The sequence below is a fragment of the Embleya sp. NPDC020886 genome (genome assembly GCF_044333915.1).
Classification (GTDB): Bacteria; Actinomycetota; Actinomycetes; order Streptomycetales; family Streptomycetaceae; genus Embleya.
Map to the genome: position 1 here is coordinate 4,833 of NZ_JBIRRX010000025.1, position 57,252 is coordinate 62,084.

At 70.9% G+C, this 57,252-nt stretch carries 49 protein-coding genes (1 of these 49 cut by a window edge); 28 read left to right on the plus strand and 21 right to left on the minus strand.

Features of this window, described 5'->3' with window-relative positions:
* The first annotated feature begins 176 nt into the window (after positions 1 to 176).
* The 9 genes from ACH4U8_RS43495 to ACH4U8_RS43535 all read left to right on the plus strand — a co-directional run bounded on the left by ACH4U8_RS43495 (position 177) and on the right by ACH4U8_RS43535 (position 12,608).
* A complete protein-coding gene (locus ACH4U8_RS43495) occupies positions 177 to 1,538 on the plus strand; it encodes an aspartate aminotransferase family protein (RefSeq protein ID WP_395783995.1) in 1,362 nt (453 codons plus the stop codon).
* 51 nt (positions 1,539 to 1,589) lie between these two features.
* On the plus strand, positions 1,590 to 2,585 hold the full coding sequence (locus ACH4U8_RS43500; protein ID WP_360321168.1) for a zinc-binding dehydrogenase: 996 nt from the start codon (positions 1,590 to 1,592) through the stop codon (positions 2,583 to 2,585).
* Positions 2,586 to 2,710: 125 nt separating this feature from the next.
* Entirely contained in the window at positions 2,711 to 4,321 is a 1,611-nt protein-coding gene (locus ACH4U8_RS43505) for a GH3 auxin-responsive promoter family protein (RefSeq protein ID WP_360321165.1), read from the plus strand.
* Position 4,322: 1 nt separating this feature from the next.
* A complete protein-coding gene (locus tag ACH4U8_RS43510; protein WP_395783997.1) occupies positions 4,323 to 5,309 on the plus strand; it encodes a TIGR03619 family F420-dependent LLM class oxidoreductase in 987 nt (328 codons plus the stop codon).
* The gene (locus ACH4U8_RS43515) at positions 5,303 to 6,064 is read left to right on the plus strand and encodes a fumarylacetoacetate hydrolase family protein (protein ID WP_395783999.1); all 762 of its coding nucleotides are present in this window, start codon (positions 5,303 to 5,305) and stop codon (positions 6,062 to 6,064) included. Before ACH4U8_RS43510 ends, ACH4U8_RS43515 begins: the two co-directional genes overlap by 7 nt.
* A gap of 221 nt (positions 6,065 to 6,285) precedes the next feature.
* Positions 6,286 to 8,205 (plus strand): threonine--tRNA ligase, encoded by a 1,920-nt coding sequence (gene thrS, locus ACH4U8_RS43520; RefSeq protein ID WP_379992222.1) that lies wholly within the window; start codon positions 6,286 to 6,288, stop codon positions 8,203 to 8,205.
* Positions 8,206 to 8,311: 106 nt separating this feature from the next.
* Positions 8,312 to 8,995: a septum formation family protein gene (locus ACH4U8_RS43525; RefSeq protein ID WP_395784001.1), complete on the plus strand. Its 684-nt coding sequence runs from the start codon at positions 8,312 to 8,314 to the stop codon at positions 8,993 to 8,995.
* Between the two features lie 464 nt (positions 8,996 to 9,459).
* Positions 9,460 to 11,145, plus strand: coding sequence for an FG-GAP repeat domain-containing protein (locus ACH4U8_RS43530; RefSeq protein ID WP_395784003.1), 1,686 nt, complete (start codon positions 9,460 to 9,462; stop codon positions 11,143 to 11,145).
* 125 nt (positions 11,146 to 11,270) lie between these two features.
* A complete protein-coding gene (locus ACH4U8_RS43535) occupies positions 11,271 to 12,608 on the plus strand; it encodes an MATE family efflux transporter (protein ID WP_395784005.1) in 1,338 nt (445 codons plus the stop codon).
* Positions 12,609 to 12,714: 106 nt separating this feature from the next.
* On the opposite strand, the gene ACH4U8_RS43540 is transcribed toward ACH4U8_RS43535, so the two are convergent.
* Positions 12,715 to 13,692 (minus strand): carbohydrate-binding protein, encoded by a 978-nt coding sequence (locus ACH4U8_RS43540; protein WP_395784007.1) that lies wholly within the window; start codon positions 13,690 to 13,692, stop codon positions 12,715 to 12,717.
* A gap of 737 nt (positions 13,693 to 14,429) precedes the next feature.
* Between ACH4U8_RS43540 and ACH4U8_RS43545 the strand changes: the two genes are divergently transcribed.
* Entirely contained in the window at positions 14,430 to 15,038 is a 609-nt protein-coding gene (locus ACH4U8_RS43545) for a TetR/AcrR family transcriptional regulator (protein WP_395784009.1), read from the plus strand.
* Positions 15,039 to 15,083: 45 nt separating this feature from the next.
* Here the strand turns inward: ACH4U8_RS43545 and ACH4U8_RS43550 are convergent, their stop codons facing one another.
* Positions 15,084 to 15,848 (minus strand): SDR family NAD(P)-dependent oxidoreductase, encoded by a 765-nt coding sequence (locus tag ACH4U8_RS43550; RefSeq protein WP_379991860.1) that lies wholly within the window; start codon positions 15,846 to 15,848, stop codon positions 15,084 to 15,086.
* A gap of 248 nt (positions 15,849 to 16,096) precedes the next feature.
* Between ACH4U8_RS43550 and ACH4U8_RS43555 the strand changes: the two genes are divergently transcribed.
* The gene (locus tag ACH4U8_RS43555) at positions 16,097 to 17,290 is read left to right on the plus strand and encodes a saccharopine dehydrogenase family protein (RefSeq protein ID WP_395784011.1); all 1,194 of its coding nucleotides are present in this window, start codon (positions 16,097 to 16,099) and stop codon (positions 17,288 to 17,290) included.
* Positions 17,291 to 17,425: 135 nt separating this feature from the next.
* On the opposite strand, the gene ACH4U8_RS43560 is transcribed toward ACH4U8_RS43555, so the two are convergent.
* Positions 17,426 to 18,118, minus strand: a complete 693-nt coding sequence (locus ACH4U8_RS43560) for a helix-turn-helix domain-containing protein (RefSeq protein WP_395784013.1) — start codon at positions 18,116 to 18,118, stop codon at positions 17,426 to 17,428.
* Between the two features lie 311 nt (positions 18,119 to 18,429).
* Here ACH4U8_RS43560 and ACH4U8_RS43565 point away from each other — a divergent pair, with 311 nt between their 5' ends.
* Positions 18,430 to 19,029 (plus strand): dihydrofolate reductase family protein, encoded by a 600-nt coding sequence (locus ACH4U8_RS43565; RefSeq protein WP_395784015.1) that lies wholly within the window; start codon positions 18,430 to 18,432, stop codon positions 19,027 to 19,029.
* Positions 19,030 to 19,222: 193 nt separating this feature from the next.
* Here ACH4U8_RS43565 and ACH4U8_RS43570 read toward each other — a convergent pair whose 3' ends face one another.
* On the minus strand, positions 19,223 to 19,765 hold the full coding sequence (locus ACH4U8_RS43570; protein ID WP_395784017.1) for an SHOCT domain-containing protein: 543 nt from the start codon (positions 19,763 to 19,765) through the stop codon (positions 19,223 to 19,225).
* 53 nt (positions 19,766 to 19,818) lie between these two features.
* Positions 19,819 to 20,673, minus strand: coding sequence for a PaaX family transcriptional regulator C-terminal domain-containing protein (locus ACH4U8_RS43575; RefSeq protein ID WP_379992098.1), 855 nt, complete (start codon positions 20,671 to 20,673; stop codon positions 19,819 to 19,821).
* A 228-nt stretch (positions 20,674 to 20,901) separates the two neighbouring features.
* Here ACH4U8_RS43575 and ACH4U8_RS43580 point away from each other — a divergent pair, with 228 nt between their 5' ends.
* The 3 genes from ACH4U8_RS43580 (at position 20,902) to tpg (ending at position 25,367) form a co-directional block, all read left to right on the plus strand.
* Positions 20,902 to 22,047, plus strand: coding sequence for an alpha/beta hydrolase family protein (locus tag ACH4U8_RS43580; protein ID WP_395784019.1), 1,146 nt, complete (start codon positions 20,902 to 20,904; stop codon positions 22,045 to 22,047).
* Positions 22,048 to 22,571: 524 nt separating this feature from the next.
* Entirely contained in the window at positions 22,572 to 24,791 is a 2,220-nt protein-coding gene (gene tap, locus ACH4U8_RS43585; RefSeq protein WP_395784021.1) for a telomere-associated protein Tap, read from the plus strand.
* A gap of 9 nt (positions 24,792 to 24,800) precedes the next feature.
* Entirely contained in the window at positions 24,801 to 25,367 is a 567-nt protein-coding gene (gene tpg, locus ACH4U8_RS43590; protein WP_395784023.1) for a telomere-protecting terminal protein Tpg, read from the plus strand.
* 81 nt (positions 25,368 to 25,448) lie between these two features.
* Here tpg and ACH4U8_RS43595 read toward each other — a convergent pair whose 3' ends face one another.
* Positions 25,449 to 25,724, minus strand: coding sequence for a three-helix bundle dimerization domain-containing protein (locus ACH4U8_RS43595; RefSeq protein WP_395784025.1), 276 nt, complete (start codon positions 25,722 to 25,724; stop codon positions 25,449 to 25,451).
* 298 nt (positions 25,725 to 26,022) lie between these two features.
* Between ACH4U8_RS43595 and ACH4U8_RS43600 the strand changes: the two genes are divergently transcribed.
* The gene (locus ACH4U8_RS43600) at positions 26,023 to 26,352 is read left to right on the plus strand and encodes an amphi-Trp domain-containing protein (RefSeq protein WP_395784027.1); all 330 of its coding nucleotides are present in this window, start codon (positions 26,023 to 26,025) and stop codon (positions 26,350 to 26,352) included.
* A 57-nt stretch (positions 26,353 to 26,409) separates the two neighbouring features.
* Here the strand turns inward: ACH4U8_RS43600 and ACH4U8_RS43605 are convergent, their stop codons facing one another.
* The 3 genes from ACH4U8_RS43605 to ACH4U8_RS43615 form a co-directional block, all read right to left on the minus strand.
* Complete coding sequence (locus tag ACH4U8_RS43605; protein ID WP_395784029.1) at positions 26,410 to 27,741, minus strand: diacylglycerol/lipid kinase family protein; 1,332 nt, start codon at positions 27,739 to 27,741, stop codon at positions 26,410 to 26,412.
* A gap of 376 nt (positions 27,742 to 28,117) precedes the next feature.
* On the minus strand, positions 28,118 to 29,464 hold the full coding sequence (locus ACH4U8_RS43610) for a serine/threonine-protein kinase (RefSeq protein ID WP_395784031.1): 1,347 nt from the start codon (positions 29,462 to 29,464) through the stop codon (positions 28,118 to 28,120).
* 389 nt (positions 29,465 to 29,853) lie between these two features.
* Positions 29,854 to 31,089, minus strand: a complete 1,236-nt coding sequence (locus ACH4U8_RS43615; RefSeq protein ID WP_395784033.1) for an FAD-dependent oxidoreductase — start codon at positions 31,087 to 31,089, stop codon at positions 29,854 to 29,856.
* Between the two features lie 73 nt (positions 31,090 to 31,162).
* Between ACH4U8_RS43615 and ACH4U8_RS43620 the strand changes: the two genes are divergently transcribed.
* From ACH4U8_RS43620 to ACH4U8_RS43630, 3 genes are all read left to right on the plus strand, one after another.
* Positions 31,163 to 31,735, plus strand: a complete 573-nt coding sequence (locus ACH4U8_RS43620; protein WP_395784108.1) for a TetR/AcrR family transcriptional regulator C-terminal domain-containing protein — start codon at positions 31,163 to 31,165, stop codon at positions 31,733 to 31,735.
* Positions 31,736 to 31,945: 210 nt separating this feature from the next.
* Entirely contained in the window at positions 31,946 to 33,025 is a 1,080-nt protein-coding gene (locus tag ACH4U8_RS43625; protein WP_395784035.1) for a protein phosphatase 2C domain-containing protein, read from the plus strand.
* Positions 33,026 to 33,164: 139 nt separating this feature from the next.
* Positions 33,165 to 33,701, plus strand: a complete 537-nt coding sequence (locus ACH4U8_RS43630; protein ID WP_395784037.1) for a DUF2716 domain-containing protein — start codon at positions 33,165 to 33,167, stop codon at positions 33,699 to 33,701.
* Positions 33,702 to 33,868: 167 nt separating this feature from the next.
* Here ACH4U8_RS43630 and ACH4U8_RS43635 read toward each other — a convergent pair whose 3' ends face one another.
* Entirely contained in the window at positions 33,869 to 34,708 is an 840-nt protein-coding gene (locus ACH4U8_RS43635; RefSeq protein WP_395784039.1) for a hypothetical protein, read from the minus strand.
* 418 nt (positions 34,709 to 35,126) lie between these two features.
* Between ACH4U8_RS43635 and ACH4U8_RS43640 the strand changes: the two genes are divergently transcribed.
* Positions 35,127 to 35,951 carry a hypothetical protein gene (locus ACH4U8_RS43640; protein ID WP_360321063.1) on the plus strand — a complete coding sequence of 275 codons (825 nt, stop codon included), beginning with the start codon at positions 35,127 to 35,129 and terminating at the stop codon, positions 35,949 to 35,951.
* Positions 35,952 to 36,500: 549 nt separating this feature from the next.
* Here ACH4U8_RS43640 and ACH4U8_RS43645 read toward each other — a convergent pair.
* The gene (locus ACH4U8_RS43645; protein WP_395784041.1) at positions 36,501 to 36,914 is read right to left on the minus strand and encodes a MarR family transcriptional regulator; all 414 of its coding nucleotides are present in this window, start codon (positions 36,912 to 36,914) and stop codon (positions 36,501 to 36,503) included.
* A gap of 241 nt (positions 36,915 to 37,155) precedes the next feature.
* Here ACH4U8_RS43645 and ACH4U8_RS43650 point away from each other — a divergent pair, with 241 nt between their 5' ends.
* On the plus strand, positions 37,156 to 38,352 hold the full coding sequence (locus tag ACH4U8_RS43650) for a PP2C family protein-serine/threonine phosphatase (protein WP_360321057.1): 1,197 nt from the start codon (positions 37,156 to 37,158) through the stop codon (positions 38,350 to 38,352).
* Positions 38,353 to 38,807: 455 nt separating this feature from the next.
* Here the strand turns inward: ACH4U8_RS43650 and ACH4U8_RS43655 are convergent, their stop codons facing one another.
* Positions 38,808 to 40,847, minus strand: a complete 2,040-nt coding sequence (locus ACH4U8_RS43655) for a sigma-70 family RNA polymerase sigma factor (protein ID WP_395784043.1) — start codon at positions 40,845 to 40,847, stop codon at positions 38,808 to 38,810.
* Positions 40,844 to 41,173, minus strand: a complete 330-nt coding sequence (locus tag ACH4U8_RS43660) for a YciI family protein (protein ID WP_360321051.1) — start codon at positions 41,171 to 41,173, stop codon at positions 40,844 to 40,846. Before ACH4U8_RS43660 ends, ACH4U8_RS43655 begins: the two co-directional genes overlap by 4 nt.
* Before the next feature lie 166 nt (positions 41,174 to 41,339).
* On the opposite strand from ACH4U8_RS43660, the gene ACH4U8_RS43665 reads away from it, so the two are divergent.
* Positions 41,340 to 42,035 carry a DUF998 domain-containing protein gene (locus ACH4U8_RS43665; RefSeq protein WP_360321048.1) on the plus strand — a complete coding sequence of 232 codons (696 nt, stop codon included), beginning with the start codon at positions 41,340 to 41,342 and terminating at the stop codon, positions 42,033 to 42,035.
* 250 nt (positions 42,036 to 42,285) lie between these two features.
* Positions 42,286 to 42,882, plus strand: coding sequence for a dihydrofolate reductase family protein (locus ACH4U8_RS43670; protein WP_360321045.1), 597 nt, complete (start codon positions 42,286 to 42,288; stop codon positions 42,880 to 42,882).
* Positions 42,883 to 43,227: 345 nt separating this feature from the next.
* Here the strand turns inward: ACH4U8_RS43670 and ACH4U8_RS43675 are convergent, their stop codons facing one another.
* Positions 43,228 to 43,605 carry a pyridoxamine 5'-phosphate oxidase family protein gene (locus tag ACH4U8_RS43675; RefSeq protein ID WP_395784045.1) on the minus strand — a complete coding sequence of 126 codons (378 nt, stop codon included), beginning with the start codon at positions 43,603 to 43,605 and terminating at the stop codon, positions 43,228 to 43,230.
* Positions 43,602 to 44,336 (minus strand): NAD(P)-dependent oxidoreductase, encoded by a 735-nt coding sequence (locus tag ACH4U8_RS43680; RefSeq protein WP_395784047.1) that lies wholly within the window; start codon positions 44,334 to 44,336, stop codon positions 43,602 to 43,604. Before ACH4U8_RS43680 ends, ACH4U8_RS43675 begins: the two co-directional genes overlap by 4 nt.
* An 88-nt stretch (positions 44,337 to 44,424) precedes the next feature.
* Here ACH4U8_RS43680 and ACH4U8_RS43685 point away from each other — a divergent pair, with 88 nt between their 5' ends.
* The gene (locus tag ACH4U8_RS43685; protein WP_395784049.1) at positions 44,425 to 45,018 is read left to right on the plus strand and encodes a TetR/AcrR family transcriptional regulator; all 594 of its coding nucleotides are present in this window, start codon (positions 44,425 to 44,427) and stop codon (positions 45,016 to 45,018) included.
* 570 nt (positions 45,019 to 45,588) lie between these two features.
* Here the strand turns inward: ACH4U8_RS43685 and ACH4U8_RS43690 are convergent.
* On the minus strand, positions 45,589 to 46,431 hold the full coding sequence (locus ACH4U8_RS43690) for a carbohydrate-binding protein (protein WP_395784051.1): 843 nt from the start codon (positions 46,429 to 46,431) through the stop codon (positions 45,589 to 45,591).
* A gap of 711 nt (positions 46,432 to 47,142) precedes the next feature.
* Here ACH4U8_RS43690 and ACH4U8_RS43695 point away from each other — a divergent pair.
* Entirely contained in the window at positions 47,143 to 47,679 is a 537-nt protein-coding gene (locus ACH4U8_RS43695; protein WP_395784053.1) for a DUF4240 domain-containing protein, read from the plus strand.
* A 1,581-nt stretch (positions 47,680 to 49,260) separates the two neighbouring features.
* Here the strand turns inward: ACH4U8_RS43695 and ACH4U8_RS43700 are convergent.
* The 3 genes from ACH4U8_RS43700 to ACH4U8_RS43710 all read right to left on the minus strand — a co-directional run bounded on the left by ACH4U8_RS43700 (position 49,261) and on the right by ACH4U8_RS43710 (position 52,288).
* A complete protein-coding gene (locus ACH4U8_RS43700) occupies positions 49,261 to 50,697 on the minus strand; it encodes an MFS transporter (protein WP_395784055.1) in 1,437 nt (478 codons plus the stop codon).
* Between the two features lie 161 nt (positions 50,698 to 50,858).
* Positions 50,859 to 51,485 (minus strand): TetR/AcrR family transcriptional regulator, encoded by a 627-nt coding sequence (locus tag ACH4U8_RS43705; protein WP_395784057.1) that lies wholly within the window; start codon positions 51,483 to 51,485, stop codon positions 50,859 to 50,861.
* Positions 51,486 to 51,970: 485 nt separating this feature from the next.
* Complete coding sequence (locus ACH4U8_RS43710; RefSeq protein ID WP_395784059.1) at positions 51,971 to 52,288, minus strand: hypothetical protein; 318 nt, start codon at positions 52,286 to 52,288, stop codon at positions 51,971 to 51,973.
* Between the two features lie 94 nt (positions 52,289 to 52,382).
* Between ACH4U8_RS43710 and ACH4U8_RS43715 the strand changes: the two genes are divergently transcribed.
* Positions 52,383 to 53,240 carry a LysR family transcriptional regulator gene (locus tag ACH4U8_RS43715; protein ID WP_395784061.1) on the plus strand — a complete coding sequence of 286 codons (858 nt, stop codon included), beginning with the start codon at positions 52,383 to 52,385 and terminating at the stop codon, positions 53,238 to 53,240.
* Positions 53,241 to 53,810: 570 nt separating this feature from the next.
* On the opposite strand, the gene ACH4U8_RS43720 is transcribed toward ACH4U8_RS43715, so the two are convergent.
* Positions 53,811 to 55,529: a choice-of-anchor P family protein gene (locus ACH4U8_RS43720; RefSeq protein ID WP_395784063.1), complete on the minus strand. Its 1,719-nt coding sequence runs from the start codon at positions 55,527 to 55,529 to the stop codon at positions 53,811 to 53,813.
* A gap of 1,077 nt (positions 55,530 to 56,606) precedes the next feature.
* Between ACH4U8_RS43720 and ACH4U8_RS43725 the strand changes: the two genes are divergently transcribed.
* Complete coding sequence (locus ACH4U8_RS43725; RefSeq protein WP_360322388.1) at positions 56,607 to 56,882, plus strand: hypothetical protein; 276 nt, start codon at positions 56,607 to 56,609, stop codon at positions 56,880 to 56,882.
* Positions 56,870 to 57,187 (plus strand): hypothetical protein, encoded by a 318-nt coding sequence (locus ACH4U8_RS43730; RefSeq protein ID WP_395784065.1) that lies wholly within the window; start codon positions 56,870 to 56,872, stop codon positions 57,185 to 57,187. The genes ACH4U8_RS43725 and ACH4U8_RS43730 overlap by 13 nt, the downstream gene beginning before the upstream one ends.
* Here ACH4U8_RS43730 and ACH4U8_RS43735 read toward each other — a convergent pair.
* Positions 57,135 to 57,252 carry the final stretch of a hypothetical protein gene (locus ACH4U8_RS43735; protein ID WP_395784067.1) on the minus strand. The gene runs 224 nt beyond the window's last position, so 118 of the gene's 342 nt are visible here — the last part of the coding sequence; its start codon lies off the right edge, out of view — the gene reads right to left on this strand; its stop codon occupies positions 57,135 to 57,137. The genes ACH4U8_RS43730 and ACH4U8_RS43735 overlap by 53 nt on opposite strands.

The following is a 57,252-nucleotide window of genomic DNA, read 5'->3' on the forward strand; positions in this document are numbered from 1 at the left end:
ATTCTACAACCCCCCGGCGGTGGTGCACCTCCTCACGCCCCCGCCGCTACGCCCCGCGACCCCGCCCCCCCCCCCGGGGGCGGCCCCCCCCCCGCCCCCCCCCCGCCCCCCCCCCCCCGCCCCGCCCCCGACCGTCGAAATACCCGACAGGACACCCGAACACGGAAGGGCTCCAAGTGGACAAGACGGATGTCGACCGGCTGCGCAGGCTCGATCGCGACCACATGTGGTACCCGTGGACGCCGATGGACGCCTGGATGGCCGAGGACCAGTTGGTCGTCGAACGCGCCGACGGATGTTGGCTGATCGACCCGGACGGCAAACGCTATCTCGACGGCCGCTCCTCGATGGGGATGAACCTGCACGGGCACGGCCGCCCCGAACTCGTCGAGGCCCTGGTGGCGCAGGCCCGCAAGGCGGGCGAGACCACGCTCTACCGCGTCTCGCATCCGGCCGCGGTGGAACTGGCCGCCCGGCTCGCGGGCATGGCGCCGCCCGGATTGCAGCGGGTGTTCTTCGCCGAATCCGGGTCGACCGCCGTGGAGACGGCGTTGAAGGCGGCCTACGCGTACTGGGTGGCCAAGGGCGAACCGGAACGCTCCACCTTCGTCTCGATGACCAACGGCTACCACGGCGAGACCCTCGGCACGATCAGCCTGCGCGGCGTCAACACCGAACAGGTCGACATGATCCGCAAGACCTACGAGCCGTTGCTGTACCCCTCCCTGTCCTTCCACCAGCCCAACTGCTACCGATGCCCGATCGGCAGGACCAGGGCGGACTGCGCGATCGACTGCACGGATTCGCTGGAGGAGATCCTGGTCCGGGAGAAGGGCCGGATCGCCGCGGTCATCGTCGAACCCCGGGTCCAGGCCCTGGCCGGCGTGATCGCCGCGCCCGAGGGCCACCTGGCCAAGGTCGCGGAGATCGCCCGGCGCCACGGGGTGTTGCTGATCGCGGACGAGGTCCTCACCGGCTGGGGGCGCACCGGAGCGACGTTCTCGTGCGCGGCCGAGGGCGTCAGCCCGGACCTGCTGACCGTCGGCAAGGCGCTCACGGGCGGCTACCTGCCGCTGTCCGCCACCCTGGCCACCGAGGAGATCTTCGAGGCGTTCCGCGGCGGAGTGTTCCTCAGCGGCAGCACCTACTCCGGCTACGCGCTCGGCGCCGCGGTCGCGCTGGCCAGCCTGGACCTGTACGAGAAGGAGGACGTGCTCGGCCGCGCCCGAGCCCTGGCCGAAGTCCTCACCGAGGAACTCGAACCGGTCCGCCGACTCACCCACGTCGGCGACGTCCGCCAACTCGGGCTGCTCGCCGGCATCGAGCTGGTCGCCGATCGCGACACCCGCGAACTCTTCCCGCCCGGGGACCGCATCGTCGAACGCATCTGCACCCTCGCGCGCGACTCCGGCGTCCTGGTCAACGCCGTACCCGGCGACGTGATCACCATGCTGCCGTCGCCCTCGATGAGCCCGGAGGACCTGCGCTTCCTCATCCGCACGGTGACCGAGGCCATCCGCGGGGTGACGGGCCCGTAGGCCCTGCCCGGCGGACGCCGGGGCGCCCCTCCCTCCTGAGGAGTTGACGCAGTGACAGACCTGATGCGGGCGGCGATCATCCACGCGTGGGGAGGACCGGATCGGCTCCAACCGGGCCACATCCGGCGCCCGGTTCCCCGCCCGGGATGGCTCCGGGTGCGGGTCGAGGCATGCGCGCTGAACCACCTGGACATCCTGGTGCGACGCGGGCTGCCGGGCGTACGGCTGGAGCTGCCGCACGTCTCGGGCGGCGACGTCGTCGGGATCGTCGAACAGGCCACCGACGAGGTGGGCGAGAAACTCGTCGGCCGCCGGGTCCTGCTGGACCCGATCATCGGGCGGGGCATCCTCGGCGAGCACCACTGGGGTGGTCTCGCCGAGTATGTGGTGGCCCCCGCCGAGAACGCCATCCCGCTGCCCGACGACCGGGGCGACCCGACCCGGTTCGCGGCGCTGCCGATCTCCTACGCGACGGCGCACCGCATGTTGTTCACCAGGGCGCGCCTGCGGGCCGGCGAGACGATGCTGCTGTTCGGCGCCACCGGCGGAGTGGGCCTGGCCTGCGTACAGTTCGCCATCCGCGCCGGTGCGCAGGTGATCGCCTGCTCCGGTTCGCCGGACAAGCTCGCCCGACTGCGCGAACTCGGGGTCGGCGAGAGCATCGACGTCGGCCGGGAGGACGTGCGGGCCCGGGTCAAGGAGATCACCGGCGGCGTCGGCGTCGACGTCGTCGTGGACTACCAGGGCAAGGACACCTGGCCGACCTCGTTGCGGTGCGTGCGGCGCGGCGGCCGGATCGTCACCTGCGGCGCCACCACCGGGTTCGAGGCCACCACCGACCTGCGCTACCTCTGGTCCAGGGAAGTGGACATCCTCGGCTCCAACGCCTGGTCCCGGCACGACCTCGAAACGGTCCTCGAACTGGTCACCACCAAGGAGCTGGAACCGGTCGTCCACGCCGACTTCCCACTCTCCCGGGTCCGCGAGGCGGTGGCCGAACTCGAGGAACGGCGGGCGTTCGGGAAGGTCGTCGTCCGGGTCGACTGACGCGGGCTCCGTCGACCGCCGCAACATCACGTGAACTGGCCTCATCCATGGGGGACGTCGTGGCTGCTGTGTGGAAAACCGTGCTCCACCAACGCTTCTTGGAAAGGACACAGGATGCGTTGGCGATGCAGCGGAAAATCTGCGAACAACCCGCGGACGTGGTCGACGCCGTGTTCGCCGACCTGCTCGCCGTGTCGGCCGACACGGCGTTCGGGCGCGAACACGGCATCGGTCGGGTCCGCAAGGAACGGGAATGGAAGGACGCGGTCCCCATCCGCAACTACGACGAGCTGTCGCCATTCGTGAGCCGGCAACTCGCGGGGGAGCCGAACGTCCTCACCACCGACGACCCGTACGCCTTCCTGCGCACCTCCGGCACGACGGGCCACGCCAAGCTCGTGCCCACCACGAGCCATTGGCGCCGGAACTACCGAGGGCCCGCGCTGTACGCGCAGTGGGGGCTGTACTTCGAGTGGCTGGGCACCGAACGGCTCACCGGCGAGGAGTTACTCGACCTGTCCTGGGAGCCCGGACCGGTGCACGACCACCACCACGGCTTCCCGGTCTACAGCATCACCGAGCGCCCGCTGTCCGAGGAAGCCGGCGACTGGATTCCCCCGTGGTGCTCGGCCGACTGGTTCCCCCGCGACCCCGACGCATCCACGCTGGCGGAATCGCTGTACACCAAACTGCTGCGCTTGGCCGGACACGACCTGCAATTGATCGTCTCGGTGAACCCGTCCAAGCTCGTGCTGCTCGCCGAGACACTGCGGCACAACGGCGAGCGGCTGGTGCGCGAACTGCACGAGGGCCGCCCCTCGGTTCGGGCCGCGGACCAGGCCCTCGCCCGCCGACTGGCCGAGGTGTTCGACCGCGCCGGCGGGCCGCGCCTGACCGACCTGTGGCCGAACCTGCGGCTGCTGGTGTGCTGGAACTCGGCCTCGGCCGCGCTGTACCGACCCTGGTTGTCCCAACTCGCGCCGGGCGTGGCGACCCTGCCGTTCAGTACCACCGGCACCGAGGGCATCGTCACGCTCCCGGTCGACAACCACCCCTCCGCCGGGCCGCTCGCGATCAACCAGGGCCACTTCGAGTTCGTACCGTGGCCCGACCTGTGCGACGGCAGCGCGCTGCCCGCCGACGCCCCCACGCTGGGCTACGACGAGTTGGAGGAGGGCGTCGACTACCGGCTGGTGATGAGCCAGGCCAACGGTCTGCACCGCTACGACGTGGGCGACGTCTACCGCGTCGCCGGTTTCGTGGGCGTCACACCACGCCTGGAGTTCCTCGGGCGCGCGGGCTTCCAGATCTCGTTCACCGGGGAGAAGCTGACCGAATCCGACGTCCACGTCGCGGTGACCAGGGTGCTGGGCGCCGGCCCGCGCCCCGACTTCTCCGGCATCCCCCAGTGGGGAACACCGCCGGGCTACCTGGTCGCGGTCGAATGGACGGACCCGCGGACCCCCCTGGACATCGCGACCGCCGGCCGCCGCATCGACGAGGTGCTGCAGGAGGTCAACGTGGAATACGCCGACAAGCGCCGCAGCGGCCGACTTCAGCCGCTGCGCGTCCTGCCGCTCGTCCCGGGCGCGTTCCTCAAGGTCAGCGAGCAGCGGTTCCGCAGCGGCACCGCGGGCGCCCAGATCAAGCACCACTGGCTGCAACGGGACGCGGAATTCCTCACCACGCTGCGGGAACTGGGCCTGGTGCTGCACCACTGCCCGGCGGAGGCGTGAGGTGAGGATCGGATTCGCCGCACCGGTCTCCGGCGGGTGGGCCGGCCCCGCCGAGATCGCGCACATCGCCCGCACCGCCGAACGGCTGGGCTACCACTCGCTGTGGACCTACCAGCGACTGTTCGGCGCGGTCGACGGCTCCTGGGGCGAGGCCGGCCGCAGCGTGCACGACCCGCTGATCACGCTGGCGTACATCGCCGCGCACACCAGCCGGATCCGGTTGGGCGTCGCGGTGCTCGTGATGCCGCTGTACGCGCCGGCCGTGCTGGCCAAACAGCTCACCAGCCTCGACGTGTTGTCCGCCGGACGGCTGGACGTGGGCGTCGGCAACGGCTGGGCCGACGAGGAGTTCGCCGCCGCCGGCGTGTCCGCGCACGGCGTGGGCCGCCGCGCCGACGACTTCCTCGCCTGCCTGCACGCGCTGTGGACCCGGGAGATCGTCGAACACGAGGGCCCGTTCTACCGGGTGCCACCCGTGCGCTTCGAACCCAAGCCGGTCCAGGCACCGCACCCGCCGGTGTTGCTGGGCGGCAACGCCGATGCCGTGCTGCGCCGTGCCGGGCGCCGGTGCGACGGCTGGATCGCGAGTGGCAGGACCGATCCGGCGTCCATCGGGCGTTCGATCGCGGTCGTTCGCGACGCCGCCGAACGGGCGGGGCGCGACCCGGACACGCTGCGGTTCGTCTTTCGCGCCCCGATCCGGCTGCGCCCGGACGGCACCGGCGGGCAGTCGCCGCTGGGCGGGCCCGCCGCCAAGATCAGGGACGACGTCGCCGCGCTCGCGGACACCGGCCTGACCGAGGTCTTCCTCGACCCGAACTTCGACCCCGAGGTCGGTTCCCCGGACGCCGATGCCGAGCAGGCACGCGACCGCGTCGAACTGCTGCTCGACGAACTGGCCCCCGAGCCCGGCCCAGCGCCCGCACACGGCGCGGCCCCCGACCACCGCGCAGCCCCCGAACACCGCCCGAAGGACACCCCATGCTGATCGCACGCATCGACACCGATCGCGGACCCCGGCCCGCCCTGGTCGACCCGGACGCGCAACTGGCCCGGCTGCTGGACGGCGATCCGTTCGGCGAGTACCACCTCACCCGCGAGAGCGTGCCGTTGCCGCAGGCCCGACTGCTCGCGCCGGTACTGCCGAGCAAGGTGCTGGTGGCCGGGCGCAACTACGGCGACCCGGCGACCGCGACACCCGACCTGGTGATCAACCTCAAGCCCTCCACCGCCGTGGTCGGCCCCGGCGAACCCGTGCTGCTGCCCGCCGAATCGAGCGAGGTGCGCTTCGAGGGCGAACTGGCCGTGGTGATCGGCCGCCGCTGTCGCGACGTGCCGGAGGCGGACGCGGACCGGGTCGTGTTCGGCTACACCTGCGCCAACGACGTCACCGCATGGGACATCGGCCAACCGGGCGGACACTGGACCAAGGCCAAGAGCTTCGACACCTTCTGCCCGCTGGGACCGTGGATCCGAACCGACCTGGACCCCGCCGACGTCGCCGTGCGCACCGTGGTCGACGGCGAACTGCGGCAGGACGGCTCGACCAAGGAGATGATCCGGGGCGTGGCCGCGGTGGTGGCGCGCTGCAGTGCGCTGATGACGTTGTTGCCCGGCGACGTGATCCTCACCGGCACCCCGGCCGGCTCCGGAGCCCTGCACCCCGGCGATACCGTCGAGGTGCACATCGACGGTATCGGCTCCCTCGCCAACCCGGTGCTCGCGCACCCGGGCACCGCGTGAACTGGCCTGCCGGTAGGCGGTGATCGTCAACAGCGGCGTGAGTGGAGTGACTACACTGACACTGCTGGTGAGATCTTTGCGCCGCTGTTGATCCTGTGATCGTGTGATCCGTGAGGAGAGTTCCTGTGTCTGCATCCCTACCTGTCGGTGAGACCGAACGCATCGTCGTGGTCCCGGTAGGGACGACGTGCACCGACGCGGTGGCCGCGGCCAAGTTGCCGATGGCGGGCCCGAACGCGATCGTCGCCGTGCGCGACCGGGAGGGCGTGCTGCACGACCTGGACTGGACGCCGGACGTCGAGGTCGAGGTCGGGGCGGTCGCGCTGTCCAGCCCGGACGGCCTGAACGTACTGCGTCACTCCACGGCGCACGTGCTGGCGCAGGCGGTACAGGACCTGTGGGCGGAGGCCCGGCTCGGTATCGGCCCGCCGATCGAGAACGGCTTCTACTACGACTTCGACGTCGAGCGCCCGTTCCAGCCGGAGGATCTGGAGCGGGTCGAGAAGCGCATGCAGGAGATCATCAAATCCGGCCAGCGCTTTCAGCGGCGGGCGTTCCCGTCCCTGGAGGCCGCCAAGGCCGAACTCGCGGCCGAGCCCTACAAGCTCGAACTCATCGACCTCAAGGGCGACGTCGACACCGACGAGGTGATGGAGGTCAGCGGCGGTCAGCTCACCATCTACGACAACGTCGACGCCAAGACCGGCGAGGTGTGCTGGTCCGACCTGTGCCGCGGCCCGCACCTGCCCTCGACCCGGCTGATCCCGGCGTTCAAGGTGATGCGCAGCGCGGCGGCCTACTGGCGCGGCAGCGAGAAGAACCCGCAGCTCCAGCGGATCTACGGCACCGCCTGGCCGACCAGGGACGCGCTGAAGGCGCACCTGAAGATGCTGGAGGAGGCCGCCAAGCGCGACCACCGCCGCATCGGCGAGGACATGGACCTGTTCGCGTTCAGCAAGGAGATCGGCCGCGGCCTGCCGCTGTGGCTGCCCAACGGCACGATCATCCGGGACGAGCTGGAGGGCTGGGCGCGCCGCACCGAACACAAGCTGGGCTACCAGCGGGTGGTCACTCCGCACATCACGCAGGAAGACCTGTACTACCTCTCCGGGCACCTGCCGTACTACGCGGACGACCTGTACGCGCCGATCGACATCGACGGCGAGAAGTACTACCTCAAGCCGATGAACTGCCCGCACCACCACATGGTCTACAAGGCCCGGCCGCACAGCTACCGCGACCTGCCCTACAAGATCGCCGAGTACGGCACGGTGTACCGGTTCGAACGCAGCGGCCAACTGCACGGCATCATGCGCACCCGGGGCTTCACCCAGAACGACGCGCACATCTACTGTACGCACGAGCAGGCCAAGGACCAGTTCCTCGAGGTCATGCGGATGCACGCGGACTACTACCGGACGCTGGGCATCACCGACTTCTACATGGTGCTCGCGCTGCGCGATCCGGCGAACAAGGACAAGTACCACGACGACGAGCCGATGTGGGAGACGGCCGAGCGGATCACCCGTGAGGCCATGGAGGAGTCCGACATCCCGTACAAGATCGACCTCGGTGGCGCGGCACACTACGGCCCCAAGGTCGACTTCATGATCCGGGCCGTCACCGGCAAGGAGTTCGCCGCCTCCACCAACCAGGTCGACCTGTACACGCCACAACGGTTCGGGCTGACCTACCACGACTCGGACGGCACCGAGAAGCCCGTGGTCGTCATCCACCGCGCCCCGCTGGGTTCGCACGAACGCTTCACGGCCTACCTGACCGAGCACTTCGCGGGCGCGTTCCCGGTCTGGCTCGCGCCGGAGCAGGTCCGCATCATCCCCCTCGTGGACGAGCTGATGGACTACGCGACGGAGATCCGCAACCTCCTGCTGGACGCGGACGTCCGGGCCGACGTGGATGGCAGCGACGGCCGGATGAACGCCAAGGTGCGCACCGCGATCACCCGCAAGATCCCGCTGATCGTGGTGGTGGGCAGGCGCGAGGCCGAACAGCGCACGGTGACCGTCCGCAACCGCGCGGGCGAGGAAGTCCCCATGCCACTCGACGAGTTCGTCACCCACGTGAGCGACCTGATCAAGACCAGGAGCCTGGACGGCGCCGGCCACCTGCGCCGCGCCTGACCCCGACCACCGGCCGGCCGGCCTCACCCGGCCGGCCGGTGGGTGCCCGGCGCGCCCGCGCTAAAGTGCGGGGCTTCACTGCCGCGAGCACCAGGGGGAAACCGTCATGGCGCAGATACCGAACCCGAGCGCGCCGCCCGAGACCGGGCCATTACCCGGGGCGAGCGAGACCGCGCCGAAACCGCCGTACAACCTGCTCGCCGTCCTCGCACCCATCATCGGCTTCGTCTGCTCGTTCCTGCCGGTGGGCCTGGCCCTGGGCATCGTCGCGCTCCAACGCATCAAACACACCCGCGAGCGCGGCCGTTGGCTGGCCTGGACGGCCATCGCGATGAACTCCGCGATGATCGTCTTCTTCCTGATCGTGCTGATCTTCGTGGCCGTCACCGACGACGACCCGCCGGACCGGCCCTCCCCGGCCGCGGTTCCCGCCAAGGGCGACTGCTTCGTCGCCGCGACCGCGGCGGAAACGCCCACCACCTTCGACGACATCCGCGTGGTCCCCTGCACCCGCGTGCACACCGGCGAGATCTACGCCCTGTTCACGATCGACTCCCAGGCACCCACCCCGGACCCCACGTCGCTGCGCACCCTCGCGACCGCCCGCTGCGCCGCGTCGGCCCGCGACTTCCTGCCCTCGTCGGGCATCGCACTCGCGCCGCGCGACGCGCACTTCCTCCTGCCCGACTCGCGGCAGTGGGAGATGGGCCAACGTACGGTCGGCTGCTACGCCCGCGACTCCGGGGTGCGCCTCACCGGCCCCGAGGAACGCCGAACCACCGGGCGGTGATTGCCGTGATTCCGGGGATTGTCGGGGACCTTCGGATGAACTTCCCGTGGATTTCTCTCACGCGGACGCCGCCGTGTGCCTTCCCCGCGATCGGGCCGTAGCCGCGGATGAATTCCTCCGGAGAAGTGCGTCCGGAGCGAACAGCGGCAAAATGTCCGTCCCCGACCCGACGTCCGACTTCCGGGAATCGACAGCGCGGCGTGCGAAATCCCTTTCGCCAAGGCGCAATTCATTCCTTTTCGGTCTCTCGGATCCATCTGTGGTGATACCGAGAGGGCAGGAAAACCAGTCGTATGTTTGTCGGTCTCCTGGGCTAATATCTGCGCAGCCTGTAGCGGTGAACACGGCCCATCCCCGGTTGCCGGTTTTCCTCGCTCCAGGGCCACGCTCTCGAGGGGATTCATTTTTTGTTCAAGACATCCAGCCGTCCTTCCCGGCCGTTCTCACCGGGAAACCTCGGCAAGTTGGCTGCCGTCTGCCTCGTCGGCAGCCTCGGGGTCGGCCTCACCGCCTCCGCCGCGCACGCGGACGAGACGAAGCCGGTCCCCGGCCCGATCGACCACTCGAGCATCGCCGGATCGCAGGTCGACCGGCACATGGGACACCCGCTCCAGTACCAGCCGAAGGCGACGAAGAAGGCCGCTCCCGAGGGCAAGCAGTCGCCGCAAGCGCTGACGGCGGGACGAGCTGTCCCGGGTGACGTCGACGGTGACCGCATCAGCGACATCGTCGAAATCGGCCTGAACGGCAGGACGTTCCTCAGTACCAGCAAGAACAACAGCCACGAGCTCGGGCTCGGTGCCATCGACACGGCGCTCCTGCCGGGCGACATCGACAACAACGGTGAGGGCGACCTCATCGTCCGGACCGTCACCGGCGAGCTGCGCTGGTACACCGGCTCGCAGATCAGCGGCACACCCGTTTCGTACGTGGTCATCGGTACGGGCTGGAACATCTACAACCGCATCACCTCGGCGGGCGACCTCAGCGGGGACGGGCACCCCGACCTGGTGGCCCGCGAGCCCGGTGGCGACCTCTACCTGTACAAGGGTCTGGGCAACGGGCGCTTCGGCGACCGGATCAAGATCGGGAACGGTTGGGGCATCTACGACCAGGTCACGGTCGCCGGCGACCTCACCGGCGACGGCGAATCGGACCTGCTCGCCCGGCTGCCCGACGGCACCCTCTACCGTTACGACGGCAACGGGTCCGGCGGCTTCAAGGACCGCGTCCAGATCGGCTTCGGCTGGCAGGCGTACAACCAGATCGTCGCCGGCGGCGACTGGAACGGCGACGGTGCGTTCGAGGTCCTGGCCCGGACCTACTCCGGCGGCATGTACAAGTACTCGTCGCTGGGCAACGGCCAGTTCGGCGACCGCGTGTGGATGGTGGACAACACCAACTACACGGCGGTGTTCGCCAACATGGGCGGGGCCGTCCAGCGCGGCAAGGGTGCCGTGTTCGGCGTCGAGTCGAACAACACCCTGTTCTACTACGGCGCCAACAACAAGGGCGGGTTCGAAGACCGTTCGTCGGTGACCACCGACTGGACCTTCCCGCTGTTCCACCTCAACTCGCTGGGCACCGACTACACGTCGGACCTGCTCACGGTGGACGGCAACAACTCGCTGTACACGCTGGAAAACGGCGGCCACGTGCTGGAGCCGAACTGGGGTGGGAATACCGCCACGTTCAGCCCCGGCGACCTCAACCGTGACGGTTACAACGACCTCGTCACCCGCCAGGGCAACGGGGACCTGTACCTGTACCGCGCGTACGGCGACTCGGTGCTCAGCTCGCAGCCGATCTTCCTCGGCCAGGGCTGGAACATCTACAACGCGGTGATCGGCGCCGGCGACATGACCGGCGACGGCATCGGCGACGTGGTCGCCCGCACTTCGGGCGGCGACCTGTACGTCTACCCGGGGCTCGGCAACAACTACCTGGGTGACCGGATCAAGATCGGGAACGGCTGGGGCATCTACGACCGCCTCGTCGCTCCCGGCGACATGGACGGTGACGGCCTCGCCGACATCATCGCCCGCGACTCCTCGGGCAAGCTCTTCTCGTACGGCGCCAAGCAGTACGGGGGCCTGAAGGACCGCGTCCAGATCGGAAACGGCTGGGGCGTCTACAAGGCGATCGCCTGATCACCGAGTAGGCGTCGCGAAACGATCGAGCGACCCCCGTCGGACACCTTCGGGTGCCCGGCGGGGGTCGCCGTCGTTTCCACCCGAACCGACGACGTTTCGCGACGAAGTAGCCGTGGAGAGACATGCCCGACAACGAACCGGAAGCAGGGCGCGGCGATTTCGCGCGCATCGCCGGGGCCGCGTTACCGCTGTATCTGACGATGATCACGGCATCGGCCGCGGCGTTGGTGGACACCGCCGTGCTCGGTCACCAAGGGGCCGCCGAACTGGCCGCGTTCGCCGTGACGATGGCGGTATTCGGTCCGGTGAGCGCCGTCGTATCCGGCGTGCTTCGCGGCCTGATGCCGATCGTGGCCGAGCACGCCGAGGATCCCGACGCGTTGTTGCCCGTGGTGCGCAACGGCCTGTGGGTGGCCCTGACGGTCGGGGGCGCGGGCGCCGGCGCGGTCGCGGCCGTGCCGTTGCTCGGTCGCCTGGGCGGAGTACCCGACGGCACGCTCGACCGACTGGGTTCGTTCCCCTGCCTCCTGGCCGGCTCGGTACTCGTGACCGCGATCGGCGCGTCGGCCGGGTCGGTCCTGATCGGGCTGGGCCGCGGCAGAGCGGTGATGCGCGCGGGGCTGTACGGGACGGGCACCGCCGTGGTGTTGTCGCTCCTCCTGGTCCGGGGCCAGGGGCCGGTGCCCTCGCTCGGGCTGCCGGGGGCGGGCCTGGCGATGCTCGCCTCCGGCGTGATCGGCGCCGCGGTGGGCTGGACGGCGCTGCGACGCGCCATCGTTTCGGCGGGTCGGCGGCTGCGGCCGGGGCGACCCGATCCCCGCGAGATGGCGCGCTGCGCCCGGATCGGACTTCCCCTGGCCGGGACGGTCCTGATCAAGTTCGCGGTGCTGGGCGCCCTTTCGTTCGCGGCGGCCCGGATCGACACCACGAGCGCCGCCGTGCACAGCGTGTGTGTCTCGCTGGTCAATGTGCTGTTCACGGTCGCGGTGGCGGTCGGCCAGGCCAGTGTGCCGTTGGTCGTGGGGCACGCGGCGAACCGGGACACGATGGCGACCCGACGGGTCGTGCGGCACGGCGCGGGCGTCGCACTGTGCGCCGTCGCGATCCTGGCCGCGGTGCTCGTCGCCTTCCACACCCCGATCGTGTCGATCTTCACCGACGACGAGCGGCTGCGGTCCGGGGTGGTCGGGCAACTGCCCGTCCTCCTGGTCGTCGTCGTGGCCGACGCGCTCCAGGCCGTGTACGGATTCGGCCTGATCGGGCTCCAGCGCACGATGCCCAGCTTCTGGGCGTTCGCCTGCTGCTACGGCCTGCTCGTCGCCGCCGCCGTGCCCCTGGCCGTCGCCGGCGGCCTCGGCGCACTGTGGTCCGCCCTCGCCTGCGCCAACCTCGTCCTGCTCCTCGCCCAGGCCGCCTCCTTCCACCGCTTCAGCGGGACCCCGGCCGGCGCGCGGACGTGACCCGGCGACGCCGGGCGGGTCGGTCGGCCTCGGAGCCGGCCGCCGAGATGGCGGAGCGCCGGACGGGGGTCGAGCCGACCCGTCCGGCGCCCGGTCGTGGGGACGATCAGGGGTGCACCGTCCAGTGGTGGTTCTGCGCGGCCCGGGTGAAGGTCAGCGACGGGCACAGGAAGTCGGCGCCGCGCGGGTTGGTACTGGTCCAGGGCGAGTCGGTGGAGGTGGCGAGCTGCCACGTGCCGCCCCTGCGGAGCTTGATGTCGGCGCTGTCGAACGTCGTGTTGCGCGCCTCGCTGCAGAAGTAGCCCTTGCCGGTCGCGGGGTTGACCGTGGCGTAGATCTCGAAGATGTCCCAGCCGTACTTGAGCGCGCTCTGGTCGGTGCCGGACGAGCGGAAGAGCAACTCCCAGGCTTGCGTGCGGTGGTTGAACAGGTAGGACGACCATGCGTTGCCCGAGGTCGCGTCCTTGCTCAACTGCACGCTGTAGGAGGCGACTCCGTTGACCGTGGTGGTGTACTTCGCCAGGAAGTCGGCGTCCACCTTCAGGGTCTTGGCGGGGCCGCTGGTGCCGCACCAGTCCCACGCCCATATCTCGGCGCCCAGGCTCCAGTAGGCGGTGACCACCTCCATGCACGAGTTCTGCGCCTTGGTGGTCGGGGCGTAGGTGAAGTTCTGCGAGTTGGCGACCTTGTACGAGGGATCCACGCTGTGCGTCGCGGTGATGCCGTCGTGGGTGCCCGGCTGCGGGAAGACACCCCAGAAGTTGTGTGTCGGCGCCAGGCTCGCGCCCGCGCCGGTGGTCGCGGCGTCGTTCGGGGTGCCGGCTGCGTCGCCGGCGAGCGTCGCGCGCAGTTTGGCACGTTGCTCGACGAAGGCGCGAACGGCCGCGTCGCGCCCGGGAGTCGGCGGGTCGGACGGGTTCTGCGCGACGACCCCGCGATGCGGCGCGGTGGGCGACGGAACGGCTCCGGACCGCTCCGAGCCGGTCGCCCCGGCGGGTGCGGCCAGGCCCAGCGCGACGAACGCGAGGGTGGCGACGAGGGCGGTCAACAGGTTGACGGGTAACGAGCGGGCGCGACGGGACATGCGTCTCCTCGGGAGGGGGCGAGAGTGGAGTGAAACCGGAGGACGGGCGCCGCCGCAGGGTCCGAACCAACCACCGTCGAGCGGGACGTTCTCGTACAGCTCCGGTCGGACGGCCTCAAGGTAGCCGGTGGGCCCATTCCGGGGTAATCACACCTGCCGATAACATCACAACCCCCACCCCACAAAAGGCCGTTCACCCCCTCGCCCACCTCACCCTCCGCCGCGCACGCCGCGCCGCAGACCACCCGCGCCATCCACGCGGCCGCGCCTCCGGTCCCACGCCGCCCACCGCCCGCGCCGCGCCACCACACTCGCGCGGCCCGCTTTGCTCGCCGCCCGCCGCCTGCCGTCCGTGATGCCTGTGTGGCGCGGCGCTCGCTCATCCGCCGCTCGCGCCGGGCCGCCCGCGACGCTTGCGATTCACCATGCCGGCGGCCTCGCCCCGCGCCACACCGCCCGCCTTCCGCGCTGCTCGCCGCTCGCCGTTCGCCGCTCGCTGCTCGCGCCGGGCCGTCCGACGACCACCCGCCCGCTCGTCGCCCACCATCCGTGCCGGGCTGCCCCCGCCATCCGGTTTCCGCCCCGCCCGCCGCCGGCCCCGCGCCCGCCCTCACGCCCGCCGCCCGCGCCCCGCCGCCCACGCCCGCCGCCCGCGCCCCGCCGCCCACGCCCCGCCGTCCACCTCGTGCCGATACACAGTAGAGTGGACTGTTCGGTCCATTACGAGGAGGCGGCGCATGCCCGGGAAGTTGACGGCGAAGGGGCAGGCCACGCGCAGTCGGATCGTCGAGGGTGCGGCGGCGGTACTGCGGGAGAAGGGCGTCGTGGCGGCGACGCTCGACGACATCATGGCGCGGACCGGCACCAGCAAGAGCCAGCTCTTCCACTACTTCCCGAGCGGCAAGGACGAACTGCTCGTGGCGGTGGCCCAGTTCGAGGCGGACCGGGTCCTGGAGGACCAGCAGCCGTATCTCGGCCGCCTCGACTCGTGGGAGTCCTGGGAGCAGTGGCGGGACGTGGTGATCGAACGCTACGAAGCCCAGGGGGACCAGTGCCCGCTCGGTTCGCTGTTCCATCAGGTCGGGCGCTCGACCCCCGGGGCGCGGGCCATCGTGATCGAGTTGTTGCGCCGCTGGCAGGAAAGCCTGGCGGCGGGCATCCGGGCGCTCCAGGCGACCGGCGCGCTTCCCGCCGAACTCGACGTGGACGTACGGGCCGCGGCGCTGCTGGCCGCGATCCAGGGGGGCGTGTCGATCCTGTTGTCGACCGGCCGGTCCACACACTTGCGCGCCGCCCTCGATCAAGGCATCGCGGACCTGCGCCACGTGGGCCGCGCAGCGGCGTGACCGGCCCCCTCGTCGAGCCCCCGGCTCCCGGCTCCCGCCCTCGCGTCAGCCGGCGATGACGGCGGCACCGGTGCGCCCGCCGTCGACGTCGAGCACGATCCCGTGCACGAACGAGGACTCGGCGCCGGCCAGGTACACGGCGGCGTTCGCGATCGCGTCGGGGGTGCCCATCCGTCCGGCGGGAGTGCCCTTCATCATGACCTCGCCGGGGTGCACCTCTCCGGGCGTGGGCGTGAGCACCACCCCGGGAGAGATCGCGTTCACCCGCACACCCTGCGGCCCGAACTCCGCCGCCCAGGCCCGGGTCAGGGTCTCCATGGCCCCCTTGGTGGAGCTGTAGAGGGCGCCGACCGGAATGCCCAATCGTGCGATCCACGAGCCCAGGTTGACGATCGTTCCACCGCCGGCCTCCACCATGGCGGGCGCGACGGCAGCGGTCAGGAAGAACGGGGCCTTGACGTTGACCGCGTAGACCCGGTCGAAGGTGCTCTCGTCGGTGGCCGCCGTGGTGTCGCCGGGGTAGATGCCGGCGTTGTTGACCAGGACGTCGATGCGCCCACCGAGCACCCGCGTCGCCTCCCGGGCCAGTGCCCGCGAGGCGGCCGCGCTTCCGTCCAGGTCGGCCCGCACGAATTCGGCGCGACCGCCCAGGCCGCGGATGCCGTCGACCACCTCCCGGCCACGCTCGGCGCTGCGGCCGGAGACGACGACATACGCTCCCTCGGCGGCGAAGGCCTCCGCGATCGCACGCCCGATATTGCTGGTCGATCCGGTCACCAGGGCGGTCCGGCCCTCAAGCCGCATAGACATGGTCCACTCCATCGTTCGGTTCTTCGGATGAACTCGCACGCCCGGTCGTCCGGGGCGCGCTGCCACTGTGCAGCGACAAAATTGGACTCGCAAGTCCAAACTCGGCGGCGTCTCGAACCGCGAACCGACGTTGCAGGACCCCGCGCACCGGGGAGGCATGACCGAGTCGGATGAAACGGCCGGCCGAGCCGTGGCCGGCACGCCCGTCCGGCCGACGAGTCGCCGCAACCACACCTGGAGAAGCCCGAATGCGCCACAACCCGAACAGTCAACGGCCCTACGACGTCGCGCTGTTCGGCGCGACGGGGTTCGTCGGCCGGCTCACCGCCCGGTACCTGTCGGCGCACGCGCCGCACGGTTGCCGCTTGGCGCTCGCGGGGCGTGACCCGAAGAAGCTGGAGGTCTTGCGGGCCGACCTGGCCGAGTCCTTCCCGGACCGGGCGGCCGATCTCGCGATCGTGGTCGCGGACGCCGGCGATCCGGCGACGATGCGCGCGTTGGCACAGTCCACGCGGGTGGTGGCGTCGACGGTGGGCCCGTACGGCTGGTACGGGGAGGAGCTGGTCGCCGCGTGCGCGGAGGCCGGTACGGACTACGCCGATCTCACCGGTGAACCCGAGTTCGTCGACCGGATGTTCGTGCGGCACGCGGGCCGGGCGCAGGAGACGGGTGCGCGGATCGTGCATTCCTGCGGTTTCGATTCGCTGCCGCACGACCTGGGCGTGTTCTTCACCGTCCGACAACTGCCGAAGGACGTGCCGTTGTCCGTCGACGGCTTCGTTCGGACCCGGGCGGGGATCTCGGGAGGGACGTTCGCCTCGGCCCTGTCCGTCATCGGTCGCGGGCTCCAGGCGACGGCCGCCGCGCGGGAGCGGCGACGGCACGAACCCGGGCTCGCCGGGCGCCGGGTCCGCATCGCGCCGGGCGCACCGCGGTTCAGCCGGGAGACGGGCGCGTGGGCGTTGCCGCTGCCCACGATCGACCCGATCGTGGTGGGGCGTTCGGCCGCCGCGCTGGAGCGGTACGGCCCCGACTTCCGTTACCGGCACTACGCGTCGGTGCAGACCCTGCCGATGGCGCTCGCGGCACCGATCGGGGCGGCGGCCCTGGTGGCCGCCGCGCAGATCCCTCCCGTGCGCTCCTGGTTGACGAGCCGGTACGCGCCGGGTCGCGGGCCGAACGAACAGCAACGAGGCCGTAGTTGGTTCCGGGTCCGGTTCGTCGGAGCGGGCGGGGGACAACAGGCGTTCACCGAGGTCTCGGGCGGCGACCCGGGTTACGACGAGACCGCGAAGATGCTCGGCGAGGCGGCCCTGTGCCTGGCGCTGGACCACCTGCCCGAGACCTCGGGACAGGTCACACCGGCGGCGGCGATGGGCGACGCGCTCATCGACCGACTCCGCACGGCCGGCATCGGCTTCCGGGTCTGCCGAGTCCACTGACCCAACCACCCCGGGGCCGAGCGGCACAGCGATACCACTCGCAGAACACCCGCACCCTTGCCGGGAGTTGTCGTGTTCCGGGATCTTCCCCCGAGGCCGTGCCGGCCCTCATGGCGTCAACGCGCCGACCCGCACTCATCGGGCCGAGCGCCAATGTTCGGCCGACCGGACCAGGTCCCGCACCACCCGGTCGAGGAAGACCCCCATGTCGTCGAGGCGGCGGCCGGCCGGGGTCTGTTCGCCCAGGATCTCCGCCCCGTCGCGCGCGGCCTGTGCGACGGCGGTGTTGGTCCGGACGCTGGCGACGAGCGCGCGATACCAGACGTCGTCGTCGATCACGTACCTGTCCCGGCGCAACTCCTCGTCGCGTTCCCGCCGTACGAACAACTGCCCTTCCAGGTAGGCGACCGCCTTGGAGACGGAGGCCGGGCTGACCCGCAGGTGCAGGACCAGTTCCGCCGCGGTGAGGCTGCCGCTGTCGCTGGTGTACAGGCAGCCGAGCACGCGGGCCGGCATGCGCGGGATTCCCAGGTTGTTCAGGAGCGCGGCGAAGCGCACCGCGAACTCCCGTACGTCCTGCGGGTATCCCGCGGCGGCCGACCTGCCGGGCGAGTCGGGGGCGACCGCACCGCGGCGGGCCCGCCGTTGGGTGGCCCGGTGGGCGTGGTCCGCGCGGTAGTCGAGCGGGCCCGCGTTGCGCATCACTTCGCGGACGACCGTCGAGGTCGGCCGTTCCAGGCGCTTGGCGATGCCGCTGTAGGAGAGCCCTTCGGCCAGTCCTGCGGCGATCTGTTGGCGTTCCTGGCGGGTGAGTCTGCCTCCGGGCATGGCTGTTCGCTCCTGGGGTCCGTGCGTTCTCTCGGTCGAACCAGTCTCCTTGCAACGGTAGGTCATTGCAATATACGAGCCGGGGGACGTCATATTCATTGCAACAATTCCAACTCCCTGACCTGCTATTTCAATGAAATATGGGCCTTGATCGATTGACGCTGGAGTAAATGCATCCTAGCGTTTGTCGCGTCGGAAAAGCAGAACGTCCCGGGGCGACGAATTCCGGAGACGGCGCGGTGTGTCGCACCCGTGCCACCGCCTCGACAACCCCGCTTTCGCAATCACGAGAAGAACAGCGAGATGTCCGAATGCGTATCGTAATCGCCGAATTCGTCAGCCTCGACGGCGTCGTACAGGCACCGGGCGGCCCGGAGGAGGACACCGACGGCGGCTTCGCCCACGGTGGTTGGACGCATCCCTACTTCGACCCGGCCGTCATGGGCAAGGCCCTGGCCGAGTGGAGCGTCACCACCGGGGCCATGTTGTTCGGCCGCAGCACCTGGCAGACCATGGCCGCTGCCTGGCCGGAGCGCGCGGGCGACCCGTTCGCCGACCACATGAACAACATCACCAAGTACGTCGTGACCAACACGCTCACCGACGACGATCTGACCTGGAACAACACCATCCGCATACCGGGCGACCAGGCATTGGAACAGATCACCAAGCTGCGGGACCTCGCCGGCGGCGACCTGGTCGTCACCGGCAGCGCCTCGCTCGCCCGCACCCTCATCGCCGAAGGTCTCGCCGATGAACTCCGCCTGATGATCATGCCGGTACTCCTCGGCGGCGGAAAGACGATCTACCCGAGCGACGGCGTGCTGCGCGCCTTCGAACTCGTCTCCACCGTTACCAGCGGCACCGGGGTCCACGTGGCCACCTACCGCAAGGCCGCCGGCGCCGAGTAACGCAGCACCGCCGAACGACCCGGGCCCGTTCCGCCCGGAAGCACGCAAGCGTGGACCGCCCGGGGGAGTGCCCACGGGCGGTCCACGCGCTTTCGGGCCTCCCCGGGCCCGGCGATATCCGCATTCGGCCGCCACGTACTCCCGCGACCGGCCCATTCGTTCCGGGCGACCCGGTCGACCGGTCGCCGCGCTCTCAACCCTCGATGAGCCGCCGCTTCGCCGCAGTGAACTCCTCGTCGGTCAGTGCCCCGGCGCGATGCAGGGTGGCGAGGCGTTCGAGGCCGTCCAATATCGCGGAACCGCCGGCACCCCCTGCCACAGGCTCGGCCGATGGCGCCGCCGGCTGCGGCGCCTGCTGTTCCCGGAGCGCGGCGCCGGTCACCGCCTCGCGCAGCCTCGCCACGAACGCCGGTCCGTCGGCCACGTTTTCCCAACTGTGCGCACCGCTGATGGCGGTCACCTTCACGACGTTGCCCGAGAGTCGGGACGTGCCGAAGGCGACATCGGTGACGCCCGCGAGCGGCACCGCCACGGTGGGCTTGCCCTCCTTGGCGTACACCAGACGATGCGTGGTGAGCACCAGCGTGCCGTTGCTCCACTCGTCGCGCCCGCGTGCGGAGGTCACCACGACGGGCGCCTCCCCGGGGACCGCGGTGTTGTCCACCACCTGTGTCACGGTGTTCTGCGCACCGCCCACCTGGTCGAACGCGAACTCCGCCAGAACTCCCCAGTCCATCCCAACCACCTCGATTTCCGCTGAACCAACGACCATTCAACTTTGCAGGGCGACTACGGTTGCGCATCCTCGCCGGCGCGCCGGATCGCGTCGCTCAGCGCCCCGTCGTAGCGCTGGTAGATCCTCGGCTCCGCCTCGCCCGTGCCGCGCGGCAGCAACGCCCAACAGCGGGCCGTGAGTTCGCGGGCCCGGGTGCCGGGCCACGGCTGCGGCAACAGTTCCGGCGGCAGCAGCGGGTCGGGCTCCATGGCGCGCGTGAACTCGGCGGCGATCTCGACCGCGATGGTGAGTGCCTCCCGGGTGGAGATCCCGGCCGGATCGCGGATCCGATCCAGGCGCGCCTGGGCGACGTCGACGAGCCGGTGGTACCGAGCCGCGATCGCCTCCAGCGGCCAGAGCGCGGCGACGAGTGCGACGGGGTCGCGTTCGTCGCCGCGCCGCAGCGTGTCCGTGCCGAGGAACGTGACGCCGTCCAGGATGTCGAGCCGCCGGACCTCGTCCTCCACGTAGGACTCCCACGCGTTCGCGCTCACGTACAGGCCGCCCTGGATGGGGGCGCCGCCGAGCCGCGCGAGTACTTCCCGCAAGGTGTCCCGAGCCACCCGCCGGGTCTCGGGCACGGCGAACGCGACCAGGTGCCAGGTGCCGTCCCAGGGCGCGCGTCCGGCGTCCTGTTCGTAGGCGTACCGCAGGAAGTCGATGTCCGGCGTGATCGAACGCTCGGTGTCGGCGGTGGTTCGCAACAGCGCCTTGCGGCCCCGGCCCTCGTGGGTGAATCGGCCCTCGGCGACGAGTCGCTTGATGCACAGGCGCACCTGCTGGTCGGTCATGTCGAGCGTGCCGGCGACCGAGTACAACTCGCCTGCGTCCACGGTGCCGTCCGCGCGAATCAGCGCGTGTACGAGCATGCGGGTCGGGACCTCGACTCGGGGTGTGATCTGCGGTTGGCCGGTCACGTGATCTGTGCCTCCCGGTAGTGATGACGGATCGGCGCGTCGTCGCCGCGCGCCGGCCTCCATGAGGGTACGGAAATCGGGCTCCCCCTCCGGCCCCTCCCTCGTGCTGATCTCTCGTTTGTAAACCGATCGTATCGCATGCGATAGTTTTTGTATCGATCACCCAAGGGGGAGTATCCGATGACCCATCCCAGCCCCGAGCGCCCGCCCGGAACCCGACCCGCCGTCGACCCCGCCGTCGAGCCCACCGAGCCCGCCGGGACGCCCACGCCCAAGCCCCGCCTCCGCAGCCGCCGCTGGTTCCGCGCCGTGGCCTGGTCGGTGGCCGGCGTGATGTTCGTCGTCGTGGCCCTCGGCGGCGTCGTGGTGTGGCAGAACACCTTCGACCTCGACGAGGAAAAGGTCACCATCAGCCAGGGCGGCCACACCCTCGAAGGCGTCCTGGCCAAGCCCAAGGGCAAGGGACCGCACGGCCTCGTCGTGTTCGTCCACGGGGACGGTCCGACCAACGCGACCCACGACGACGGCTACCGGCCGATCTGGGAGTCCTTCGCCAAGGCCGGCTACGCGTCGCTGTCCTGGCACAAGCCCGGCGTCGCCGGAGCGCCCGGCAACTGGTTGACGCAGTCCATGGACGACCGGGCCGACGAGGCCGCAGCCGCCATCGCCTGGGCCCGCGCGCGTAGCGACATCGACGGCCGCCGGGTCGGCCTGTGGGGCGCCAGCCAGGGCGGCTGGGTGATGCCGAAGGTCGCCGCCCGGACCCGGATCAGCTTCGTCATCGGGGTCTCGCCGGCGATCAACTGGCTCCGCCAGGGCCGCTACAACCTGCTGTCCGAACTGCGCGAGAAGGGCGCCTCGCCCGCCGAGATCGACCGGGAGGTGGCGAAGAGCGACACGATTCGCCGACTGCTCGCCGAACACGCCGACCATCGGCGGTACATCGCGACCGTCGGCGCCGAAGGCGCGATGAGCGAGGCCCGCTGGGGCTTCGTCTCCCGCAACAACAACTCGGACGTCACGGCCGACCTGCCCGCACTGCGCGGCGTTCCGGTGCTCCTCGTCCTCCCCGACCACGACGTCAACGTGGACGTCGCCGACACGGAGGCCGGATACCGCCGCGAGCTCGACGCCGCCGGCGCCCTGACGGTCAAGCACTACAAGAACGCCACCCACGACCTGGTCAAGAAGAACCTCGAGGACTCCGAACTCAAGATCACCCTCGTGGCCCTCTTCGCCCCCCGCTCACTGTTCGCCGACGGCTATCTCGCCGACCAGCGAACCTTCCTGCGCAACATCGAACCGGCACCCGCCACCACCCACTGACCGCCGCCGCCCCGCGGCAGGTCTCACCGTCGGCGCACCGGGCCCGGGCTCGGCCCCGGGCCCGGTGCGCCGTCGGCACGCCGTCGGCCGGTGCTCGTTCGTGCCGACCCGACGAGCCCCCGGCCCGAATCGCGACCATCCCCGAGTGAACGCCCGCCGCAGGAAGCCGGGTTCCGCGACAGCCGGCCTTCTCGCCCACCACCGGGCTCGGCACCTGTCCGCGCGGAATCCGGCAACGGCGCAGGAGTGCGACGATGCGGAGGACGACCGATGGGGCGGTGGCCTGCGTCGTATCCCGCGTGCTCTGCGCCATCATTTCCACCGACCGCCACCGACCGCCACCGACCGCCACCGACCGCCGACGACCGCCGAGGGGCGCCGGGCGGCCGCTCCCCGGTGTGCCGGCGCATTGCCCGGTGTCCGGCCGACGCGCCCCGGTTCGAACCCGACGAACACCCCGAAATGTCAATTTGATGTCGGATTCAAAGTGTGATCCATGATAAACTCAGGGCTGGAGGTGCAGCATGTCCGAGTCCGACCCCCCGACCCTGTTCGATGCCGTGGACGCCCTGCTGGCCCAGGCCCGGAGCGATCTCCCGTCGCCGGCGGAACGCGCCCGTCTGCGCAAGGCGGCCGGGTTCACCCAGCAGCAGGTCGCCGACGCGCTCGGTGTCCAGCGGGTGACGGTGGTGGCCTGGGAGGCCGGCCGCAGCGACCCGCGCCCCCCACAACGCCAGGCGTACGCCCGACTCCTGGACGGCCTCGCCGACCGCTATCCCACCCCCGACCGGGACCCGGCCCCCGACCCCGCCGAACCGGCGAAGGCGCCCCCGGTCGAACCCACACCCGACCGGCCCGCCGAGCCCGGCCCCACGACAGGCACGGACACGCCTCCCGCGCCCGACCCGACCCCCGCCCCGGCCACCTCCGCCGCCGCCCCATGGGCGCACCCGGCGCCCACGCCCCCCACCGCTGCGCCGACGGCCCCGGCGCCCGCACCAAAGCGCGCCACGTCGCGTCGCTCCCCGGCCGCCACGAGCAGCCCCTCCGCGGACCCGAACACCACGGCCCCGGACCCGACGCACACCACCCGCTTCCCGGCCGGCCCGCTCGCGGTCCTCGACACCGACCGGACCCGGCTCGTGGCCCACCTGGCCGACGGCCGCACCCTGCCCTGCCCGGCGAAGTCGCTGCCCGCCGTGGTCGCCTGGACCCTGGACGCCGGCCTGGGCGCGGAGCGCCTGCACCGCGCCGGCCGCGACGCCGACCCCCTGATCGTGGTCACCGCCGCCGCCGCCGAACGCCTGGGCGTGCCCGCCGACCTGGAGGACCGCCGCAACCTGCGCCTGCCCGAGGACCACAAACTCGTCAAACAGATCACCAAGGACGACTGGCGCCTGACCCGACGCGGCTTCGCCCCCTGGACCAAGGTCTACCGACCCCCCGCCGACGGCGGCCGTCGCCAATGCGTGCAGTTCGCCTTCCTCGGCTGGGACGCCCTCGACACCCGCTCCTGGGCCGACGCCGCCACCCTCCCCGCACCGCGACTCGCCGAACTCCTGGGCACCTACGCCTCCCGCGTGGTCACCCCCCGCGGCTCCACCGCCGTCGCCGGCCTGGCGCTGATGACCGAACTGCGCCCACCCACCCAGGCGGTCAAGGAGCCCGCCACCGGGACCTGGCGCTCCGGCCCGGTCGCCGGTTCGCTGACCGACGCCGTGGACCCGGCGCCGCCGGAGGCCCCGGACGAGCACCCCGTCGCGCAGTCCCGAGGCGGCGCGGACATCCTGGTCGAGGAGGCCTACGACTGGCACCGCCCCCTCCACCTGGTCGGCGACGACGAGGGCAACCTCGAATACGCGGTCGGCCTCGACGTCAACGCCGCCTTCCTCGCCGCCGCGAGCCGCCTGCCGGTCGGCCTGGGCCCCCCGGTCCACATCGACGCCCCCACCTTCGACAAGAAGTTGCCCGGCTGCTGGTACATCGACCTCTCCACCATCGAGCTCGACCCCCGCCTGCCCAGCCCCTTCACCCCGACCGGCGAGCGCCCCACCGGCCCCGGCTGGTACGCCACCCCCACAGTCGCCTACGCGGCCGAACTCGGCGCCGTCATCGACCCGTTCGAGGCATGGATCCGCCCCGACCACGGCGCCTACCTCGACCCCTGGTACACCCGCCTGCGCGACGCCTACCTCGCCACCATGGCCGACCTCGGGGTCACCCCCGCCCTCACCGACGCCGCCTTCCTGACCGCCATGGCCGAGCACAAGCAGGTCGACCCGGCCCGCGCGATCGTCCTGGCCGCGATCAAGGCCACCGTCAAGGGCGGCATCGGCAAACTCCGCGAACGCCCCCAAGGCGCCCGCTACCGCCCCGGCGACCGCTGGCCCGCCCTGGAACGCCCCACCTGGCGCCCCGACATCCGCGCCGCCGTCATCGCCAACGCCCGCGTCGGCATGCACCGCAAGATGCGCAAACTCGCCACCACCGCCGACCTGTACCCCATCGCCGTCCTCTCCGACTGCGCCGTCTACCCCTGTGCCGGCCCCTCGCCGCTGGACGTCCTCCCGCGCACCGCCGACGGCAAGCCGATCCCCGGCGCCTTCCGCCTCGGCGTCAGCCCCGGAATGGTCAAACACGAGGGCACCCGCCCCCTCGAATGGGCCCTGCACCTGTTGGCCGAACACCAAAACCCCGCCCGCCACATCAAGGACGGCGTCGACGCCGTCGCCGAAGGCGAATAGGAACCCGACATGGGCAAGATCGGCGACGGCCTGGACCAGGCCGCCCAACACGTCCTCACCCGCAAACCCCCCCAATCCACCAAGGCCCGCATCCGCTTCCTCCTCGGCAAGCACCAGGGCCGCACCCGCACCGTCGCCGCGCTCCTCGGCGTCAGTCAACGCACCGTCGAGCGCTACCTCAAGGGCGACCGCAAAACCCCACCCCGCCCCGTCAACGCCAAAATCGACGCCGAAGTCCGCCGCCTGTGGCAACCCCGAGTCCGCCGCCGCGCCGAACAACGCGCCGCCGCCACCGGCGGCGTGATCGTCGAAACCCGCGCCCGATTCGGCTTCTCCTCCTCCGCCGGCTCCACCGACGACCCCCGCATGCGCCGCATCACCCAGCCCCTGCCCCCCACCCACGCGCAGGAACTGTTCGCCGCCCACCACGCCGGCGCCCCCGAACGCGACCTCGAACGCATTGTCGCCGCCGGCCTCCACCAGTCCTACTTCCAGGAAAGCGGCACCCGAGCCGACGACCTGGACGCGGTCGAACTCACCGACGTGGACTACATGGAATTCGACATCCGAGGCTGAAGCCCGAGACCCCGCGCGCCCGCGTCCGGATCGGCCGGAGTCCCTTGTCGGCCCTGCAACACCCCGACGTGCACCTTCGGCTCACCGAACCTCGAGGTGCCAGGCCGTGGACCCATGCGCCCGGGGCTCGGGGTCCGCCGGCGGTGGTGCAGGTGGCGTGCCGCCGTCCTTGATCATCGTTCTGGCGCGTCGTTCGACCAGGATCGGGACGTAGGTCCGGATCCTGGCATCGCTCAGCGCGTCGTGGGCCGCCTCGACGTGTGCGTCGACGGTGGCCGGATCCACGGAGGGAAAGGCGGATTTCAACCGCGCCGCCGCATGCCGGACCGCTGCCTGCTCATCCTGCCGGGCGTTCATACGAGAATCCTCGAAGACGTCACCGAAGGTGCTTTCCGCAGATCGTGTGGTCGGGTCGGCCGCACCCGGGGCGGAACGATCGAGGTGCAAGACGACCCGGAGCCGCGGCGGGTCCGACGCGGACCCGCCGGGGAATCGATCGGCCCCGTCTCCATGGGAACTTGCCCGACTCGCGGCGTCCAGTCGAGCGACCGGCAGTGCGCCGCACCGGGCCGCACGCGGTCACCGGATGCCCAGGGCCCACGGGGGGCGCAGACTCGACTGCATAGGTTGTTGGCAGCCGATGGGAGGCTTTCCCATGAAAGACCTGAAGTTCGAGCAGAAGGGCTCGTTGTCGCGCTCCGAGGCAGCCGAGTTGCTCTCCGCACTCGCGGCCGCGCTCATGAGCGGCGGTGACGTCGAGTTGGAGCTCGGGTCGGGCGTGCTGAGCATGCACGTTCCCGACGAACTGCGCAGCGAGGTCGAGGTGGAAGTGGGCGAGGGCGAGGTCGAACTCGAGATCGAACTCAAGTGGCCGACCGCGCAGGCCGCGGCAGCAGCGGCGCCCAGGTCGAAGTCCAAGTCCAAGTCGAGGTCCGTCGAGACACGGTCACCGAGTGGTGATCAGGAGTCCACGGAAAAGCGATAGACCGCCACCTCGCGACAAACCGTCCACTTGAGGAACCGTCCGTTTCGCGGTGGACCGTCACTTCCGGTCCCGGTCCCGGTGACGGGTCGAGGCGAGACGCGCCGTGGCCAGTGCTTGGTGACGCAGCAGCGCCAAGTCGATCGGAGGCTTCGGCCGTGGCACGCCCGGCCGTTCGCGTGGCACCCGCACCCGCAGTGCGAGCGGTTGGATCGACAGGCGCACCGGGGTGGGCATGAGTACGGCCTCACCGTCGATGCCGACCGGGATCCGGGGGGCGTCGGACTCGACGAGCACCTCGTGTGCGACCAGTGTGCGCAGTCCCCTGCCACGGCTGCCACGAAGCAGTTCGACGGCGTGCTCGGCGTTGTCGACCGTGATCGCGATGACGCCGAGCAGGCCGGTGTCGAGGCGGGCCCGCCGGCCCGGTTCGGTCGGACCACCGAACTCGTACGGGTTGTTGCTGACGAGTAGTGCCTGTGGGCCCTCGATGACCACCTCGTCGTCGATCCGGACGACCAGGTGGGGGCCGCGTTGGCCCGAGAGCATCTCGGGAAGCAGCCGAAGCATCGTGCCCCGCTTGTCGTCCCGGTACGCCGGGCTCTGCACGACCTCGGCGTAGGCACCGAACGAGGCGTTGTTGACGAAGGTTCGCTCGCCGATCAGCCCCAGGTCCAGGGACAGTTCGACGCCGTCACGCAGGGCGTCGAGGCCGGCGTCCGGCCGTTCCCGGTCCAACCCGAGGTCCATCGCGAAGTGGTTGCGCGTGCCCGCCGAGACGACGACGAACGGGAGGCCGTTCTCGGCGGCGACGGCGGCGACGAGTGCCTGGGTGCCGTCGCCGCCGGCGACCCCGAGCAGATCGGCGCCGTTCACCACTGCCCTTCGGGCCAACTCGGCGACATCGACCCGGCCGGGACCATTCAGCAGGGCCACCTCGGCGCCCAACGCGGTCGCCTTGTCATCCAGCGCGAACCGTCGGACCTTTCCTCCACCCGAGTGGGGATTCATGATCAGAAACGGTCGGACCGGGGACGGCTTCTCACGCTCGGGCATGCCGTGGGGCGGCCGGGCCCGGATCAGTGCGGCTCTGGCGGCAGCCACTGCCAGTGCCACCAGGAGCAGCGTCACCACGATCTCCCACAACTGGTGGCGGGCGATGTAGAAGACGATCACGGCGATCGGCAAGGCGAAGGCGAGGGTGAGGCAGACCCAGCGCAGCGGGCTTCGGTTGCTCAGGAAACCCCACAGCGCCGCGAGCGTCACCGCGAGTCCGAGCACACCCACGATCAGCACGGACAGACTCCGGAAACCGCCGATGATCAGCATCGCCACGACACCGAGCGCAGCCGCGAAGGCCAGCCGGGCGAGCCGGCGTTGGGCGGGGGTCACCGGTAGCGATTGCACCTCGGGGCTCTCGGCTTCCCCGGGACGGCTTCTGCGGCCGTGACCGACTCCCGGGGCCCGGTCGGGTTTCTCGGCATCCGTCATGGCTCCTCCGTGACCGCGTGAACACGAGACGCAGGATCAGTCCGAGCTTCCGCGCCGGTCATCGTCCTATCCACGTTAGTGCCGGATGCGATCCGCCACCCTCCCGACCCGCGACGGGTCCGGTGGACCATCGGCAGTGAACCCGGCAGCCGGGCCGCCGGCTCGGGTGGCACCGCTGGCAGCGGGACGCGCCCCTGCCCCGCGGTCGTGACGGACGGACACGGTCCACGCCTGCGTCGGCGAGGTCGGGTCGTCGGGAATCCGCCGGGTGGCGGGTCTACCGCTCCGGCTTGCCGGGAGGTCCGCCGGATTCATTTCTGTTCTTCCTGGGCTTGGTGTCGCCTTTCGGCTGCTTGTTCGGGCCCCGGGTCGGGGAATCGCCGCTCGCGGACGCGGACACCCGGTCGCCGACGGAGTGGGTCGTCGCCCGGGGCGGAGCGGCGGGAGCGGTCGCGCGCGCGGGTGGCGTCGAGGGCGAGGGGGAGGAGGCCGTCGTCGGGGTCCCGGTGGGTGGGGCCGCCGGCTGGGTGGCAGGCGGCAGCGGCGCGATGGCCGGGGCCGGACGGCCGTCGTCCGTGCCCGGGGCGGCGTGGTCGTCGAGGACCGACATGGTCGCCGCACACGCACCCAGTACGAGGCCGGCGACCAGACCCGCGACGGGCAGGCGATGTCGTATCCGCCGTACCGCCGACGTACCGGACGCGGCCGGCGTCGAGGTCGACGGAGGCACCTCGCCGACGGACGCGTGGCCGGCCACGAGCACCGGTTCGCGCGGCGTGCCGGCGGTGGGCGCGGACGACGACGCGGCGGCGTCGAGCAGACGCACGCACTCGGCGGCATCGGGCCTGGTCGCGGGATCGGCTCGCGTCATCGCCTCGATCACGGAGGCGAGTTCGCCGCGAACGTAGGACGGGATGTGCGGTGCGCGCAGCGAGCGAGCCAGGCCGGCTTCGAGGGAGGCTCCCGGATACTCGCGTTCGCCTTTCAGCGCCTCCAGCAGGACCAGGCCGAGGGCGTGGACGTCGCACGCGGGCCCCGAACCCCGACCGAGAATCTGCTCGGGTGCGAGATACGCGACGGTGCCGACCACGGTGCCGGGAGTGGAACGGGTGGGTTCGTCGACGAGACGCGAGATCCCGAAGTCCGCCAAGTACGGCGCGTCGCCGGGGCCGATCAGGACATTGGACGGTTTCACGTCCCGATGCACGATGCCCGCCGCGTGTACGTGCTCCAACGCCGAGGCCAGCCGCGCGCCGAGCCGCGCCACCCGGTCGCCGGTCAGGGGGCCGTCCAGGATGTGTTCGCGCAGGGTGACGCCTCGGATCAGGCGCATCACCACGTACGTGCAACTCTCGTGCCAACCGACATCGTGCACCGTGACCAGGGCAGGATGTGTCAACCGGCCCAGCAACACCGCCTCTTGGCAGAACCGTTCCGCCGTCACCGCGCACACGCCCGGTCGGAAGACCTTGACCGCGACCTCCCGCCGCAGGCGCAGATCGACGGCCCGGAAGACATCGGCGGTGCCGCCCGCACCCAACAGCGGGCCCAGGCGGTAGCGACCGTCGAGGATGCCGCCGCTACGGGGAAGGGGACGCCGTATTCGACGCGGCAACGCCGTCATGCAGTCTCCCCGGATCGGCCCCGACAATGCTCGGGTCCCTACCCACCCATGGCCCCCGCATACCGAAGCGCACGACCCGAAAGCCGAAATCCCCACGTACGTCACGGACATCGCCCCGTCGCGACCGAGGCGGTGCCCATCCGTTTCCGAACACGAGTCGTGTCGTGCCGCCGTTGGGGTGCGTGGCGAGGTGGGGGAGCGGGGCCGAGGCCCACCCGACAACCCCGCCCCCACGCACACCTTTCCAGCGGCAAACGCCCCTTCGGGCGCGACCCGATGCCCACGCTTCGGGTTCGGGCAACCTCGACTCGAAGGAACCGGCGCCCGAGCCCGTCGGATGTGCGCGCGAAGGGGCGTCGATCCCGCTGCCGGCCGAAAGCCTCCCCCCGTCAGGGGTATTCCGGAAGCAGCCAGTCCCCGCCCCGGTCCTCCTTCGCGCGGCGCGCGACGAAGTCGGGGATGTGCAGGAAGCAGGCCAGGGCGGCGACCGAGTGGAGCGCGTCGATGCCCACCTTGTGCTCGGGCATGCTCAGCCGCAGGACACGCGGCTTGACCTGGGCCTGGATCGTGTCGACGAAGGGCCGCAGCGTGCGGTCGTAGTTCGCCAGGGCGCCGGCCAGGTCGTGCGGGCTTCGGTTGATCTCGCCGGCCAGGACGTACGCGCCGACCAGGCCGCCGGAGATGCCCATGCCGCTGTAGGGGGAGGGGCAGTACGCGGCGTCCCCGACCAGGACCACGCGCCCCTTCGACCACGTGTCCGTCCGCACCTGCACGACCTCGTGCGAGTACAGGTCGTCGGTCGCCGCCAAGCCCTCGAGGAAACGCCCGGTCTGCCAGCCCGCGTCGCGGAACCTGTCGGCCCAGAACTCCTTCCGGCGCTCGATCGACTCCCGGTGGACGGCCGATGCCTCCTGCGACTCCTCCCGCAGCACGAAGTAGACCTGCGTCTCGGTCGGGTTGTGACTCCTGCGCATGATCATCCGGCCGCCGGGCGCGTTGTAGGTGTCCCGGATGTTGGAGTCCGTCGCGATGCGCGGGACGAACCAGTAGGCCATGTGGATGCCCACGCGCCGGTAGGGATCGGGAGCGCCGGCCGGCAGGATGGCCCGCCGCACGCGCGACCCCTGCCCGTCCGCGCCGACCAGGAGATCGAACTCGCCCGAGGACCCGTCCGAGTAGTGGGCGACCACGCGCTTCCCGTCCTGCTCGAATCGGTCCACGCTGATGCCGAAGACGTGGTTCACGTCCGCCTTCGTCGCATCGTGGAGGATGCGCACCAGGTCACCGCGCATGATCTCGTACTCCGACGTCAGAGTCTGCCGACCACGCCCGGACGTGTTGGCCATGATCGTCGCCCTCGCCTTGCCGCGGGCATCGACCAGGGCGACGCCCGCCTCGTCCACGAGCTTGTTCCTGATGACGTCGAGGAGCCCCATCCGCCGTATGGCGTCGATGCCCTGGCCCCGAAGGTCGACCTGGGCACCCGTGGCCCGCAACGCCGGGAAACGTTCGACGACGGTCACCCGGTGACCGCCTCGGGCGAGCCAGTAGGCCAGTGCCTGGCCCGCGATCCCGCCGCCGCAGACAAGGACTTTCAACGAGGGGTTTTCGGCTTCGTGTGTCATGACACCCTCTCTTTCTATCACTGATAGGTGCATGTACAGCGTCACCTATCACTGATAGATTGTCAACGTGAAGATGACCCGTGAGACCGTCGTCGGCGAGGCACTCGACCTGCTCGACGAGGTCGGCTTGGACGCCGTCAGCACGCGACACCTCGCGAAGCGACTGGGCGTGGAACAGCCGTCGCTCTACTACCACTTCCGCAACAAGAAGGAACTGCTCGGTGCCATGGCCGAGGCCGCCATGGCACCCCATGCGACGGCCCTGCTGCCCGATCCCGCCGACGACTGGCGCGACTGGTTCCTGGCGAACACACGCAGCTTCCGTCGCACCCTGCTGATGCGCCGCGACGGCGCCCGACTCCACGCCGGAAGCAGCCCCGCAGGGGAGGACCTCGACCGCCTCGCCCGCAAAATGGCGTTCCTGCTCGCATCGGGCATCCCCGAGCGGGACGCCCGGATGGCGATGCTGGCCTCCGGCTACTTCACGGTCGGCTGCGTCCTGGAAGAGCAGGCGGACACCGACCCTGACACACACCATCCCGAGGTCCCGCACATCAACCACGAGTCGGCCTTCGAAGCGGGCCTCGCCCTCATCCTGGACGGACTGAGCAACCGCATCGCCGAGCCCCACCCCACCTCCGAATAGGCCCGCGACCCCACGCCACCAACCGCACGCCCCTCACCCGCGCCGGCCCGCCCACCGCAGCTCCGCCGGGCGTCTCGGCGGTGCGCCCACACGACCCCGGCGGATCTCGGGCTTGTGGCCAGGATGAAGGCCGATGGTTGACCTTCACCCTGGGGGAACCCACAACATCGGTCCGGCCGGGCGACGTGCTCGGCATGAGGAGGAGCGGGCATGGGGTTGCTGACCATCGGGGCGTTCGCGAAGGCGTCCCGGCTGTCGCCGAAGGCGCTGCGTCTGTACGACGAACTCGGTCTGCTGCCCCCCGCGCGGGTCGATCCGGTGACCGGCTACCGCCTCTACGCACCGGAACAACTGGATCGGGCCCGGCTGGTCGCCTGGCTCCGGCGCCTGGGGATGCCCCTGACCCGCATCCGGTACGTCTGCGCGCTGGACGGACCGTCGGCGGCCCAGGAGGTCCGCGCGTTCTGGGCCCGGGTCGAGGCCGACACCGCCGCACGGCGGGACCTGGCCACCTTTCTCATCGACCGTCTCTCCCGGAAGGACCCCGCCATGTCCCCGACTGCCAAGCCCCTGGGAATTCGTTACGCCGCCCTTTCCGACACGGGCCTCGTGCGCGAGAGCAACCAGGACACCGCCTACGCCGGGTCCCGCCTGTTGGCCGTCGCCGACGGCTACGGCAGCGCAGGAGCCCGCGCAAGCGCCGCTGCCGTCGACGCGCTCAAGCGTCTCGAAACCGACGGCATCCCGGCGGGCAATCTCCTCAACGTCCTCGAAGACGTCATCGAGCAGGCCAAGCAGGCCGTGCACGGCATCGCCGCGACCGGCTCTTCGCCCGAAGGGGCCGGCACGACGCTCACCGCAATGCTCTGGACCGGCTCGCAGTTGGCCCTGGTCCACATCGGCGACTCCCGCGCCTACCTCCTGCGCGACGGAGAACTGTTCCGGATCACGCACGACCACACCATGGTTCAGTCGATGGTCGACGAGGGACGCCTCAGTCCGGAAGAAGCCGCCTCCCACCCCCAACGGTCGCTGCTGATCCGAGCCCTGGGCCAAGGAGCCGACGCCACCCCCGACATGCGTCTTCACGACGCCCGGCGGGGAGACCGGTACCTGCTCTGTTCCGACGGTCTGTCCACCGTCCTGCAGACCGAAGAGATCCGCCATACGCTCGCCGAGATCAGCGATCCCGAGCAGGCCGGCCGCGAACTCATCGCCCTCGTCAACGGCTTCGGCGGCCCCGACAACGTCAGTTGTGTGGTCGCCGACGTCATGGAACTCCAGCAGTAGGCGCGAGCGGCAGGCACTTCGAACTGCACCGGTTCCGCTCTCTGTAACTCATCCGTGAAACCGACCAATCGCGGCTCGCCCGGTAGAGCCCGCAGGTCGCCGGCACCACCGGCGGATGGGCCAACGATAGATTCGCCTGGTGATCGCCGAACGCCTGCACCGTCTGTCCGGCCCCGAATACATGGGTATCCGGGACCGTTTCGATGCCCGATTCGACTTCAGACCCAGCGTGTGCGTGTTCTCGGGGATCACGGAGCCTTCGCCGTCGATCACGTGGAGCCTCGACGCGCTGAACGACGACCCCGGCGACCGACACCTCGACCGTCTGGTCGACGTCGTCCAGGACGGGCTCACCGACCACACCCGGCCGGGGGAGTCGCTGTGGATCCTGGACTGGCAGCACACCTGTTACCGGCTCCGTCCGGATATCCCGGACACCGACATGTTCCTGCCCCGCGTCCTCGAAGGGCGCTCACGGGAGGGTTGGCCGCTCGGCCCGTACCCGAGCGGGGACTACCACGTGTTCCTCGCGGAGGACCTTCGATTCGGCACCTTCGGACATCCCTGGGAACACTCCCTGTGCGTGTTCGGCGCGGAACTGCCGGACGACATCGAGGAGGACGTGCAGCGCATCCTTGGACGCCCCCTCCGCCGAGACGGAGCCCCGGCCGCCTGAGCGGCCTTCGCGCCCGCCACCTCCGTTCGGCGGCGCGGCGGTTCGACGCAGTGACCGACCGGGCGCGCTACGCCGAGCTGTGCCACTACAACGACAACGGGGAGTACACGCGTCCCGCCCGCGACGCGGTGGCCGGTTCGTCGGGCCGACGACTGCCGGCCGGCGACTCAGGACGGAGCGTCCCGCCGCGCAGCGGTGTGGCGCGCCGTCCGGTTGCGCCTCATGCGCACGTGGATATCCGTGTTGCGCTCCCGGATGAGCGGGCGCAGGGCATCGGGGTCGCGCAACGCCGGGTGCTCCGTCTCGACCTGTTCCCGGGCGAGCCGTGCAGCCGTCACGCGGTCGCGATAGTTGTCGAACACGTGGACTTCCAGGCTGAAATCGGTGTGGATGGAGTCGTACACCATTCCGGCCCCGCGGCCCAGGCCGGGAGCCGCCGGGTCCAGCGAGCCGATCTCCACCGCCCATTCGCGCAGCCACTCCGTAGTGCCGGGCAGCACGAGCAGTCCCGCGCGCATGCCGATCACCGGACGGCGATGCCGTTCGTCGTACCCGTGAAAGCGCCGGGGCGGGCGCGCGCCGAACCATGCCTCCCGGTCGGCGACGGCCTCCGTGAATCCGGTCCTACGCAGCCGAAGTGTCCCCTCGGACGGCGTCGACAGCGGGAGCTGCCGTCGGAGTTCGCGTGCCGCACGGTCACCGAACGGTGTCGATTGGGTCGGCACGACCACGATGGACGGCGACGGCTCCGCATCGAACGGACTCGGGTCCAGGAACGGGCGGTCGACGACCAGGACGGTGTTCTGCGCCCGCCGGTGCGCCATGCCCCACAACAGCGAACCCAGCAACAGCGCGCCCGATCGGTGGGTGACGATGTGCCGGTAGCCGTGGAACTCGTCGACGGCGAAACGCTCGGTGGTTCCGGGACGCAGCCCGAGCAGGGTGTACGGGCGACCGTCCAGAACAAGAGTGCGACTGTGCACCTTGAGTCCGTTGTCCGAGGTCATGCCTGTCGGTTCTTCACTTCTCGTCACATCCATCCTGGTGAGGGTCCGTCGGGTCCGTCGTGCGGCAGGGTTCCAGCCGAGGCGCCCAATTGTCACCCGGTTTTCACCGACGTCGACGCCCGGGAACAGGAGGCGGCCGGGCGGCCACGCGAGGGGCAACCGCCCTACGGCCGAAGCCCGGGCCGCAGTTGCTCGGGGGCGCCGATCGGCGCCACCCACCGGCCGGTTCACCCGTGACGAAGAGCGTCCGATCGTGCCCGTGATGGAAAAGTTCCATCAATTTGGCACATTATCCGACAGTTCCGCATTTTCGACATGCGGCCGCCCGGCGGTCCGGCAGCATGGCGGACAGTGGCCCGGCGGTGGCCGGGCCCTGGGGGATGGGGGATTACCGATGGCTGCGCCCGCGCCTGCGCCAGTGACCCTGACTTGGACGGTCACGCCCGGTGCCGAGACCAAGTTCGCGGACCACAAGTGGCTGCACGACTCGAGGCACCACTTCAGGTTCACCGTCCCGCCGGGGACGAACGCGATCGACCCGGCGACGGTCAGCGTCGACGAGTGGACCAACAGCTCCACAACGCCGTTCACGCACGCGGACTGCACGGAACTGCGCAAGGAAGTCCGCAGCCGGAGCCTCAAGCCGAAGGCGTCGCTGCTGGAGGCGGTGCTGCCGCTGGTGCTGAAGATCCCCGACGGGTGGAGCTGGCATCCGGGCAAGGATCACGCTCAACTCGGCATCACCTGGCCCACCCCCGGCGCGCAACTGTTGCGGGCGGTGCAGTTGCTCATCGCCTTGCGGGCCACGGTCGAGGCCCGGTCCGATCTCGGACGGTTGCTGAACGCGACCGGGACGAGCGTGGTCGCCACGTCGGGCGCCAAGCCCGAACGTTTGGACTTCGACTGGAACGCGGCCTTGCTGGAGGGCCGCGCGGCGGTCAACGAGTTCCTCGAAAACGCGATGCCCATCGTCGAGAAGCCGCCGTCTCACTCGGTCAGCAGCACGACCCTCAACGAACTGCTGATCGCTCGGATGTTCGCCGCCGACCCGAAAGGGCTGGGTCGGCTGCTCGAACTCGGTTTCGTGACACCGGACGGCATGGACGGCCACCCCTTCAAGGACGCCGTGAAGGGCTACAAACTCGACGCGCCCTGCGCGAGCGCGGTCCACCAGGCGTACAACCACCTCCGGTTCGTGCTCTACCTCGAATGGCGGGCCCTGCACGAGCTGTGCCAACGGTGAACAGCGGCCTGTAGCACCGCCGTTGCCGCGCCGCGGGGGTGATCCACGCGACAACGGCCGGCAACGGCGGCGACAGGCGCCTCACCGGGCGCACCCATGCCGACGGGTTCCCCTCCGCGGTCGACGCGAGCGGCGACGCCGCATCCGCCCCCACTCCCGAACGCCGGCGCCCGACGCGACACCCGTGGCCGATCGCCGCGCACGGATGTCGTCGGGACCACCCGAGGCCGTTCCGAGGAACTCCCCTCGGGATTACCGGTGTCGGACCCAAACGCATGCCTGGTCGCAATATTTGTCACCAGTCAATAATTCGATACGCTGCACATCGGACGGCGGAGCAAGACACGGCCACCGACGTCAGACAGCGACGATCCCGTCGCTCGATCCCGCGCGCCCGCGACGGGGTGAGGCTGCCGGTCCGACGAAGGGGGTCGCCATGGGGCACCGACCGGTGTCGGCTCGCGACGCCTTCGTCGGCATGCCCGGCGCCCCCGGCACACGTGCGGACGGGCGCGCCGCACGCCCCGTCGGGGGTGACGTCCGCTCGGGTCAGGCGGTACGGGCCTGGGGGACGCGCGCTGCGTCGGCCACCTCGTCCGCGAGAGTGGCGGCGGCCCCGTGCAGGGCTTCGAGGCCCTTGAGCAGCATCGTCCTGGTTTCCGGCGACATGCGTGCGGTCACCACGGCCAGCTCGCGCTGTCGGCGCGCGCGCAGATCCGCCAGGAAGGCACGGCCCCGCCCGCTCAGCCGCAATTCGAGTTCCCGACGACTGCTGGCACTGGGCGAGCGCTCCACGAAACCCACCGCCTGCAAGCGGTCGCACAGGCGACTGGTCGAGGAGGGCGTCGACCGCAGACCGTCGGCCAACGTGCGCAGGTTGATGCCATCGTGCTGCTCCAGCAGGAACAGCGCCCGCAGCTGTGACGTGGAGACGGGAGCCGTGGACGCGCGCCCAAGCAGCATCTCGAGCAATTCGGCCGCGGCAGTCGCCGTTCGCGCCGTCTCGTCCGCTTGGTCGTGTCGAGGGGAGGAAACCCCGCTCACCGCCTTACTCTGACGCCCGAAACAGCCGCCGGCCCGACGGCCGCGCCGTACCACAATAGACGCTGGAAAAGCGGTTGATCCGACAGCGGTCCGGACCGCCCCCGGACCCGCACGGAGGCGCCACCGCCGCGCCTCCGCAGAGAACGGCTGCAGACTGACTGTGAATGCATATGAGGAAGCCGAGCGCGCGCTGCGCGCCGCCCCACCGCATGGACTGTTGGACGCCATCCGCACCGTGCTGAAGCGGCACTACGGGGCGAGATCCGTCGAACTTCTGCTGGCCGACTACAGCCTGACCGTCCTGCTGCCGGTCTCCGGGCTCGCCCACACCCCGGAATCCCTGTCCATCGACAACAGTCTCCCGGGCCGAGTCTTCGGCGCACAGGAGCCCGGCCGCGAGGAGCGAGAAGACGCCACGGTCGTACACCTCCCGGTGACCGTACGCGGCGATCGCCTCGGTGTACTCAGCGTCGTCCTGCCCACCGACGCCCATTCGTCGGCGATCCGGGCCGAACTGCTCGACATCGCCGAAATGCTCGCCCACGCGGTGATCGTCGCCGAACGCGACACCGACATCTACCTCCGGGCCCGGCGTAAGGACCGCCTGACCCTGGCGGCCGAAATGCAGTGGCAACTCCTGCCCGGACGAGCGTGCAGCCGCGACGAGTACGCCATCGGCGCCCAACTCGAACCCGCCTACGCCGTCCACGGCGACAACTTCGACTGGTCCGCCACCGCCGACCACCTCGTCCTGACGGTGACCAACGGCATGGGCGAGGGAATCGACGCCGCCCTGCTCACCAACCTCACGATCAACGCCCTGCGCAACGCCCGCCGCGCCGGCATCTCCATCGCCGACCAGGCGGCCCTCGCCGACCAGGCCGTGTTCGCCCAGCACCGCGGCGACGCCTACCTGTCCGTCCTGCTGCTGGACTTCGAACTGAGCACCGGACGAGTCCGGGTGGTCGACGCCGGCTCCCCCCGCCTGCTGCTCCTGCGCGAGGGCACCGTGTCGGCGGTCGACTTCGACGCGCAACTACCCCTGGGCATGTTCGAGGAGACCGACTACACGTCACAGGAGTTCCAGCTCCGGCCCGGCGACCGCCTCGTGTTCGTCAGCGACGGTGTCCACGCCGTCGCCTCTCCCGCCGGCGAGGCATACGGCGAACGCGCGCTGGCCCGGGCGATCAACGCGACCCGACTGCTGCCCGCCGCCGAGATGCCCCGCGCCCTCCTGCGCGAACTCACCGGCCACCGAGGCCGCCCCGACCCCGACGACGACGCCCTGGTGGTATGCCTGGACTGGCACGGCCGCCCCACCACCCACCCGCCGGCCGAGGACCCCGCCAACCCCTGAAGACACCACACCCGACCGCAACGACAACCGGCCTCCGGCCGGACCCGTCGGCAGTGAGGACCGCTCCGCCGGCCGAGCACCCGGTCTTCGACCTCACGCATGCGCCGGGCTTGCGATTCGACGGCGGCACCCGCCTTGGCCGACCAGGTCGCCGGCGACCCGGTCGAGTCGATCACCACGCGGCTCGATACCGGCTTCGGCCCGGTGACCGGGCATGCCGCCACCGCGGAACAGCCCCACAGTCGGCGGGTACGGCGGCCCCGATGCCGGGCGTGATCAGGCGGACGCCTTCCCGGTCGTACGTGTGGCGGACCGCCTCGGTGATCCGGGCCTGCGTCATCCCTGCGGTGATGGGGATGCCGGATCGGCGGGGGAATTCGGCGGCGAGAGCTTTCGCCGTGTCGATCGTGTTGGTCGGTCGGGTGGGGTTGTGGGTCGACGGCCTCGGCTCGGTTTCAGGATCGGCTCTCTTCCTGGCTCCAGTCTCGTAGTCGGCGCAGCGGGTGTCCGGTCGTGGACTTGCACAGGAACTCGGCGCGTTCGTACGACAGTCGCCCGCGCCCGGTCAGCGGGCAGACGTCCTCCGGGCCCAGGATGCCCGCCCGGGTCGGGCCCGGTCGTCGGTCGGCGAGGAACACCGGGCCTCTGGTCCGGCCGTCCAGAAGCTCGGGCAGGAGCGCCGCAGTGCGCGAGCGCCAGGTGATCCATGCGTCACGCCGATCCGACCGCCGGTCGGTGCGGCGGGCTCGGCGCTCCGGCAGGTCGAGGTCCTGGACGTTGAGGGCCAGCACGGCAGCGACGGTCGTGCCCGACTCGTGCAGCAGCGTCCACAACGTGCGCTCCCGCAACGGGGCTTCCACGTCTCCCGGCCACGCCGTTCCGGGCGGGATCGGGGCGGGCGCCGGCGCGGGGCGGCGTCGGGGCGTTCGCTGGGGGATGCCCGCGTCCAGGCCCGGGGTGTGCGTCCACGCCGCGAACGCCCGTACGGCGGAGCGGTGTCGATTCCACGTGGCCGCCGCCACGCCACCCCACGACACGCGGAAGGCACCGGCGACCTGATCGGCCGTCAGCGACGCGAGCGGCATCCCCACACCCAGGGAGAGCCGCAGCCGCCACATCGTCTGTCCGTAGGAGCGGGCCGTCGCCGGCGCGAGCCGATCCCCGGCCAGGAAGGCGTCGATGGCCTCGCCGAACGTCCACGCGGACGCGTCGCCGAGCGGGATCGCCTCGGCCCGACGCGTCAGGTAGGTCTGTTCGGCGCTGTTGCGCGTCAGCAACGCCGCGCGCTCGAACTCCCGGCGGGCCTCCTCGCCGCGCCCCAGCCGCAGCAGCAGGTCGCCGCGCACCCCCGGGAGCAGGTGGTAGTCGCGTAGCGCGGGGTCCGCGACGAGCTCGTCGACGAGGGCGAGGCCGGCCGCGGGGCCGTCCGCCATCCCCACCGCGACCGCCCGGTTGAGTCGCACCACGGCGGTGGGCAGGAGGCCGGCCAAGGCGGTGTACAGCCCGGCGATCCGGACCCAGTCGGTCTCCTCGGCGGTGCGCGCCTGGGCGTGGCAGACGGCGATCGCGGCCTGCAACAGGTAGGGACCGGGCCGGCCGGGTGTGCCGGCCGCGCGGGCGCGCAACATCGCCGCGAAGCCGCGGCGGATGAGCAACCCGTCCCAGCGTCCCCGGTTCTGCGCGTGCAACGGCACGGGTTCGCCGGCGGGACCGGTGCGCGCCGCCGTACGCGACGCCTGGATCTCCATGAGCGCCACCAGGCCGTGGGCCTCCGGCTCGTCGGGCACCGACTCGGCGAGCAGGCGGCCCAACCGCAGTGCCTCCAGGCACAGGCCGGGCCGGATCAGGTCCTCGCCCGAGGTTGCCGAGTAGCCCTCGTTGAAGATCAAGTAGACGACCTCCAGGACGGAGGCGAGGCGTTCGGCCAACTCGGCGCCAACCGGGAGCTCGAACGGCACCCGCTCCTCGGCGAGGGTGCGTTTCGCCGTCGCGATGCGGCGGGCGATCAGTGGCTCGACGGTGAGGAACGCGCGGGCGATCTCGGCCGCGGTGAGCCCGCCGAGCAGCCGCAGGGTGAGGGCGACGCGCGCCTCGGTCGGCAGCACCGGGTGGCAGGAGACGAACATCAGCCGCAGCACGTCGTCCTGCTCGGACTCGGATTGGGGTTCGGCGGCCCCGGGGTCGTGTTCGGGGCCGCCGACGCCGTCGAGTCGCCGTTGCTCGGCCAGTTCGTACGCGAGCGTCTCGCCGTGTTCCGCCAGGCGCCGTTCGCGGCGGATGTGGTCGACCGCGCGGCGTTTGGCGACGGTGGTGAGCCAGGCCCCCGGGTTGTCCGGGATGCCCGACTCCGGCCACTGCTCCAGCGCCGCGACGAGCGCGTCCTGGGCCAGTTCCTCGGCCGCGCCGACATCGCGGACCATGCGGGTCAGCGCGGCGACGAGACGGGCCGACTCCATCCTCCAGATCGCGTCGATCGTGCGGTGGACGTCCGTCACGGACCGAAGACCTGTTGGATCACGCTCTCGCCGTCACCGACGATCCGGCGGAACCGGCGGGCCAGTTCGATCGCCTCCTCGTGGGAGCGGACCTCGACGAGGGCGAAGCCGACCACCGCCTCCTTGGACTCGGCGAACGGACCGTCCGTGACGGTGACCTCGCCGCCCTCGGAGACCAGCCGGACGCCGCTCGGCTCCAGACCGCCGGAGGCCAGCAGTACACCCGCGGCGCTGAGCTCCTCGATGAAGGCGCCCATCTCGGCGAACAGCCTCTCGTCGGGGGTTTTCGCGTTCTCCGAAGCCTTGGACATCATCAGGTAGCGCATGGCGTTTCTCCGTCTCGTCCGGCCCGGCCGGATCGCCGAGGCACACCCGTGCGTCGTATCCGCTCTGTGACAGGTAATTACCTTATTCCCTGTCACATCAGCGGATCGACGACGGTGCGAGCCCCACCGGAATCCGGGGCCCGCCCGCCCCTCGAAGGAGCCCGCCGTGACCACCACCACCCGACCCCCGCGCCCCCCGGTCACCGCCGACCGGACCCGGACCGCCGCCGAACGCGGCTCGGTCGGCACCCGTGCGCTGCTCGCCTGCGCGGCCGTCGCCGGTCCACTGTGGGTGGCCGTGTCGGTCGCCCAGGCACTCACCCGCGAGGGTTTCGAGCCGACCCGGCACGCGCTCAGCCAGTTGGCCACCGGATCGCTCGGCCGGCTCCAGATCACCAACTTCGTGATCGCCGGCATCCTGGCCACCGCCGGCGCGGCCGGGCTGCGGCGGGTCATGCAGGGGACGGCCGGCGGCGTCGCGGTGCCGCGGCTGGTCCGGGTGGTGGGCGTGGGCATGGTCGCCGCCGGGCTGCTGACGATGGACCCGGCGGACGGCTTCCCCGTGGGCACGCCGGACGGCGTCCCGGAGTCGATGAGTTGGCACGCGTACGGACACATGGCCGCCGGGTCGATCACGTTCTTCTCGCTGATCGCCATCGGCTACCTGCTCGGCCGACACTTCTCCCGGCTCGGGAACCGGCGGCTCGCGGTCGTCTGCCGCGTCGCGGCCACGGTCAAGTTGGCGGGCGACGCCTGGGCGATGAGCGGCGGCGCGGCCGGCGCGTTGACCATAGCCATCGGTACGACCGTCATGTTCGCGCTGCTCGCCTACGTGGCCGCGCACTACCGGCGTACCGCCTGAGGAACACCGCCCCCCGGCCTGCGCACGCGCTCGCCGAGTGGGCGCGAAGGCCCCCCGGATTCCGTCGACCGGGGGTGCCCGCCCCGTGCGACCGACGTCGTGGTGACGCACAGGTCGCCGCACGACGAGGCGGTCGAGAGGCACCCGCTGCGGTGCCCTTCGAAAAGGGATCGTCGGGACCGACGAGTCCCGCGCGATCCGGCGGTTTTGGTGAACGGTAATCAACCCAACCAGGAAGTGAGACGGTTCGATGCGCATTGTCATTGGTGAGTTCGTCAGTCTGGACGGCGTCATGCAGGCTCCGGGCGGGCCGGACGAGGACACCGACGGCGGGTTCGCCCACGGTGGTTGGACGCACCCGTTCTTCGACCCGCAGGTGATGGGTGGCGCGCTCGCGGAGTGGGCCGCCGACACCGATGCCCTGCTGTTCGGGCGCCGGACGTGGCAGGTCATGGCCGCGGCGTGGCCCGGGCGGGCCGGTGACCCCTTCGCCGACCACATGAACTCGGTCGCCAAGTACGTCGTCTCCGACACCCTGGCCGACGACGACCTCACGTGGAACAACACCACCCGCATCCCCGGGGACGGGGCGCTGGACGGGATCAGGAAGCTGCGCGAGACCGACGGCCGCGACCTGGTCGTGATGGGCAGCCTCTCGCTGGCCCGCACCCTCGTGGCCGAGGGGCTGGTCGACGAGCTGCGTCTGATGATCATGCCGGTGCTCGTCGGCGGCGGAAAGACGCTCTTCCCGACCGACGGCGCGCTGCGCCCGCTCGAACTGGTCTCGACGGTGGTCAGCAGCACGGGCGTGCACGTGTGCACCTACCGGCCGGTGACCGCGGCGTAGTTCGCGCCCGGGATCGCACTCCCACGGCGCGGCCGGGAACACTCCCGGCCGCGCCGACACGGCGACGAAGACGCGGACCGCCTCGGAACCGGCACCATCGAGGCTGGGAAACGCGGTCGCTCTCGCAACGCGTCGTCGGGCCCGTGCACCGCACGGGCCCGACGACGCGTCGGCCCCTTCGTGCGTCGCGGCGATGTCGTCGCGTCCGGTGCCGTCGCCGACGACGTATTGCTGCGCCCCGGTTCCGGTCCCGGTGCCGGGTTCCGCTCCGGCGGCTGGGCAAGGCGTCGTTGCCACGGGCCGGCCGGTGGTCGCCGGCTCGTGTGGGGTGGTGTCGGGCGCGGGTCAGTGGAGGCCCAGGGTGCGGTCCACGGCTATCTCGATGACGACCCGGCCCGAGGGCGACGGGGGCGGGGATCCGTAGCGGGCGAGGTAGCGGCGTACGCCTTCGCGGACGCGTCGCGGGTCGGCGGTCAGGGTGGCCGTGCCTTCGAGCGTGATCCAACGGGGGCCCTCGGGTTGGCAGATCGCGACCCGGCTGCCGGGGGCCGCGAGCAGGTTGCGGGCCTTACGGGTCGTGTCGATCGTCAGAACGCGGGCCAGCCGTGCGGCGCGGTCCCAGGTGAACCGGACGGTGACCACGTGCGGGGAACCGTCGGGGCGCAGGGTGGTGAGCGTCCCGACGCTGGGCAGCGCAAGGAGCGCCTCGGCACCGGGCGTCACCCGGCCGCCCCCGCCTTCTGCGCCGCGGCGGCCTTCTCCGCCCTCTGGGCCTTGGCCTGACGGTAGATCAGCTTGGGGATGCTCATTTTGACGCCGCGGGTCCCGACACCCATCGCCTTGCGGACGAACCGGCCGTCCCGGAGTTGACTCAGCATGGCCGCGGCGAGATCGGTACGCGCGGTGTAGAGAGCGTCGACGCTGTCCTCGCCCAGTTCGTAGTCGGTGACCTCGTGGTGCTCGAACAATCCGCCGGGGCGGACGATCGTCCAGTCCAACCGGCTTGCCCGCAGCACGGCTTCCATGCGGCGCATGTCCTCGTGTGCGGTCCCGGCCACCTTGCGGTTGACCAGCGGGTCCATGACGAGGTTGAAGAAGTGTTCGCCGGTGGGCCGCCAGTTCGGGTCGGCCACGCTGGAGCTGACCGCGACGAGGCGTTCGACGCCGTGCCGTTCCATGCCGGCGAGGATGTTGCGTACGCCGTCGGAATAGACCGTCACCCTTTCCCTGGTGGGTGGCACACCCAGCGCCGAGACGACCGCGTCGCTGCCCGCGACGGCCGCGGCGACGGCGTCGGCGTTCGCCACGTCGACGTTGGCGACGGTCAGGCCCGCGCGGGGTGCGAGTGCGTCCGCCCGGCGGGAGACGGCGGTGACCTCGTGGCCGGCGTCGAGGGCCTGGGCGGTGACGCGGCGGCCGGTCGGTCCGGTGGCGCCGAAGACGGTGATGCGCATGTGTCGCTCCTTGTTGCCGGCCCCGGGGGTGTCCGCGGGGCTCGCTGGGGTCGACTGTGGCCGGGCGGACACGTGGTATCCAAGGACGATGAATAAATCCCGGGGCCGTCCGCGCGGCAATCCGCCGACCAGAGCGCTCATCGCCGAGGCCGCACGCGTGCTGTTCCTCGAGCACGGCTACCGGCGTACGACGCTGCGGGCGATCGCCGCCGCGGCGGGCGTGGACCAGGCGCTGATCAAGTACCACTTCGGGTCGAAGCAGCAGTTGTTCGGCGAGGTCACAGAGCTGCAGTGCGCGCAGTCGCTGGGGCTCGGCGAGGCACTGCAGGGCGACCCGGCCGGGGTCGCCGACCGGATTCTGCAAGCCGTCACCGACCTGTGGGACGCGACCGTCGTCAACCGCGAAGCGCTGCAGGACGAGGACGTGATGGGGGTGCTGCGCGAGTATCTCGACGGGGAGGTGTTGCCGCAGATTGCTGAATATCTCGGCGGCACCGACGCGACCGAGCGCGCGACCGCGGTGGTCGTCGTGATCGGCGGCCTGATCTTCACCCGCTACCTCCAGCCGCTGCCGGCCGCCACGCGCCCGTCGGCGGCGGACGTACGCCGGATCCTGGGTCCGACGCTGCGCGCGGCCCTGCAAGGCAACCGCCCGCGGGCGCGGCGCGTCGCGGCAGCCTGAGGCCGCTGCGCCGGAGGGTGAACGCGGCGCAGACGGACGCCTACCGGCCGAGGACGTGCTCAGCCGGTGTGACGAGGGCGGCTGCGGCAAGCACCGCCGGGCACGCGGCATGCCCACGGTCGGGCCGTCGTGGCCGTTCGCGGCCGGGCGCGCGTGCCGCAGGGGGACATATCCGCTTCGGTCGATCGCAGCGGCGAAGCGTCCGCACGGCGTCCGGCCCTGCGGCAGGGTGCGCCGGCGGGCCGGGCACCATGCGGCGGGGCCACGGCGCGGCCAACCGGATCCCCGAGGCGTCGGCCGCGACCGAGGGGAACTTCCCCCGTGGCGTGGGAGGTGTCGGTTGGCCGGTCAGGGCGGGTTGTCGGGTCCGGGCCGGGACACACGTGAATCGGATCCGAGGCGGACTCGGGATGCGCGACCGGGGTGGGCAGTGGTGTTCGCGCACGCGACCGTAGGGGGTACGGCCGGTGTGCTCGAGCGTGCGAGCGCGTTCGCGGCGTGTGCGCGGTGAACCGGCCGGCCCCGGACCGTGGGGACGGGGCCGGCCGGTTCCCGGGTCGGACGAGAGGGTCAGAGGCGCCGCCACAGGAAGTCGTAGTTCGGCGGTTCCCAGCCCGGTCGGGACAAGTGGGCCACGAGGCAGCGGTAGGTCGAGCCGCCGTACGTGACCTGGTCGCCCACGGCGTAGTTCGTACCGACCGCCCATGCGCGGCCGGTGGGCGGAGTCGTCGGCGGTGTGCCGTTGATGTTGAGCACGAAGTCGAACGACGCCTCACGACCCGACCCGACCTGACGAACCGTCATCAGCAGTCGGGGGTCGTAGATGGTGTCGGTGTTGTTGCGCGGCTCACCGGGGAAGTACGTCTGCGTGGTGAGGATGCCGCGGTTGGGCGCCTGGACCTTCATGTGCAGGTGTCGGGTGCGGCCCGGGTACAGGCCGGGCACGATCGTGGTGAGCGTGTACGCCCCCTGCGCGTTGGTGAACTGGTGGCCGCGGAAGGCGAATCCGGTGTTGTCGTAGTTGCCGTTGGTGTCCGCCTGCCAGAAGTCCAGGAGCACGTTGGCGAGCGGCTGACACTGGCGGCCGAAGACGTAGCCGGTCACGGTGAGCGGGATGCCCGGGGTGCTCGACGTGGCGAGTACCGTGCGCAACGGCGAGTTGGGCTTGAAGTACGGCCCCTCGGTCTGTGCGATCGTGGGTGCGTCGCCGTCGTGGCAGAACGGCGTCGGAGCCAGATCGGTGCCCGAGTCGCGCGAGGAGCGGGCCAGCGCGGGGACGCCGCCGATCAGGAACGGCAGGGGCGCGGCCACGAGCGCGGCCTTGAACAGGTTCTTCCGGGTGATGCCCCGCGAAGCGGCTTCGTCCGGCGCTTCGCTGTGCGGCTTGTCGATGTCCGTGTCGTCGATGTCCACGTCGACCTTCCTCGGCGGCGGCGGGTACGGGCGTGTCGACTCGACGGCATCGGCCCACAGCGACCGACACCGGACGAGGTCACCACCCGCGATCGTCTCGAATCTATGCGGGCCGATCGGGCGGGGCGATGCACAGAGCACGGCCGTCATAGTCCTTTTCACGGATGTCGTGGTGATTGTCCGACCGCGCAGGCACGCGCCGACCTCGCGGCCGCGATCGAGCCGGCGAGAGGGCCCGAGCGAATATCATCCGCCCCGCCCGCCGCCGAGGACCGGATACGGAGCGCACGAGCGGGCAGACCCGGGCGGGAGTGCCGGACCCGGGACGGTCGGCCGCCCACAGCGGTAGCCCGCCGACGACCGCCCGGACGCGGGAGCCGCTGCCCACGGAGGAGTCGGCGGAACTCGAGAACCGGCTCGCGCGCGCGACCTCGAAGACAACCTCGGCACCCGGATTGCCGAGGCCCGGGAATGCCGACGCCGATGGCTCGGCGAGGTCTCGGGTCTCGAACAGACCCTGGTCGCGCCGCGCGGAAAGAGGGAACGTGTTGAACGCCCGACGACGACGGCATCCACGATGCGCCCGGAGCCGTTCATTCAGCGGCGGCCCGTCCGGACGGGCCTTCCGAACCTGGACGCGGGCCCGTCCGCCGAGACCGGCAACGTGCCGCAGCAGTGTGCTGTCGGTTCGAGATGACAGCCTCGACCGCCATGGACACCAACGGGTTCTGGACGCTGATCGAGGACGCCCGCAGCGGGCTGCCCGATCTCGCGGACGGCAACGCCCTTGCTCACCGGGCCAGTTCTCTGTTGGCTGCTCGCCCTCGCGCCGAGATCATCGCGGGCCAACAGGCTCTGTGGGACCTGATGGCCGCGTCCTACCGGAGTCCGCCGTGGGCCGCCGCCTACGTGATCAACGGCGGATGCTCCGACGACGGCTTCGACTACTTCCGAGGCCGGCTGATCCTGCAAGGCCGCGACACCTTCGAGCGCGTCCTCGCCGACCCCGACGCACTCGCCGAACTCCCGGCGATCGGAGCCGCAGCGGCCGACGGAGCGGACATCGACGGCGAGGAAGCACTGAGTATCGTCCGGAACGCACACGAAACGGCGACCGGCGAAGAACTCCCCGCCGATGTGTTCACCATCCGATACCCGAATCTCGACCCCGACTGGAACTTCGACTTCGACGATCAGGCCGAGATGAGACACCGTCTGCCTCGCCTGACAGCGCTCTACGAGTACTGATCCAGCCGCGACCTCCGCGACGTGTCGGCAGGACGGCGTGTTGATCGCTCCGAACGTCCGCTCTGCTCTGCGGCGGGGCGGGGCGGACGCTCACCTCCAACGTTCCTCGCGCCTTGTCCCACCTCCGCCGACACGGTGCCGATCGTCGTTTCACCGACCTCCGCAGCCGCGCCGGTGCCGTTGTCGAGTTCGTCGAGTGGTGGCAGCCTCCCGAGCTTGAGTTGCCTCCTGACGGCGCCCTGCGGGCGTTGCGCGGCCGTGCGCCGATGTCTTCGTCGCCGGTGGTGCATCCGGGGCGGAACTTCTCCAAGGATCTGTCCCATTGGAGTACGGGTGTACCTCGTCGATGCCCGCGTTGGCGGGCAATCACCGGGGTCAGCCGCCCCGTACGAGGCCGTCGTCGGTGGCCTCGGCCCCGGTTTCGTGGCGGCCGTCGGTTCCGGCTGTCGGCCCGTTTGCTTGTCCACGTTCCGCAGGCGTGGTCGGATCCGGTTTCTCCGCGCTGTCGCCGGCGTCGTGGAGGTGGGGGCGACCGGCGGCGTCCGGAGCGTCTCTGCGGGTCGTGCACCGATCCCGCCGGTGACCACGTACCGGGTGACGGTGACCGGGGTCGGCCGGCGCGGCCTGTGTGTCGAGCCGAGTGTCGTCTCGTGGTTGCCCTCGGGCTGTCGGGTCGTGGACGTTTGCGCCTTGCTGCGGGGACTCGTCCGCGAAGTGTCGAGATGGACCCGCGTTGTCCCGACGACGGCCGCGTCGTCGTCGATGTGTTCCTGCACTGGACCGGAAGCCTCATGCTGCTTCCGGTCGTTGTCCCGGTGCCCGCCGGTCCGAGGTTGCGCCTGTTGTGCGACGCGTTTCTCCGTCGGCCCGCCTGCGGGCTGGGCGACGGTCCTCGGCGCGGGTAGACGCGCGCTTCGCCGTCTGTTTCGTGGCGGTGCGGGCGTGGGTTTCACCCGTTGGCTCGGCGGGCCTGCGTTCCGCGCTCGTTGTGCGACCCGGTCGCGGGCGTGCGGGTCTTCCGGGGGGCGACCACGTTCGGGTACAGGATTCCGGCTGCGTTCATCGTGGTGTTCGGCAGCCTTCTCGGCCGCTCGTCGACGGTTTGCGGCCCCCGCTGCCATCCGGTGGCGATAGGCGAGGGGGATCTGCTCGTGGCGTCACGACCAGGGAGCGGCGCGGGCCGTTCCGGCGTCGGGGGAGAAGCTGCACGGCCGGTGGAAGGTGTGTGCGGCGGGCGTGCGCGAGTCTGTCGGGGCATCGCCGTGCAACGGCCCGCCGTCCCAGGCGACCTGGACCGTGCCGGCCGTTGTCGGTGGAGGCGCAGCGTCTGTTCGAGGTTGCCGGGGTCGGCCTCACGGAACCGAGTCGGGTGCGCGGGGTGATGTTCCTTGCGTGACTCGGGGCTTGCCGGTCGGCGGCCCCGCCCACCGTCGCCGGGCGACGAAGGTGGGCGGGGCCGCCGCGTCGCGCGGTGGGGACCGTCGGGCCGGGTCCCGGTCGGCGCGGCGGAGGTGACGCGTACGCCTGCGGGCGCGGCCTCCGGAGAGGACGCGCCTGCGGGGTGCCGGCGGGGGTGCGGGGTCAGACGCCGATCGGGACCTTCGGGGCCGGGGCGTTCGTCGCCGCCTCGGCGCGGGTGCGCGGGATCAGCGCGGCGGTGACCGAGCCGATGCCGGCCAGGGCCACGCCGACCCACAGCGCGGGGACGAGACCGTCGACGAAGCTCTGGGAGGAAGTGAAGCCGCCGTTGGCGCTGAAGACCGAGGCGAGCACCGCGACGCCGAGGACGCCGCCGAGTTCGCGCATCGCGTTGTTGGCTCCGGAGGCGACACCCTGTTCGTCGGTATGGACCACGGACATCAGCAGGCCGGCGGTGGGGATGAAGTACAGCGACATGCCCAGTCCGCTGAGGATCAGGGCCGGGATCTGCTGCGCGTAGGTGACGTCGGTCGACGCGGTGAGCGCGAACCAGGCCAGACCCGCCGCGCTCAGGGCGAGACCCGCGACGACGAGCGGCCGGCCGCCGATCCGGGCGGCCAGCGGGCCGGCGAGCGGCGCGATGACCACGGGCATCATCGTCCACGGCAGGATCCGCAGACCCGCTTCGAGCGGCGAGTAGCCCTGGACGCCCTGGAGGTACTGGGTGAGCAGGAAGATCGAGCCGAAGACGCCGGCGAACATGAGCAGCCCGGAGAAGGTCAGGGCGGTGAAGGCACGGTTGCGGAACATCGTCATGGGCAGCATGGGCTGTGCGGCGCGGCGCTCGTAGCCGACGAAAGCGGCGAGCAGTACGACACCTACGGCGATCGGGGCGATGACGCCGACGCTGGACCAGCCGTGGCCCTCACCGCGGACCAGCCCGAAGACGAGGCCGAGCAGGCCGAGGCTGACGAGGGCGGTGCCGACCGGGTCGAGGCGGCTGTTGGGGCCGAAGCTCTCGTCCACCTTGCGCAGCGTGAGCGGGACCAGGACCAGGCCGAGCGGGACGTTCAGCCAGAAGATCCACTGCCAGGAGCCGTGTTCGACGACGGCACCGCCGACCAGTGGGCCCAGGGCGACAGCGAGTCCGTTGATGCCGCCCCACAGACCCAGGGCCATCGGGCGCTTCTCCGGGGTGACCGCGCGGGTCAGAACCGTGAGGCTGATCGGGAGGATCGCGGCGGCCCCGGCACCCTGTAGGGCGCGGGCGACGATGAGTGTGTCGGAGTTCGGGGCGATCGCGGCGATCGCGGAGGCGACCGTGAAGATCCCGATACCGGTCGCGAAGATCCGGCGGCGGCCGAATCGGTCGCCCAGTGCGGCGCCCAGCATGAGCAACACCGCGAAGCTGAGGGTGTAGGCGTTCACCGTCCATTCCAGCTCGGATATCCCGGCGTCGAGGTCGTCACGGATGGACGGCAGGGCGGTGGTGACGACGAGGTTGTCGAGCGAGGCCATGAAGAGGGCGAAGCTCGAGGCGAGGAAGGTCCACAGGACCGTGCGCGATCCGGTCGCGGGTCGCGTCTGCTGCTTGCTCATGGGATCCCTTGGGGTCGAGTCCGGAGGTAGTGATTGATGACTTACTATCGAGGAGACACCGAATTTAGTTATTGATTACTAACTTTTGAGGGTCGGAGAGTTCCGCCCCGACGGCTGCCCGCGGTGCGCGAAGAAGGTCCGGCGGGTGGCGCGAACGGGGTTCAGTCGGACGGCGTGGCTGCGGGTGGCCCGCCGAACCGCTCGGGGCTCTCGCACAGGTCGCAGCTGAGCAGCTCGCCTTCCGCGGAGAGCGTGTCGTTGAAGTACCGGTCGCGGGGCAGGTCGAGCGAGGCGACGACGTTACAGAGCATGCCGCGAGCGAAGAAGTTGGTGAGCTCGTCGCCGTCGGCTCCGGTGACCTCGCGGACGAACGAGTCCAGCCGATCCCAGAACCTGCGGATGTCGGCCCGCAGTTCGGGGTCCTCGGCCGCGGCGTACGCCTGGAGCTGGATGCGCAGCAGATCGGTGTCGTTGCCGAGGAAGTCGTGGTAGGCGTGCGCCATCGCATGCATCGCCGGGAAGCCGGTGAGACCTTCGGTGGCGCGGCGGAAGCGCTCCTCGACACGGTCGAAGCCGTACTCCACGGTGGCGAGGAAAAGCGCCTTCTTGTCATCGAACAGGCGGAACAGGTACGGCTGCGAGACGCCGACGCGCTTCGCGATCGCCGCGGTGGAGGTGCCGTTCAGGCCGCCCCTGGCGAACTCGGCGACGGCGGCGCGGATGACTGCGACGCGACGTTCGTCGGCGCTCATCCGGACGGTGCCGGTCGCGCGGCTGGGGGCTGCCATGCGAAGTAAGTTATTACTCAATAACTGTGCCGTCAAGCCCGAAGCTCGGGCCCATTTCGAGGGCACTCGGCGCCACCGCGACCGCGCTCGGCGCAGCCCCGAACCGTTTGGCGATCGATGTGGAAACCGCGTTGGGAGTCGGCATGAGCCGCGAACCGACCGCGCCATACCGGAGTCTGACGCACGATCACCTGCCGGTGTTCCGGTTCCGGTTCCGGCTTCGCGTGATCGCGTGACCACCGGACGAGGTCGCCGGGCGTGGGGCACCCGACATGTCCGGCGCTCGCCGGGCATTTACGGCGAGCGGGTGTCGATCTCGACGGTGGTGGCCCGGTCGGAGCCGAGGCGGGCAGTCGGGAGCGCGGCGTTGGTGCGTCGGGTCGGCCGGGGCACGATCGGCGATCCGGAGGCCGCTCGCGGTACGAAAGCGGCGCGGCGGCGCTTCGGGCGTCACACTGCGGCTGAAGCGCCGCCGCTGCGGCCGCTCATGCCAGCGGCTCGTGGTTGACCCAGATCGCCTTGTACGGGTAGCGGCTCTGCCAGCGCTTGATCAGGTCGATCGCCCCGGGCATGGTGAAGGTCGCGTTCAAGGCATCGAGATCGGCCACGCGTAGCTGCAGGATGGCGCTGGCGATGGCCACCGGAGCGTGGTCGTCGCCCGGGACACGAATATGGTGCCGGGCCGCGACCGACTCGACCAGACCGGAACCCATCACGAGCTCCTCGAACTCCTCGAGGTACCGGTCCAGCTCACTCGCAGGAATCGGACTGTCGAATGCCACGATCATCGTGTGGTGAATCATGCCTCCAGAGAACAGGCGTTTCCGGCACCTGTCCAAGATCCATCCGTTCTCTTTCGATGCCTGGCAGGAATGGATTGCGCGGTAGTGTCGCGGCATGGCCGAGCTGGAGACCCGCGAGCTGGAGTACTTCGTCGCCGTGGCCGAGGAACTGCACTTCGGTCACGCAGCGGCCCGCCTGGCGATCGCGCAGCCGGCCCTGTCCAAAGCGGTCCGGCGCCTGGAATCCCGGCTCGGAGTGACGCTGCTGGAGCGCTCCAGCAGGCACGTCGCCCTCACTCTCGCCGGCGAAGCACTCCTGCACCACGGCCGGCACGCCCTCAACGCCGTCGGCGCGGCCGCCGAGAAGGCCCGCCGGGCCGGCGATCAGCAGGCCCATCTGCGCCTGGTGATCAAACCGGGCGGCGACGCGAACCTCCTGTCGGGCATCCTGGCCGCCTACGCCGGCCGGCCCGACGCCCGCCGGGTGGACATCCTCTTCGGCGGAGCAACCGACCGCGCCGACTACGTCCGAGATGGCCGCGCGGATGTTGCCCTGCTGTATGCGCCGTTCGACGACATGACCGGCCTGGACCACGAAACCCTGATGGTCGAAGGACGTGTCGCGATCCTGCCGCCGGACCACCGGCTCGCCTCTCACCCGGAGGTCACACTCGCCGACCTCGCCCGGGAGACACTGCCACGCTGGAAGGGTGTGCGCTGGACCGGAGCACCCGAGACGGAGCCGGGCCCCGAGGTCACGGACGCAGCCGAAGCCCTACACATGATCAGACTGGGACGCACCATCGCGATGTTGCCCCGCTCGCTGGCCCAGCCCATGCACCCCGACCTCGTATACCGGCCCGTGATCGACGCCCCCCACAGCGAACTCGTCCTCGCGTGGGCACAGCAGGACCGCCGCCGCCTGGTCGCCTCCTTCGTCGCCGCCGCTGTGGATGCCGCAGGGATGACTTGAGGATGCGGATGATTCCGTACGATCCGGGTGCCATGTCGCAACAACCGGAAGGCGGTGCCGCGTTGTTCGGGCGCGGCGCTCCGACCTGTGGTGGGGCACCGATGGCGAATGTTGGTCCGTGTTTTGCGACATGGGACTTCGGTTCGTGAATCCGGTGTGCTTCGTTGCGAAGCACGGGGCCCTGCCGGAAGCGGTTCGTGACCTATGTCCCCAGGCATGCCACACCGGCCGCCGGCCACCCGCCGGCCACCCGCCGGCCACCGGTCCGGGCCGCCCGGGCTGTGCGCCCGCGCGCGGGATCCAGCGACGACATCCATCGGACGAAGTGGAATACGACATCGATACGCCGGGCAATCGCCGACGAAACGATTCGACGCGCCGTGGGCACCCCACACTCGAAACCCGACACGCGACACGTGGGAACGAGAGTTGAGAACCGCGTAGCGCCACACAGTGCCGCCCCGACACGATCGCGGCTCTGTCTCGGACAACGCCGTACCCGCCACCGCCGCCACACACGCGGCGCGGCGACCGTGAACGGCCGCCGCGCCCGGACTCGTTCGCCTCATCTCACGCGGTCGGGCACGTGGCTCCCGGCAACGTCAGCGCCACCCGCGCATGCGAAACCACGACGCTCACGCCGGACAACAACGTGATCCGCAGCGCGTTGACCGTAATCCCCCGACCGTTGGGGTCGACCACCCGCTCGTTCACGCGCACCGTCGCCACCAGCGGGATCGTGATATCCACGTTGACGTTGGGGTTCACCACCGGCACCCCGGCCACCCGCAGGTTCGCCAACGTGACCGAACCGCTCGGCGTCGCACCGCCGTTCGCGTCGCCCTGCACGGTGGCGACCGCTTCGACGACGTCCGCCGTGACCAGTCCGCCGAGCAGGTTCACCCCGGCCGTCTCGGCGCGCGCGTTCGCCCGCTGCAGGCCGTTCGCGTCGAACGTGCCCTCCGCGCGGGTGGTGACCACGCCCGCGTTGCCGACGACGCCCAGCGACACGGTCGCGACGTTGTCGGTGTCGACCGCAGCGACGTTCGAGCACGTCACGTCGGACGCGGCGATCGGGCCGATGTTCGCGAGCGGGGACGTCAGCGCGGCCCCGTACGCGTGCGCGTCGAAGCGCATCGTGTCGAACACGACGCTCGCGCACCCGGGCAGGCTCACCCCGACCACGTTGGTGAAGCCGGCCGCGCAGTTCGTGTACGTCCCGCGTGCCGCCGAGGTCACTTGGACCTGCGCCGTGCAGGATTCCTGACCTGCCGTCAGGTTGCCGGATACGTCGACCGTGCCCCCACCCGCCGGCGCGACGACCGAACCGGAATCGCACGTCGTCGTGGCCACTCCGGTCGCCTTGAGCCCGGCCGGCAGCGCGTCCGAGAACGACCAACCGGGCTTGGCGCCCAACTCGTTCGTGTTCGTGATCGTGAAGGTCAGGGTCGAGGTGCCACCGGTGAGCACCGGCGTCGGCGCGAAGCCGATGTCGACCTGCGGGCTCGCGTCGACGAGCTTGACGTTGTCGAAGGCCACGTCGTTGCCGGTGCCGCTCGGCTGCTCGTTCACCAGTCGGATGCCGGCCCGGTTGCCGGCGAACAGCACGGCGCCGTTGCTGGTGAAGGTGCCGACCTTGGCCCCGCCGATCGTCGTCGTGGCATCCACACACGCCTCGATCGGGCGCGTGAACGCGGGCGTGGCCCGGTCGCCGTCGAGCAGGTAGAAGCTGAACTTGGAGTGGTTGGCGAAGCAGTTGACCTCGGCGATGTCGACCGAGAACGCGATGAAGCGCCGCCCCGCAGGCAACGGGATCGGTGCCGCCGTCTCCAACTGCACCTTGCCGGCCCCCGGATTGCCCGCGGTGTACGCCGTCACGGCGTGGTTCGTGGTCGAGGAACCGCCCGACCACTGACCGAGTACACCCGCGAGGTTCTTGACCTGAGCCCAGTCGCCCGAAACGCACCCGCTGCCGGCGGGAGGCGTGGTCGACGCGGCCGGCGACGTGACCCAGCCGTTGCACGCGGTCAACCAGGCCGGGTCGGCGGTGTACGTCTCGCCCACCGGCGGACCACCGGTGTAGTGCGTGAGCAGGGTCGGCGTCGCGCCCTGGCCGTTCTCGAAACCCTCGGCGAAAATCGCCGCAGGCGCCTGCGGCACACCCGGCGTCCCGGGCGCGGCCTGCGCGCCGCCGACGGCGAACGGCGCGGTCAGACCCGCAACCGCCACCGCGATCGATATACCGACGCTGCCGAAGCGCCCGGTGAGCCGTTCTCTCATCGTGGACATGACGAAACCCCCTACGTCGCAAGGTGTCCGACCCCACGACCCACCCCGCAGGGCGGGCCGAGGACGGCAAGGCCGGACCGATCGCGGGCACCACGACCGGCCCGGCACATCGCCTCGAGCAGCACAGCACCCACAACGCCGAACACCCGCCTCCCGGCAGCCAAACCACACCTACAGGTGACACCGTCGCGCGCCGGCGCACGCACCGACCACCACGCACCTCCACCCTCGACCTGCGCCTCACTACCCCCGATCGCCCGACTGATCCAGCCGGCACTCGCATCCGGGATGCTTCCGGGCGAAGCAGCAGCGGGGGCGGACCGGCACGGAGGCGACGCCTGGCAGCGCGGGCCATCGAACGTGGTGGCGCATCGGCCATCGCCCGATCCACCGGGCATTCCCGCGCTATTGACTCTCCTCTCTCGTCGATGAGGACCAGGCGGACGCCCGCCCGGTTGTAGGTGTGGCAGATGGCCTCGGTGAACTGGGCCTGCGCCCTCCGGGCCGTGACGGGACATCAAAACAGCGGGGGCAAACCCCCATAGCCCGCCCGCCACCGCCAAATTCCCCCACGCCCGCGCGCCGCACCCCACCGCCCGGGCGTGGCCGTCCGGTGGGCGTCCAGTCACGGACTACTGCTGTCAAGACCAAGCCGCAAGCACCCAGCCTCCCCGTGAAGCGCGCGCAGCGCCTCGCGGTCCAAAGCTTTGACGATGCGCATCGAAGGGGGAGAGGCCGGCTCCCCATCCGCTCGTTGACGGGCCGGCCCGCCCACGAGACCCACCCGCCGGCGCACGGTGAGGCGCGGAACTCCCTTGCGGCGCACCGGCAACGGCGGCGGTGGCGTCCATTGCGTAGTCCGGCACTGGTCACTTGCTGGAGTATCCAGGCATGTTCTTCCGGGCCAGTGGTGTTCCGGTACCAGGCCAAAGACCGACGCGCCATCACCTGCCCGCGCCGGCTCGTGGGGCCGGTCCCGCGGCGACGTCGCCGGCCATCGGGGGAAGTCCCTGTGGTGCCCCGGCCATCCGGATGCGAGGTTGATCTCGTCGAAGTGCGGTACGGGGCGGGGGGATCGTGGGAAGACTCGGATGGGCCGTCGTGCCGTTCGCGGTGGCCGGGGTGTTGCTGCTGTCGGGATGTGGTGGAGACGACGACGAGCGCGGCAAGGGGGATTCGCCGGTGGCGAACCAGCGCGGCGACGACACCCCGGCCCAGGTGTTCAACATGCCGGACGGGTTCGGGAACTTGGCAACCAAGTGCGTCGGTCACGGATTTCGCGCCTACGTGACCACCAACGCGAGCGGCCCCTCCAACGTGCAGATCGTCCCCGACGCCGCATGCGCCGGGTGAACACGACGCGGTGGGCGCTCGTCGTGTCGGTGGTTTTGGTTCTCGGTGCCGTCACCGGTTGCTCGCAGAAGTACTACGACGAACGCGGCAAGGCCGACGGTCCGGTGCTCGGTGGTCGGGGAGAGGACAGTCCAGCGGAGGTGTTCAACTTTCCCGACGGGTTCGGGAACCTCGCAACCAAATGCGTCGGGCCCGGCAAGCGCGCCTACGCGACGACCAAGGGTTCCGTGTCGATCGGCGAGGACGAGGTGATCATCCCCGCGAACGCGGTGATCGTCGACGACCCGAGCTGCGCGCGGCGCTGAGTCGGCCCGTCGCTGTCTGCCGGACGTGGCACGAGGCGCCGACGTTGCGGCGGCCGATGGTCACG

Excerpts from the sequence above, each read along its gene's own strand:
- ACH4U8_RS43730 (WP_395784065.1), top strand. The coding sequence starts at position 56,870 with ATGCGCCGGGTGAACACGACGCGGTGGGCGCTCGTCGTGTCGGTGGTT.
- ACH4U8_RS43555 (WP_395784011.1), top strand. The coding sequence starts at position 16,097 with ATGCGCCACAACCCGAACAGTCAACGGCCCTACGACGTCGCGCTGTTC.
- ACH4U8_RS43595 (WP_395784025.1), bottom strand. The coding sequence starts at position 25,724 with ATGAACGCCCGGCAGGATGAGCAGGCAGCGGTCCGGCATGCGGCGGCG.
- ACH4U8_RS43525 (WP_395784001.1), top strand. The coding sequence starts at position 8,312 with ATGGCGCAGATACCGAACCCGAGCGCGCCGCCCGAGACCGGGCCATTA.
- ACH4U8_RS43570 (WP_395784017.1), bottom strand. The coding sequence starts at position 19,765 with ATGGACTGGGGAGTTCTGGCGGAGTTCGCGTTCGACCAGGTGGGCGGT.
- ACH4U8_RS43700 (WP_395784055.1), bottom strand. The coding sequence starts at position 50,697 with ATGAGCAAGCAGCAGACGCGACCCGCGACCGGATCGCGCACGGTCCTG.
- ACH4U8_RS43560 (WP_395784013.1), bottom strand. The coding sequence starts at position 18,118 with ATGCCCGGAGGCAGACTCACCCGCCAGGAACGCCAACAGATCGCCGCA.
- ACH4U8_RS43670 (WP_360321045.1), top strand. The coding sequence starts at position 42,286 with ATGCGCATTGTCATTGGTGAGTTCGTCAGTCTGGACGGCGTCATGCAG.
- ACH4U8_RS43505 (WP_360321165.1), top strand. The coding sequence starts at position 2,711 with ATGCAGCGGAAAATCTGCGAACAACCCGCGGACGTGGTCGACGCCGTG.
- ACH4U8_RS43685 (WP_395784049.1), top strand. The coding sequence starts at position 44,425 with ATGAATAAATCCCGGGGCCGTCCGCGCGGCAATCCGCCGACCAGAGCG.
- ACH4U8_RS43680 (WP_395784047.1), bottom strand. The coding sequence starts at position 44,336 with ATGCGCATCACCGTCTTCGGCGCCACCGGACCGACCGGCCGCCGCGTC.
- ACH4U8_RS43705 (WP_395784057.1), bottom strand. The coding sequence starts at position 51,485 with ATGGCAGCCCCCAGCCGCGCGACCGGCACCGTCCGGATGAGCGCCGAC.
- ACH4U8_RS43635 (WP_395784039.1), bottom strand. The coding sequence starts at position 34,708 with ATGACCTCGGACAACGGACTCAAGGTGCACAGTCGCACTCTTGTTCTG.
- ACH4U8_RS43695 (WP_395784053.1), top strand. The coding sequence starts at position 47,143 with ATGGACACCAACGGGTTCTGGACGCTGATCGAGGACGCCCGCAGCGGG.
- ACH4U8_RS43535 (WP_395784005.1), top strand. The coding sequence starts at position 11,271 with ATGCCCGACAACGAACCGGAAGCAGGGCGCGGCGATTTCGCGCGCATC.
- ACH4U8_RS43575 (WP_379992098.1), bottom strand. The coding sequence starts at position 20,673 with ATGCTCGTACACGCGCTGATTCGCGCGGACGGCACCGTGGACGCAGGC.
- ACH4U8_RS43720 (WP_395784063.1), bottom strand. The coding sequence starts at position 55,529 with ATGTCCACGATGAGAGAACGGCTCACCGGGCGCTTCGGCAGCGTCGGT.
- tpg (WP_395784023.1), top strand. The coding sequence starts at position 24,801 with ATGGGCAAGATCGGCGACGGCCTGGACCAGGCCGCCCAACACGTCCTC.
- thrS (WP_379992222.1), top strand. The coding sequence starts at position 6,286 with ATGGCGGGCCCGAACGCGATCGTCGCCGTGCGCGACCGGGAGGGCGTG.
- ACH4U8_RS43710 (WP_395784059.1), bottom strand. The coding sequence starts at position 52,288 with ATGATTCACCACACGATGATCGTGGCATTCGACAGTCCGATTCCTGCG.
- ACH4U8_RS43540 (WP_395784007.1), bottom strand. The coding sequence starts at position 13,692 with ATGTCCCGTCGCGCCCGCTCGTTACCCGTCAACCTGTTGACCGCCCTC.
- ACH4U8_RS43620 (WP_395784108.1), top strand. The coding sequence starts at position 31,163 with ATGACCCGTGAGACCGTCGTCGGCGAGGCACTCGACCTGCTCGACGAG.
- ACH4U8_RS43550 (WP_379991860.1), bottom strand. The coding sequence starts at position 15,848 with ATGTCTATGCGGCTTGAGGGCCGGACCGCCCTGGTGACCGGATCGACC.
- tap (WP_395784021.1), top strand. The coding sequence starts at position 22,572 with ATGTCCGAGTCCGACCCCCCGACCCTGTTCGATGCCGTGGACGCCCTG.
- ACH4U8_RS43715 (WP_395784061.1), top strand. The coding sequence starts at position 52,383 with ATGGCCGAGCTGGAGACCCGCGAGCTGGAGTACTTCGTCGCCGTGGCC.
- ACH4U8_RS43625 (WP_395784035.1), top strand. The coding sequence starts at position 31,946 with ATGGGGTTGCTGACCATCGGGGCGTTCGCGAAGGCGTCCCGGCTGTCG.
- ACH4U8_RS43600 (WP_395784027.1), top strand. The coding sequence starts at position 26,023 with ATGAAAGACCTGAAGTTCGAGCAGAAGGGCTCGTTGTCGCGCTCCGAG.
- ACH4U8_RS43580 (WP_395784019.1), top strand. The coding sequence starts at position 20,902 with ATGACCCATCCCAGCCCCGAGCGCCCGCCCGGAACCCGACCCGCCGTC.
- ACH4U8_RS43645 (WP_395784041.1), bottom strand. The coding sequence starts at position 36,914 with ATGCTGCTTGGGCGCGCGTCCACGGCTCCCGTCTCCACGTCACAGCTG.
- ACH4U8_RS43610 (WP_395784031.1), bottom strand. The coding sequence starts at position 29,464 with ATGACGGCGTTGCCGCGTCGAATACGGCGTCCCCTTCCCCGTAGCGGC.
- ACH4U8_RS43515 (WP_395783999.1), top strand. The coding sequence starts at position 5,303 with ATGCTGATCGCACGCATCGACACCGATCGCGGACCCCGGCCCGCCCTG.
- ACH4U8_RS43545 (WP_395784009.1), top strand. The coding sequence starts at position 14,430 with ATGCCCGGGAAGTTGACGGCGAAGGGGCAGGCCACGCGCAGTCGGATC.
- ACH4U8_RS43615 (WP_395784033.1), bottom strand. The coding sequence starts at position 31,089 with ATGACACACGAAGCCGAAAACCCCTCGTTGAAAGTCCTTGTCTGCGGC.
- ACH4U8_RS43565 (WP_395784015.1), top strand. The coding sequence starts at position 18,430 with ATGCGTATCGTAATCGCCGAATTCGTCAGCCTCGACGGCGTCGTACAG.
- ACH4U8_RS43660 (WP_360321051.1), bottom strand. The coding sequence starts at position 41,173 with ATGCGCTACCTGATGATGTCCAAGGCTTCGGAGAACGCGAAAACCCCC.